This window comes from Rhizobium chutanense (assembly GCF_002531935.1).
In the GTDB taxonomy this organism is placed as follows: domain Bacteria; phylum Pseudomonadota; class Alphaproteobacteria; order Rhizobiales; family Rhizobiaceae; genus Rhizobium; species Rhizobium chutanense.
The window spans coordinates 1-57,309 of sequence record NZ_NWSV01000033.1 but is presented as its reverse complement, the minus strand read 5'-3'; the positions used below and the strand labels follow the sequence as shown (position 1 = coordinate 57,309).

General features: G+C 61.0%; 54 protein-coding genes and 2 pseudogenes (1 of these 56 only partly in view). 15 read left to right on the top strand and 41 right to left on the bottom strand.

All coding sequences use genetic code 11. From position 1 onward, the window contains the following. The 13 genes from hpaI to CO666_RS29620 form a co-directional block, all read right to left on the bottom strand. Positions 1-399: the beginning of a 4-hydroxy-2-oxoheptanedioate aldolase gene (gene hpaI, locus CO666_RS29680; protein ID WP_097615596.1), read on the bottom strand. Its footprint begins 408 nt before the window's first position; the window shows 399 of its 807 coding nt (coding positions 1-399); the start codon lies at positions 397-399; the stop codon falls past the left edge of the window. Positions 400-411: 12 nt separating this feature from the next. Beyond that, positions 412-1,215 carry a 2-oxo-hept-4-ene-1,7-dioate hydratase gene (hpaH, locus tag CO666_RS29675; protein WP_097615595.1) on the bottom strand — a complete coding sequence of 268 codons (804 nt, stop codon included), beginning with the start codon at positions 1,213-1,215 and terminating at the stop codon, positions 412-414. Between the two features lies 1 nt (position 1,216). After that, on the bottom strand, positions 1,217-2,086 hold the full coding sequence (locus tag CO666_RS29670) for a fumarylacetoacetate hydrolase family protein (RefSeq protein ID WP_097615594.1): 870 nt from the start codon (positions 2,084-2,086) through the stop codon (positions 1,217-1,219). A gap of 27 nt (positions 2,087-2,113) precedes the next feature. Further along, on the bottom strand, positions 2,114-3,568 hold the full coding sequence (gene gabD, locus CO666_RS29665; protein ID WP_097615593.1) for an NADP-dependent succinate-semialdehyde dehydrogenase: 1,455 nt from the start codon (positions 3,566-3,568) through the stop codon (positions 2,114-2,116). A gap of 223 nt (positions 3,569-3,791) precedes the next feature. Next, on the bottom strand, positions 3,792-4,772 hold the full coding sequence (gene hpaD / locus CO666_RS29660; protein WP_097615592.1) for a 3,4-dihydroxyphenylacetate 2,3-dioxygenase: 981 nt from the start codon (positions 4,770-4,772) through the stop codon (positions 3,792-3,794). Between the two features lie 63 nt (positions 4,773-4,835). Further along, entirely contained in the window at positions 4,836-6,353 is a 1,518-nt protein-coding gene (hpaE, locus tag CO666_RS29655) for a 5-carboxymethyl-2-hydroxymuconate semialdehyde dehydrogenase (protein WP_097615591.1), read from the bottom strand. A gap of 45 nt (positions 6,354-6,398) precedes the next feature. Next, on the bottom strand, positions 6,399-6,785 hold the full coding sequence (locus CO666_RS29650) for a 5-carboxymethyl-2-hydroxymuconate Delta-isomerase (protein ID WP_097615590.1): 387 nt from the start codon (positions 6,783-6,785) through the stop codon (positions 6,399-6,401). Between the two features lie 53 nt (positions 6,786-6,838). Beyond that, positions 6,839-7,858, bottom strand: a complete 1,020-nt coding sequence (locus CO666_RS29645) for a phosphotransferase (protein ID WP_097615589.1) — start codon at positions 7,856-7,858, stop codon at positions 6,839-6,841. A gap of 6 nt (positions 7,859-7,864) precedes the next feature. After that, the gene (locus CO666_RS29640) at positions 7,865-9,148 is read right to left on the bottom strand and encodes an aspartate aminotransferase family protein (RefSeq protein WP_097615588.1); all 1,284 of its coding nucleotides are present in this window, start codon (positions 9,146-9,148) and stop codon (positions 7,865-7,867) included. Between the two features lie 2 nt (positions 9,149-9,150). Then, complete coding sequence (locus CO666_RS29635; RefSeq protein ID WP_097615587.1) at positions 9,151-10,506, bottom strand: aspartate aminotransferase family protein; 1,356 nt, start codon at positions 10,504-10,506, stop codon at positions 9,151-9,153. A gap of 17 nt (positions 10,507-10,523) precedes the next feature. Further along, entirely contained in the window at positions 10,524-11,171 is a 648-nt protein-coding gene (locus CO666_RS29630; RefSeq protein WP_097615586.1) for an HAD family hydrolase, read from the bottom strand. Then, on the bottom strand, positions 11,168-12,424 hold the full coding sequence (locus CO666_RS29625; RefSeq protein ID WP_097615585.1) for a Tm-1-like ATP-binding domain-containing protein: 1,257 nt from the start codon (positions 12,422-12,424) through the stop codon (positions 11,168-11,170). Before CO666_RS29625 ends, CO666_RS29630 begins: the two co-directional genes overlap by 4 nt. Beyond that, on the bottom strand, positions 12,424-13,209 hold the full coding sequence (locus CO666_RS29620; protein WP_097615584.1) for an IclR family transcriptional regulator: 786 nt from the start codon (positions 13,207-13,209) through the stop codon (positions 12,424-12,426). The genes CO666_RS29625 and CO666_RS29620 overlap by 1 nt, the downstream gene beginning before the upstream one ends. Positions 13,210-13,528: 319 nt before the next feature. Between CO666_RS29620 and CO666_RS29615 the strand changes: the two genes are divergently transcribed. Both CO666_RS29615 and CO666_RS29610 read left to right on the top strand, forming a co-directional pair. Then, complete coding sequence (locus CO666_RS29615) at positions 13,529-14,980, top strand: APC family permease (RefSeq protein WP_097615583.1); 1,452 nt, start codon at positions 13,529-13,531, stop codon at positions 14,978-14,980. A gap of 56 nt (positions 14,981-15,036) precedes the next feature. Then, the gene (locus CO666_RS29610) at positions 15,037-16,515 is read left to right on the top strand and encodes an aldehyde dehydrogenase (RefSeq protein ID WP_097615582.1); all 1,479 of its coding nucleotides are present in this window, start codon (positions 15,037-15,039) and stop codon (positions 16,513-16,515) included. A gap of 61 nt (positions 16,516-16,576) precedes the next feature. Here the strand turns inward: CO666_RS29610 and CO666_RS29605 are convergent, their stop codons facing one another. Both CO666_RS29605 and CO666_RS29600 read right to left on the bottom strand, forming a co-directional pair. Next, entirely contained in the window at positions 16,577-17,089 is a 513-nt protein-coding gene (locus tag CO666_RS29605; RefSeq protein ID WP_097615581.1) for a flavin reductase, read from the bottom strand. Between the two features lie 9 nt (positions 17,090-17,098). Then, positions 17,099-18,661 carry a 4-hydroxyphenylacetate 3-hydroxylase N-terminal domain-containing protein gene (locus CO666_RS29600; protein ID WP_097615580.1) on the bottom strand — a complete coding sequence of 521 codons (1,563 nt, stop codon included), beginning with the start codon at positions 18,659-18,661 and terminating at the stop codon, positions 17,099-17,101. A 94-nt stretch (positions 18,662-18,755) separates the two neighbouring features. Here CO666_RS29600 and CO666_RS29595 point away from each other — a divergent pair, with 94 nt between their 5' ends. Continuing rightward, entirely contained in the window at positions 18,756-19,613 is an 858-nt protein-coding gene (locus tag CO666_RS29595; protein ID WP_097615579.1) for a helix-turn-helix domain-containing protein, read from the top strand. A gap of 13 nt (positions 19,614-19,626) precedes the next feature. On the opposite strand, the pseudogene CO666_RS35065 reads toward CO666_RS29595, so the two are convergent. From CO666_RS35065 to CO666_RS29565, 6 genes and pseudogenes are all read right to left on the bottom strand, one after another. Next, positions 19,627-19,713: pseudogene (locus tag CO666_RS35065) on the bottom strand (type II toxin-antitoxin system VapC family toxin); the annotation flags it as partial. Positions 19,714-19,727: 14 nt separating this feature from the next. Further along, on the bottom strand, positions 19,728-19,928 hold the full coding sequence (locus tag CO666_RS29585; RefSeq protein WP_097615578.1) for a type II toxin-antitoxin system VapB family antitoxin: 201 nt from the start codon (positions 19,926-19,928) through the stop codon (positions 19,728-19,730). 157 nt (positions 19,929-20,085) lie between these two features. Then, a complete protein-coding gene (locus CO666_RS29580) occupies positions 20,086-21,378 on the bottom strand; it encodes a mechanosensitive ion channel family protein (RefSeq protein ID WP_097615577.1) in 1,293 nt (430 codons plus the stop codon). Between the two features lie 233 nt (positions 21,379-21,611). After that, positions 21,612-22,637 carry an ABC transporter permease gene (locus tag CO666_RS29575; protein ID WP_097615576.1) on the bottom strand — a complete coding sequence of 342 codons (1,026 nt, stop codon included), beginning with the start codon at positions 22,635-22,637 and terminating at the stop codon, positions 21,612-21,614. 40 nt (positions 22,638-22,677) lie between these two features. Next, on the bottom strand, positions 22,678-24,219 hold the full coding sequence (locus CO666_RS29570) for a sugar ABC transporter ATP-binding protein (protein WP_097615575.1): 1,542 nt from the start codon (positions 24,217-24,219) through the stop codon (positions 22,678-22,680). Between the two features lie 78 nt (positions 24,220-24,297). Further along, positions 24,298-25,260, bottom strand: coding sequence for a sugar-binding protein (locus CO666_RS29565; RefSeq protein ID WP_097615574.1), 963 nt, complete (start codon positions 25,258-25,260; stop codon positions 24,298-24,300). A gap of 349 nt (positions 25,261-25,609) precedes the next feature. Between CO666_RS29565 and CO666_RS29560 the strand changes: the two genes are divergently transcribed. Then, positions 25,610-26,719, top strand: coding sequence for a LacI family DNA-binding transcriptional regulator (locus tag CO666_RS29560; RefSeq protein ID WP_097615573.1), 1,110 nt, complete (start codon positions 25,610-25,612; stop codon positions 26,717-26,719). 73 nt (positions 26,720-26,792) lie between these two features. Here the strand turns inward: CO666_RS29560 and CO666_RS29555 are convergent, their stop codons facing one another. The 6 genes from CO666_RS29555 to CO666_RS29530 form a co-directional block, all read right to left on the bottom strand. Continuing rightward, the gene (locus tag CO666_RS29555) at positions 26,793-27,674 is read right to left on the bottom strand and encodes an alpha/beta hydrolase (protein WP_097615572.1); all 882 of its coding nucleotides are present in this window, start codon (positions 27,672-27,674) and stop codon (positions 26,793-26,795) included. A 122-nt stretch (positions 27,675-27,796) separates the two neighbouring features. Continuing rightward, positions 27,797-28,954: a glutathionylspermidine synthase family protein gene (locus tag CO666_RS29550; RefSeq protein WP_097615571.1), complete on the bottom strand. Its 1,158-nt coding sequence runs from the start codon at positions 28,952-28,954 to the stop codon at positions 27,797-27,799. Position 28,955: 1 nt separating this feature from the next. Then, positions 28,956-29,561: a DUF1190 domain-containing protein gene (locus CO666_RS29545; protein WP_097615570.1), complete on the bottom strand. Its 606-nt coding sequence runs from the start codon at positions 29,559-29,561 to the stop codon at positions 28,956-28,958. 12 nt (positions 29,562-29,573) lie between these two features. Further along, the gene (locus CO666_RS29540) at positions 29,574-29,975 is read right to left on the bottom strand and encodes a DUF350 domain-containing protein (protein WP_097615569.1); all 402 of its coding nucleotides are present in this window, start codon (positions 29,973-29,975) and stop codon (positions 29,574-29,576) included. Between the two features lie 32 nt (positions 29,976-30,007). Continuing rightward, the gene (locus CO666_RS29535) at positions 30,008-30,667 is read right to left on the bottom strand and encodes a DUF2491 family protein (RefSeq protein ID WP_097615568.1); all 660 of its coding nucleotides are present in this window, start codon (positions 30,665-30,667) and stop codon (positions 30,008-30,010) included. Next, positions 30,664-31,719, bottom strand: coding sequence for an ion channel (locus CO666_RS29530; protein WP_097615567.1), 1,056 nt, complete (start codon positions 31,717-31,719; stop codon positions 30,664-30,666). The genes CO666_RS29535 and CO666_RS29530 overlap by 4 nt, the downstream gene beginning before the upstream one ends. Before the next feature lie 105 nt (positions 31,720-31,824). On the opposite strand from CO666_RS29530, the gene CO666_RS29525 reads away from it, so the two are divergent. Next, positions 31,825-32,271 carry a YjfI family protein gene (locus tag CO666_RS29525; RefSeq protein WP_097615566.1) on the top strand — a complete coding sequence of 149 codons (447 nt, stop codon included), beginning with the start codon at positions 31,825-31,827 and terminating at the stop codon, positions 32,269-32,271. Continuing rightward, positions 32,268-33,002, top strand: coding sequence for a PspA/IM30 family protein (locus CO666_RS29520; protein WP_097615565.1), 735 nt, complete (start codon positions 32,268-32,270; stop codon positions 33,000-33,002). The genes CO666_RS29525 and CO666_RS29520 overlap by 4 nt, the downstream gene beginning before the upstream one ends. 90 nt (positions 33,003-33,092) lie before the next feature. Here the strand turns inward: CO666_RS29520 and CO666_RS29515 are convergent, their stop codons facing one another. The 12 genes from CO666_RS29515 to CO666_RS29460 all read right to left on the bottom strand — a co-directional run bounded on the left by CO666_RS29515 (position 33,093) and on the right by CO666_RS29460 (position 45,589). Further along, entirely contained in the window at positions 33,093-33,818 is a 726-nt protein-coding gene (locus tag CO666_RS29515) for an amino acid ABC transporter ATP-binding protein (protein ID WP_097615564.1), read from the bottom strand. Next, positions 33,796-34,455 carry an amino acid ABC transporter permease gene (locus CO666_RS29510; protein WP_097615563.1) on the bottom strand — a complete coding sequence of 220 codons (660 nt, stop codon included), beginning with the start codon at positions 34,453-34,455 and terminating at the stop codon, positions 33,796-33,798. The genes CO666_RS29515 and CO666_RS29510 overlap by 23 nt, the downstream gene beginning before the upstream one ends. Beyond that, complete coding sequence (locus tag CO666_RS29505) at positions 34,452-35,123, bottom strand: amino acid ABC transporter permease (RefSeq protein WP_097615562.1); 672 nt, start codon at positions 35,121-35,123, stop codon at positions 34,452-34,454. Before CO666_RS29505 ends, CO666_RS29510 begins: the two co-directional genes overlap by 4 nt. An 81-nt stretch (positions 35,124-35,204) precedes the next feature. Next, entirely contained in the window at positions 35,205-35,990 is a 786-nt protein-coding gene (locus tag CO666_RS29500) for a transporter substrate-binding domain-containing protein (RefSeq protein WP_097615561.1), read from the bottom strand. Positions 35,991-36,011: 21 nt separating this feature from the next. Next, positions 36,012-36,737: a GntR family transcriptional regulator gene (locus CO666_RS29495; protein WP_097615560.1), complete on the bottom strand. Its 726-nt coding sequence runs from the start codon at positions 36,735-36,737 to the stop codon at positions 36,012-36,014. A 352-nt stretch (positions 36,738-37,089) separates the two neighbouring features. Next, positions 37,090-37,860, bottom strand: coding sequence for an amino acid ABC transporter ATP-binding protein (locus CO666_RS29490; protein WP_097615559.1), 771 nt, complete (start codon positions 37,858-37,860; stop codon positions 37,090-37,092). A 12-nt stretch (positions 37,861-37,872) separates the two neighbouring features. Next, a complete protein-coding gene (locus CO666_RS29485; RefSeq protein WP_097615558.1) occupies positions 37,873-38,532 on the bottom strand; it encodes an amino acid ABC transporter permease in 660 nt (219 codons plus the stop codon). 4 nt (positions 38,533-38,536) lie between these two features. Then, a complete protein-coding gene (locus tag CO666_RS29480; RefSeq protein WP_097615557.1) occupies positions 38,537-39,199 on the bottom strand; it encodes an amino acid ABC transporter permease in 663 nt (220 codons plus the stop codon). A gap of 130 nt (positions 39,200-39,329) precedes the next feature. Beyond that, positions 39,330-40,169 (bottom strand): transporter substrate-binding protein, encoded by an 840-nt coding sequence (locus tag CO666_RS29475; protein WP_097615556.1) that lies wholly within the window; start codon positions 40,167-40,169, stop codon positions 39,330-39,332. Between the two features lie 416 nt (positions 40,170-40,585). Continuing rightward, positions 40,586-42,364, bottom strand: coding sequence for a methyl-accepting chemotaxis protein (locus CO666_RS29470; protein WP_097615555.1), 1,779 nt, complete (start codon positions 42,362-42,364; stop codon positions 40,586-40,588). Positions 42,365-42,509: 145 nt separating this feature from the next. Next, positions 42,510-44,693 carry a DUF1217 domain-containing protein gene (locus tag CO666_RS29465; protein ID WP_097615554.1) on the bottom strand — a complete coding sequence of 728 codons (2,184 nt, stop codon included), beginning with the start codon at positions 44,691-44,693 and terminating at the stop codon, positions 42,510-42,512. A 248-nt stretch (positions 44,694-44,941) separates the two neighbouring features. After that, positions 44,942-45,589, bottom strand: a complete 648-nt coding sequence (locus CO666_RS29460; protein ID WP_097615553.1) for a TetR/AcrR family transcriptional regulator — start codon at positions 45,587-45,589, stop codon at positions 44,942-44,944. A 164-nt stretch (positions 45,590-45,753) separates the two neighbouring features. Here CO666_RS29460 and CO666_RS29455 point away from each other — a divergent pair, with 164 nt between their 5' ends. The 9 genes from CO666_RS29455 to CO666_RS29415 all read left to right on the top strand — a co-directional run bounded on the left by CO666_RS29455 (position 45,754) and on the right by CO666_RS29415 (position 55,816). Further along, a complete protein-coding gene (locus CO666_RS29455) occupies positions 45,754-46,617 on the top strand; it encodes an EF-hand domain-containing protein (protein ID WP_097615552.1) in 864 nt (287 codons plus the stop codon). Between the two features lie 324 nt (positions 46,618-46,941). After that, positions 46,942-48,234 carry a flagellar hook protein FlgE gene (locus tag CO666_RS29450; protein WP_097615551.1) on the top strand — a complete coding sequence of 431 codons (1,293 nt, stop codon included), beginning with the start codon at positions 46,942-46,944 and terminating at the stop codon, positions 48,232-48,234. Positions 48,235-48,247: 13 nt separating this feature from the next. Further along, positions 48,248-49,708: a flagellar hook-associated protein FlgK gene (gene flgK, locus CO666_RS29445; protein ID WP_097615550.1), complete on the top strand. Its 1,461-nt coding sequence runs from the start codon at positions 48,248-48,250 to the stop codon at positions 49,706-49,708. A 2-nt stretch (positions 49,709-49,710) separates the two neighbouring features. Continuing rightward, on the top strand, positions 49,711-50,757 hold the full coding sequence (locus tag CO666_RS29440; protein ID WP_097615549.1) for a flagellar hook-associated family protein: 1,047 nt from the start codon (positions 49,711-49,713) through the stop codon (positions 50,755-50,757). A gap of 9 nt (positions 50,758-50,766) precedes the next feature. Beyond that, a complete protein-coding gene (locus CO666_RS29435; RefSeq protein ID WP_097615548.1) occupies positions 50,767-51,141 on the top strand; it encodes a hypothetical protein in 375 nt (124 codons plus the stop codon). A 186-nt stretch (positions 51,142-51,327) separates the two neighbouring features. Next, positions 51,328-52,188, top strand: coding sequence for a DUF6502 family protein (locus CO666_RS29430; protein ID WP_097615547.1), 861 nt, complete (start codon positions 51,328-51,330; stop codon positions 52,186-52,188). Beyond that, entirely contained in the window at positions 52,185-53,258 is a 1,074-nt protein-coding gene (locus tag CO666_RS29425; protein ID WP_097615546.1) for a DUF5666 domain-containing protein, read from the top strand. Before CO666_RS29430 ends, CO666_RS29425 begins: the two co-directional genes overlap by 4 nt. Before the next feature lie 231 nt (positions 53,259-53,489). Beyond that, complete coding sequence (locus tag CO666_RS29420) at positions 53,490-53,738, top strand: hypothetical protein (protein ID WP_097615545.1); 249 nt, start codon at positions 53,490-53,492, stop codon at positions 53,736-53,738. A gap of 260 nt (positions 53,739-53,998) precedes the next feature. Beyond that, a complete protein-coding gene (locus CO666_RS29415; RefSeq protein ID WP_097615544.1) occupies positions 53,999-55,816 on the top strand; it encodes a methyl-accepting chemotaxis protein in 1,818 nt (605 codons plus the stop codon). A gap of 154 nt (positions 55,817-55,970) precedes the next feature. On the opposite strand, the gene CO666_RS29410 is transcribed toward CO666_RS29415, so the two are convergent. Beyond that, complete coding sequence (locus CO666_RS29410; RefSeq protein ID WP_097615543.1) at positions 55,971-57,008, bottom strand: Gfo/Idh/MocA family protein; 1,038 nt, start codon at positions 57,006-57,008, stop codon at positions 55,971-55,973. An 85-nt stretch (positions 57,009-57,093) separates the two neighbouring features. Further along, positions 57,094-57,309: pseudogene (locus tag CO666_RS29405) on the bottom strand (ThuA domain-containing protein); the annotation flags it as partial.

The following is a 57,309-nucleotide window of genomic DNA, read 5'->3' as shown; positions in this document are numbered from 1 at the left end:
GCGGTTGAAATCGGAGGCGCGGGCAAGGGCCGCGCCGACGCCACGCACGCCCTGCGGGGGATAGCGCACGGCACGGACCATGGCTTGCGCCATCTCCTGGCTGTCGACCATCGGAATGAGCAGCGTCTGCGCGCCGATATCGAGCATCTGCTTGATGATCCAGGTTTCGCCGACCGGTGGGCGGATCACCGCATGGCTTGCCGATCCCTTCATCGCCTGCAGTTGCGAGGCAAGAAGCGGCACGTCGTTCGGCGCATGTTCGGCATCGAGCAACAGCCAGTCATAACCGGCGCCGGCACAGATTTCGACCGTATAGGGACTGGCGAGTGCCTGCCAGAGGCCGATTTGTGCCCGCCCCTCCTTCAGGGCTTGCTTGAAGAGGTTCTTGGGCGCCGGCATGTTTTCACTCCTTCATGCAAAATACAGGCTGACCGAGCCGTAGGGGCCGAAATCGGCGTTGATGGTGTCGCCGTGCCGCGCCTCGATCGGACGGATGAATGAACCAGCCAGCACGATCTGTCCAGCCTCGATCCCATCGCCATATTGCGCCAGCCGGTTGGCGAGCCAGGCGACGCCGCGGGCCGGCTGGTTGAGAACGCCGGCGCCGAGGCCCGTCTCCTCGACCTCGGCATTGCGGCTAACGATCGCTCCCATCCAGCGCATGTCGATCTGATCCGGCCGCACCGCGCGCCCGCCGGTGACGATGCCGGCATTGGCGGCATTGTCGGAGATGGTATCGACGATGGTGCGCGCCTTCTTCGTCTCGGGATCGACGCGCAGGATGCGGGCGTCGAGGATTTCCAGCGCCGGGGTCACGTAATCGGTGGCATTCAGCACATCGAAGATCGAGATGCCGGGACCTTTCAGCGGCGCCTTCATCACGAAGGCGATTTCCGCCTCGATGCGCGGCTGGATGAAGCGGTCGGCCGGCACGGTCGCGCCGTCTTCGAACACCATGTCGTCGAAAAGCACGCCGGAATCGGGAATGTCGATGTTGAGCGCATATTGCATCGCCTTCGACGTCAGCCCGATCTTCCAGCCGATCGGCTTGCGGCCGCTTGCGATCTTCTTCTTCACCCAGGCGCTCTGGACGGCATAGGCGTCGTCCATCGTCATGCCGGGATGGCTTAACGATAGAAGCTTGGTCTGAACACGCGTCCGCTCCGCCTCGTCAAGGTTCACTGCGGCCTGTTCGATCGCGTTTGAAGTCAGCATCTCACACCTCGTCGGCGATGGTGTTCTTCAGGACACCGAGGCCTTCGGCCTCGACCTCGACGATATCGCCTGGCTTCAGCCAGATCGGCGGGTCGAAGCGGGCGCCGGCGCCCGTCGGCGTGCCGGTGACGATGACGTCGCCGGGAACCAGCGTCGTGAAGGTGGAGATGTAGTTGATGATCTTGCGGAAGGAAAAGATCATCCGGCTGGTGCGGTCGCTTTGGCGCACCTCGCCGTTGACGCGGGTTTCGAGCTTGATGTCCTCGAGCTGGGCCGCGTCGGTGAAGGGGATCAGCCAGGGGCCGATCGCGCCGGTGCGATCGAAATTCTTGCCCTGGGTGACGTTGAACTTGGCATGGCGCACCCAGTCGCGGATCGTGCCCTCGTTGCAGAGCGACAAGGCGGCGATGTGAGAGAAGGCATCGGCCTCGGCAATTCGCCGGCCGCCCTTGCCGATGACGATGACGATCTCGCCCTCATAATCGAGCTGCGGGCTTTCCGGCGGCCTGATGAGCGGCTCGCCGTGGCCGTTGAAGGAGCGGGGAAAACGGATGAACAGCGAGGGATTGGAAGGGGCTGTCTGGCCGTCCTTATATTCCTCGTTGCGGTCGGGGAAGTTGACCCCGACGCAGATGATCTTTTCCGGCGAGGGAATGGGAATTTCGAAGCGGATTTCGTCAAGCGCGAAATCCGGCTTCAATGCTTTGCTTTCCCTAGCGAGCTGGGCGAGGCGACCTGCCTCGACCACTTCGCGTAGGGTTGCCCAGGTCGCGCTGTGGCGAGCCGAGAGGTCTATGACACCGCCTTCGACGGCAAGCCCATAGCCATGATGGCCGTTTCTGGAAAAGGACAGGAATCGTGGATGGGTCATGCTGTGTCTCGGGCCTTTTTGCTGGCCTCAGGCGATACCGCCGAGGCAGACATATTTGATTTCGGTGAATTCCTCGATGCCGTATTTCGAGCCTTCGCGGCCGAGACCGGAGAGCTTGACGCCGCCGAAGGGCGCTTCTGCTGTCGAGATCAGCCCGGTGTTGACGCCGACCATGCCGTATTCAAGCGCTTCGGCCACCCGGAAGACACGGGCGAGATCCTTGGCGTAGAAATAGGAGGCAAGGCCGAACTCGGTGTCGTTGGCCTGGGCGATCACATCAGCCTCATCCTTGAAGCGGAAGAGGGGTGCGACCGGCCCGAAGGTCTCTTCCTTCGCCACGGCCATGGCGGGCGTGACGTCGGCCAGCACGGTCGCCTCGTAGAAGCGGCCGCCGAGTGGGTGCCGTCGGCCGCCTGATACAACCCGGCCGCCTTTGGAAAGCGCGTCGGCGACATGTTCCTCGACCTTGGCAAGTGCCGACTCGTCGATCAATGGGCCGAGATTGATGCCCTCGTCGAAGCCGTTGCCCGTTTTCAGCGCCCCGACAGCCTTCGAAAGTTTCTCGGCGAAGGCATCATAGACGCCCTCCTGCACATAGAGCCGGTTGGCGCAGACGCAGGTCTGGCCGTTGTTGCGGAATTTGGCGATCAGCGCGCCCTCAACGGCCGCATCGAGATCGGCGTCGTCGAAGACGATGAAGGGGGCGTTGCCGCCGAGTTCCAGCCCGAGCTTCTTGATGGTCGGCGCGCTCTGTTTGTAGAGCTCGGCTCCGACCTCGGTCGAGCCGGTGAAGGTCAGCTTGCGCACGACGGGACTTGCGGTCATCTCACCGCCAATGGCGCGCGCCGAGCCGGTCAATACGCTGAAGAGGCCTTTGGGGAAACCGGCGCGTTCGCCAAGGATGGCGATGGCGATTGCCGAAAACGGCGTCTGCGAGGCCGGCTTCAGCACCATGGCGCAGCCGGCGGCAAAGGCCGGTCCCGCCTTGCGGGTAATCATCGCATTGGGGAAATTCCAGGGGGTGATGGCGGCAACGACACCGATCGGCTGCTTCATCACAAGGATGCGCTTGTCCTTCTGATGGCCGGGGACGATATCGCCATAGACACGCCTTGCTTCCTCGGCAAACCATTCGATGAAGCTCGCGCCATAGGCGATCTCGCCCTTGGCCTCGGCGAGCGGCTTGCCCTGTTCTGCCGTCAGTATGCGGCCGAGATCGTCCTGATTGTCCATCATCAGCTGGAACCAGCGCCTAAGGATGACCGACCGTTCCTTGGCGGTGCGGGCCGCCCATTCCTTCTGGGCGACCTCGGCTGCGGCAATCGCTGCCTTTGTCTCGGCGGCACCCAGATTGGGAACGCGGCCGATGATCTCGCCGGTCGCCGGGTTGTCCACCGCGATCGAATTGGATGGATCGGCCTCAATCCACTCGCCGCCGACCAATGCGGCTTGGCGGAACAATGTTGCGTCCTTCAATTGCATGACTGTCTCCTTCGATAGACCATTTCCGTTTCTTCAGGTCGCGGCGATGCTCTATCTCTTTTCCCGTTTGCGCAATCCGCCATGCAGTTTTGCGAGAATTGCTGTCGTCATCTTTGGCTCGTGATCGCGGATAACTGCTCCTCATCCGGCTGCCGCCACCTTCGTCCCGCACGCGGGGAGAGGGTGAGGGGCAGCCAAGGGCGCAAATCGAGCAGCCGTAGCCTTAAGGCGCGATGATCGGCTGTGCCTTCAAATCAGGCTCGACCACTTCGGCCCCGGCAAACAGGCTGCCATGTTCGAACCAGGATTTGGGAGCCGGTGCGCCCCAGAGCGTCTGGCGCTGCGGATCCTTCAGATCCCATTTGATCGGCTCCAGATCGGGATCGACCGTCTGGTAGTCCGAGCAGTAGATCTCGATGCGGTGACCGTCGGGGTCGAGGATATAGAGGAAGAAGGCGTTGGAGATGCCGTGACGGCCCGGGCCGCGCTCGATGTTGGAAACCCAGCCGGTGGTCGCCATCAGGTCGAGCAGGTCGATGATATTGAGCGGCGTCGGCACCCAGAAGGCGGTGTGGTGCAGCCGCGGGCCGCGGCCGTTGGTGAAGGCGATGTCATGGACACCGCCCTTGCGGTGCGTCCAGGCGGCCCAGAGACGTCCGGTTTCTTCGTCCTCAGTGTATTCGGTAACGCGGAAACCCAACTCGTTGTAGAAGGCGACGCTCTCGTCGACGTTCTGCGAAAAGCAGTTGAAATGGTCGATGCGTAGCGGCTTGACGCCCTTGTAGAGCGCATATTTCTGATGGATCGGCGGCAGGCGGTCCATCTTCGAATAGAATTCGAGCGGAATGCCATGCGGATCGCGAGTGCGGAAGGTCCGCGCCTGGTAGGGACGGTCAACCCATTCCACAGGCAGGCCTTTGTTCTTGAAGAAATGGGCGGCCTTGTCGAGATCCTCGTCACCGAAGACCTTGAAGCCGAGATCGCGGGCTTCGGCCTTGTCGGATTTCTTGAGCACGATGCAGTGATGGCCGCGCTCTTCGAGTGCGCGGAGATAGATGGTATCGGCTGCCTCGTCCGTCACCTGCAAGCCGAGCGTATCAACATAGAAAGCGCGCGATTTGGCAAGATCGGTGACGCCGAATTCCACGTGGCTGAGACGCACGATGTTGAAGGGCGGATAGAGATTGGGTGTCGGTATCGGCATCGGTTCCTCCTCGGCCCGCGCTCCTAGGGAACTGCGGGGCATACGTGTAGTGGATATTGCGTATCAGCCGCCCAGCTTCTGGATGGCGTGTGGCTTGGTGGCGAAAGCGACGTTCTTGGTTTCCATATAGAAATCGAAGGACCAGTCGCCGCCGTCGCGGCCGATGCCGGAGTTCTTGACGCCGCCGAAGGGCGTCGGCAGATGGCGGACGTTTTCGGAGTTCACCCAGATCATCCCGGCATCGAGATGATCGGTGAAGCGGAAGGCGCGGGTGACGTCCGAAGTCCAGAGATAGCCGGTCAGCCCGTATTGAACGTCGTTGGCAAGAGCGAGCGCATCGGCTTCGTCCTTGAAGGGGATGGCGGTCAGCACCGGCCCGAAGATTTCCTCCTGGGCGATGCGCATCTTGTTGTCGGCGCCGGTAAAGAGGGTCGGCGAGACGTAGCAGCCGCCGCCCGGACCATCGAACTTCTCGCCGCCGGCAGCCAGTGTTGCGCCTTCCGAGCGGCCGATCGCAATATATTCCAGCACCTTCTTTTCATGCACGGGGTGAATGAGCGGGCCGATGACCGTCTCGGGATCGAGGGGATGGCCGACCTTGATGCGCTTCGCCTTCTCGGCGACGAGGGCGGTGAACCTGTCATAGACGGCGTCTTCGACCAGCAGGCGCGAGGATGAGGTGCAGCGCTCGCCGTTCAGCGAATAGATCATGAAGACGGCGGCATCGGCGGCGCGCTCGAGATCGGCATCGGCGAAGACGACGACCGGGTTCTTGCCGCCGAGTTCGAAATGCACCCGTTTCAGGGTATCGGCGCCCTGCTTCATGATCATCGAGCCGGTACGGCTTTCACCGACGAAGCCGATCGCCTTGATCAGCGGATGTTCGGTCAGCGCCTTGCCGGCATCTTCGCCGAAACCGTTGACGAGGTTCCAGACGCCCTTCGGCAGCCCCGCCTCTTCGGCGATTTCGACCAGCAGGCGGGCCGTCAGCGGCGAGAATTCTGCCGGCTTGTGGACGATGGTGCAGCCGGCGGCGAGCGCCGGCGCGATCTTCCAGGTCGACAGCATGAAGGGCGTATTCCACGGCGTGATGATGCCGACCGGGCCGATCGGCACCCGCGTGGTCACGTTCACCTGGCCATCGGCGCGCAGCGCCTTGCCGTCACGGGCTTCGGGTGCGCGGTCGGCGAAGAAGCGGAAATTCTCAGCGCCACGCAGCGCCGCCTTGGCCATGAACTTCAGCGACTGGCCGGTATCCATGCATTCGACGAAGGCGATCTCTTCGGCGCGCGCGACGATCCCGTCAGCGATTTTGTGGAGGATCTTCTTGCGGGCATCGCCGGGCAGGGCAGCCCATTCGCCAAAGGCCGATTTGGCGGCCTTGGCCGCCCGGTCGATATCGGCGGCATTGCCGCGGGCAACCGCGGCAAGCGGCTTCAGATCGACCGGCGAGAGGGTCTCGAAGGTCGCGCCGTCATCACCGGCCACATCCTCGCCGTTGATGCGGTTGAGGACACCGCGGTCTCTGAACTTCGCAAGGTAGGTTTCGGCCTTTGCGATGTTTTCCTGCAATTTGGACATCGTCTCTTTCCCTGATGTTGTCTCGTCCCGCGACACGGGATTTTGTTACTTGCCGCGAAGCCGCGGATGGATAGCGTTCTTCTTCCAGCTCAGCTCCGCATCGATCTCGCGGATCTCCAGCGACAGCGCGAAATGCGGCGTCTCGAAGAGCGGGCCGAGGGCCTGCGTCGCGGCCGCAAAGATCGCCTCGCCGGTGCGCTTCTTCTCCTCGGCCGTGCGGCCCTTGCCGATGCGAAAATTCAGGTCGACGAAGGCGTTCTCGGCAAGCTGGTCGGCAATCGCGTAATGATCGGCGCGAAGGGCACGCACACGCACGGCGCCGATCTCGAAAAGGCCGGTTTCCAGCACGGTCTTCAGCATTTTCTCGCAGAGCGCGCCGATATCGGCGCGGCCCTCCAGATTGGCCGAGTATTCGATGGTGAGATGCGGCATGTGTCCTCCCGCCCTTTTTATTAATTAACACGTTAATCAATTTGCGAAAGATGTCAAGCGCGGCCGTCGAGCTTTCTCGCCAGCTCCAGACTTTCTGTGACATAACGCGACAGGCGCTCGCCGGCGTTCGGGATCTCAGGCCGCTCGGCAAGCCAGCCGATATAGGTGAGACTCCGGAACACCATGAACAGCGGCAGGCTCCGCAAGGCCGCATCGGAAAGGACGCGCCGGCTGCGATAGCCTGCGATCAAGGCGCTCTCGATCTCGGGATAGGACGGCTCGGGACGGTTCTTCAGCAGCGTCGTGGCAAGATCGAAAAGGCGGAAGCCATATCCTGCGTCGTCGAAGTCGATGAAGGCGACGCCGCCTTCGTTTTCCGTCAGAAAGATGTTTTCGCGCACGAGATCGGCATGGATCAGGCCGTAGTCGAAGCCGCTTCGTTGCGCATTGGCGAGACGGTGGCGCAGCTCGTCGCGCAATGCCGACAGCGCTGCGGCCTCGTCGCGTGAAAGTCCGCGGCAATCCCAGAAGCGGCCCCAAAGAGGCCTTTCCCCGAGCAGGCCTTCGCAGTCCCATGCCGGGCGGTGGAAATCCTCCGGCGGCGCCCAGCCATCGGCAAGATCATGCATGGCAGCCATGGCGTGGCCGATGCGGAAGAAGATCGCTGCCTGCGTCTCGGCCGATTGCGACAGCGGCGTTCCGGTTTGCCCGAGGGCCATTCCGTCGATCCAGCTGACGACATCGGCATATTGTTCGGGAAACTGCCGATTGGCGGGAAGGCAAATGAGGCTGCCTCCCGCACTGGCCGGCACGGGGGAGGGCACGTCGAGGCCGCCGTGCCGGAGCGCTGCCATGAAATCGAGTTCCGAGCGCAGGCTCGTCTCGTCATGATAACCCGGCCGATGCAGCCGCAAGGCGGCAGGCCGCCCGTCGGCAAGCATGACCCGGAAAACGGCGTTCTCCCGGTATTTCATCAGCACCGGCTCGTGCCGCGGCACGGCCCAGTGGCCGAGCGCTTCCAACGCGCGCTCCTGCAGAGCATCCAGGACGGCCTGCGGCAATTGATCGGCCATCTCGCCTCACAGGCCCGACAGCACGTCGTCGAAGACCGACAGCATCAGATCGGCATTCTCCCGGGAAAAGGGCATCGGCGGGCGGATCTTGGTGGCGCATTGATGGACGCCGATCTTGCCCATCAGGACGCCGCGTTCGCGCATTTCGTTGACGATCCGGCTCGCCTGCGCAGCGGCCGGCTGCTTCGTCGTTCGGTCCAGCACGAATTCCATGCCCATAAAGAGGCCACTGCCGCGCACATCGCCGATGATCGCATGTTTTTGCGCAAGCCGCTTGAAGGCGTCACGCGTATATTCGCCGACATCGCGAGCGTTCTCGATCAGCTTCTCGTCCTCGATCACATCGAGGACCGCCATGGCGGCGGCACAGGAGACCGGATTGCCGCCGAAGGTGTTGAAGTAGCGGAAGGCCTTGCGGAAGGCGTTCAGCGTGTCGGCATTGGCGACGACCCCGCCGACCGGGTGGCCATTGGCCATCGGCTTGCCGAGCGTTACGATATCAGGAACGATGCCGGCGCGCTGATGGCCCCACATATCAGAGCCGGTGCGGCCGAAGCCCGGCTGCACTTCGTCGGTGATGACGAGGCCGCCGGCCTTGCGCACGGCCGCCACACTTTTGTCCAGGAAACCTTGCGGCAGATCCGGAAAGCCCTCATTGGCGAAGAACGGATCGATGATCAGCGCCGAAAAACCATGCGGGCCCTCCTGCAACGAGGCGATCGCCGCCTCGACTTCGGCTGCGAAAGCCGCGGCAAAAGCCGCACCGCCTTCGCCGCCGAGCGGACGGTAGCTGTCGGGCGCCGAGACATGCCTGACATGGACGCCGAAGCCGCCGACCGGCGGCATGCGGGTCGAGAGCTGCGACACGGCCGCGGTATTGCCGTGATAGGTGTGGTTGGTGGCGATCACGCCGGTCTTGCCGGTCACGGCTTGGGCCATGCGCAGTGCCACGTCGTTTGCCTCGCTGCCGGTGCAGGTCAGGATCGCCGCGTCGAGGCTGCTGTCGAAGGTCGCCGTCAGGCGCTCGACATAGTCGAGGATGCCCTCGTGCAGATAACGCGTGTGGGTGTTCAGCGTCGAAGCCTGTCGGGTGATCGCCTCGACCACGCGCGGATGACAATGGCCGACATGCGGCACATTGTTGTAGCAATCGAGGTAGCGCCGGCCTTCGGCGTCCCAGAGCCAGACGCCTTCGCCGCGCACCAGATGGACTGGATCGTCATAGAAGAGCGACATGTTCCGGCCAAGAAGCCGCTCCCGCCGCGCGACAAGGGCTGCATGATCGGCCATGATCACGCTCCCACGGCGGCGAGGCCGGCATCGAGTGCGGTCAGGATCGTCTGCACATCCCCTGCCGTAACGATGAGCGGCGGCGACATGATGACGTTGGCCCCGGAGGTGCGAATGAGCACGCCGGCGTCGTAGGTCGCATCCTGCACCTTCTGCAGGACATCCTTTGACGCAGCGCTCTTCTTCTTGCGATCGCTGACGAGTTCGAGCGCGCACATCAGGCCCTTGCCGCGCACGTCGCCGATAAGCTCGTGCTTGTCCTGCAGCTTCTTCAGGCCGGTCAGCAATTCCTCTCCGCGGGCCGCGGCATTGTCGGCGACGTCCAGCCGCTTGGTTTCCTTCAAGGTCGCAAGGGCGGCAGCCGCTCCCGCCGGATGGCCGGAATAGGTGTAGCCGTGGCCGATGCTGCCCAGGCCGTTCTTGCTGCCTTCGAAGACCTCGGCGACCTTCTCGGAGATCATGACGGCGCCGAAGGGGAAATAACCGTTGGTGATCGCCTTGGCGGTCGACATCAGGTCCGGCTTGACGCCCCACAGCCGTGATCCCGTCCAGGCGCCGGTCCGGCCGAAGGCGGTGATGACCTCGTCGGCGATCAGCAGGATGCCGTGCCGATCGCAGATCTCGCGCATCAGCGGCAAGAAAGTTTCGTGGGGAACGATGACGCCGCCGGCGCCGAGCACCGGTTCGACGATCAGGGCAGCAATGGTGTCCGCGCCCTGGAAGGCGATTTCATCCTCAAAGAGCCTGCCGATGGCGGCGGCGATCTCCGCCCCGTCGCTCGTGTTGAACGGGTTGCGATAGGAGAAAGGCGCCGGCAGATGAATGACGCCGGGAAGCAGCGGCTCGTAGTTGCGGCGGAAATTCTGGTTGCCGTTGACGGAAGCGCCGCCGAAATGCGTGCCGTGGTAGCCTTTCTTCAGCGCGACGAATTTGGTGCGCTCGGGCTGCCCGGTGATCTTGTGATATTGCCGGGCGAGCCGCAGGCAGGTCTCGACCGAATCCGAGCCGCCCGAGGTGAAGAAGGAGCGGCTCAATCCCTCCGGCCTGAACCATTCGGCAAGCTCGTAGGACAGCTCGATCAGCGGCGCGTTGGTCGTGCCGCGGAATGTCGAATAATAGGGCAACTCGTCGAGCTGGTCGCGGATCGCCTTCTTCACCGGTTCGCAGGAATAGCCGAGATTGACGTTCCAAAGGCCGCCCACCGCATCGAGCACCTTCTTGCCCTGGATGTCGACGATCTCGACGCCTTCGCCCGCATTGATGATGCGCGGCGGCTGGGCCTGCATTTCGGCCGGATGAGCCATCGGATGCCACAGGTGGCGGGCGTTGTTTTCGATAATGAAGTTGGTTTCACGCATCGGTATTCCTCTCGGGTTCAGAGCCCCAGCATCGCAAGCGCGCGGGCATAACTTTCGGCAGGCCGGGTGACGTCGAAATGCACATGCGGCAATCCGACGGCTTCGGCGCCCTCGATGTTCTTCTTCTGGTCGTCCACGAAAACGCAGGCTTCGCGCGGCAGGCCGAGCTCGGAAAGCACCTGTTCGTAGGCACGCGGATCGGGTTTCAGGATCCTGGTGTAGGTCGCATCGACGATGACGTCGAAGAGGTCGATCAGCGGAAAACGCCTGCGGAACTCGACCCCGTAAAAGAGATCGAGCTCGTTCGACAGGATCGCGAGCTTCAGTCCCGCCTCTTTCGCCCGCAGGATGGCGTCGCGCGCTTCCGGGCGCAGCACCAGTTCGGCTTCGGCGCCGCGGGCGCGGCGCACGAAGGTCTGCATGTCGGGCCAGTCCTCGCCGACCATCCGGCCGACTTCGCCGGCCCGTTTCAGCCAATAGTCGCGTTCGCTGATCTCGCGCTTCTGCATCGCCACCCAGAGCGGGTCGGTCGTCGTGTCGAACGGACCGAGCCAGGTGAGGGAGCCTTGCGGAAGGCCGAGCGTGCGCTCGGTGATGTCATGCGTCTCGAACAGGGTGCGGGTGACGACGCCGCCGAAATCGAGGATGAGGGCGCGCTCTGTCATGATGGCCGTCCTTCCGGAATGACGCCCTCGGCCACCCAGCTGTCGAAAATAGCGAGCGCCGCCGCTGAAAAGGACGGGGAATTGATATGGGCGTCGACTTCCCGGAACGTGACGGAAGGCGGCACAGCGCGGCGCATCTCGTCGAGGAAGGCGGCAAGGCCTTCCGGATCATGCAGCGGCTCCTCCGGCTTGTCCCATTCCTGCAGCCCCTCGGTCGGCAGCAGGAAGGCGACCTTCGCGTCCGCTTGTGCCAATTTCTGTCCGATGAGCCGGGCGACTTCCCGCCGGCCTTCCGGAGAGGTCGTCACCGATCCGATCAGCCGATTATGGGCATGATAGGGACGATCGGCGAAAATCTCAGGCAAGGCCTGCCAGGCCTGGAGATCGACCATGTCGACGGCGCCGGGGGCGACGATCTGTGGAATGCCGGCGCGGCCGGCATTTTCGAGCCTGTCCGCTCCCGACGTCACCACCGTGCCGTAATGATGATTGCTGACTTCCTGGATGCAGAAATCGAAGACGGCGGCAAAGCCGGCCTGCGCGGCAATGGCTTCGAAGGCGCGGCCGCCCATGCCGGTGGAATGGAAGACGGCAACGTCATAGCCGCGCCTTTCCAGCTCGGGCCGCAAATGCTTCATGTATTTGAGACAGGAGGAACCGAGCGAGGTCATGCCGATCAGCGGGCGGGCGTGATCGGGTTTGGTCCCGTGCCTGGCGGCGCCGACGACCGCGCCGCAGGCCTGCGACAGGACCGAACGGCAGATGCTGTTGAGGCCGTAAAGGCCGCCGGCCCAGAGGATCATCATCAGGTCGGGCGCGATACGCTCGGGCGGGATCAGATGGGAATAGGCAATGGTCGAGACGACGAATTTCGGCACGCCGAGCGGCAGGACGGCGGCGACGTCGAGCGCCAGATCCGTGCCCATCGAGCCGCCGAGCACGATGATTCCGTCGACGAGCCCTTCCTCGTAAAGCCGGTGGGTCAATGCCGCGGCACCCGTTGCCATGGCCGCCATGGCGCTGTTTTCATCGCCGCTTTCGGCGATCTCCGCAATCGAGGTCGCGGCCGCCCTGGCGATGTCGTGCTTGGAATGATCGGGAACATAGGGCGGGTCGCCGAGAATACTGACATCGACCATAACAGGCCGGCCGCCGGCTTCCGTGATGACGGACGCCATGAATTGCAGTTCGTCGCATTTGGTGTCACCGGTTCCGATGACGAGGATCCTTGGCAGGGGAGCCGCGGGGCTCATCAATCTCTCCTCCTGGTTTCTGGACTGGTTCCCATGAGCCTTTCCGACCCGTAGTATTTTTCTGAAATCCCGTTGGCGGCGGCGATGGCCTGCGCGCCGAAGTGGTCAATGGCCGTCTTGGTGGTGCGTGAGAGCGGGGCTGCGACCGCCACGCAGCCGACCGGCCGGCCATCCGGCGCGCGCACGGGTGCCGCTGCACTGATGACGCCGGCTTCGAGACCCTGATGGCTGATCGAAAAGCCGCGCGCGGCCGTCTCGTCGAGCAGCCCGCGGATCAGCTTGGGATCGACGACGGTATGGTCGGTGAATTTTTCGAGCGGCTTTCGAAGCGCCGCATCGATCTCCGCCGGCGGGCAGAAGGCGAGGAAGGCAAGGCCGGATGCGGTAGCGTGAAAGGGCAGGATGCTGCCGACATCGACGATGATGCGGTGCGCCCGCGGCGGATCCTCGACATGAATCGTCGACAGCCTGCCGCCCGAGAATTCGGAAAGATGCACCGTCTCCGCCGATGCTTCGGCGAGTGTCTTGATGAAGGGCACGGCGACCCGCAGGAACGGATAGCGGGCCTCGCGGATGCGGGCGAGCCGAACCGGCGCCGAGCCGATCCGGTAGCGGCGGCTATCGGGGTCCTGCTCGACGAAACCGTGTTTTTCCAATTCCACCAGAAAGCGCCGTGCCGTCGCCTTATCGAGCGAACACAGGCGGGCGATGTCGGTCAGACCCACCTCCTTGTCCAGCCGTGACAGGGTGTCCAGCAATGAAAGCGCCTTTCCGATCGTGCTCATCGTTCTTCCTCCTGGGTAGGGTTCATGTCCCGGCCTGTCGCATCCGGCTTTACGCCATCCGCCAAATCAGCCTGCAAACCCTTTGCCGCGGCACGATAGCAGCGACCCAAGATACTTAACACGCGAATTAACTTGACAGAGGCAGGGATTGTTTGCAAGTCTATATTTGAAGCTGAGGTTCAAATAATGAACCATAGGCGCTGGCGGCGGCAAAATCAATAAAAGCATAAGCCCCGCTCGTCAGTCCGGCTCTGGTGGAGATCGCCTGCGCGCAATCGCAGCGATGATCGGATAGTCTCAACAAGGGGAACGAACACAGATGAACACACAAAATTCGCAGGGGCCGGCTGAAAACCAGCTGCGCAAGAACAGTCTCGGCGTCGGCGCCGTGACCTTCCTGGTGGTTTCGGCCGCCGCACCGCTGACGGCGGTCGCCGGCGGCGTGCCGCTGTCGATGATGCTCGGCAACGGGCCGGGCATCCCGCTGACCTTCCTGCTGGTGACCGCCATTCTCCTGCTGTTTGCCGTCGGCTATGTCGCCATGGCGCGTCATATCCGCAATGCCGGCGCCTTCTATGCCTATACCGCCCAAGGCCTCGGCGGCCTAATGGGCGGCGCGGCGGCGCTGATCGCGATCCTCGCTTATAACGCGATGCAGATCGGCGTCTTCGGCATGTTCGGCGCCGCGACGTCAGGCTTCTTCGCCGGCTACGGGCTGGTTCTGCCCTGGTGGGTCTGGACCTGTGTCGGCATCGCCTTCGTCGCAGTCTTCGGTTACCGGCGCGTCGATCTCTCCGCCAAGGTTCTGACGGTGCTGGTGATCCTCGAATATCTCGTGGTGCTGATCATCGATGCCGCGATCCTCATCAAGGGCGGAGATGCCGGCCTTTCCGCGGCACCCTTCACGCCGACCGCCTTCCTGAGCGGTTCGCCGGCCATCGGCATCCTCTTCTGCTTTGCCGCTTTCATCGGCTTCGAAGCGACGACGATCTACAGCGAAGAAGCCCGTGAGCCGGAAAAGACGGTGCCGCGTGCCACCTATATATCCGTCCTGATCATCGGCCTGTTCTACATGCTGACCTCCTGGCTGATGGTCAACGGCGCCGGCGTCGACAAGCTCGTGCCGGAACTGCAGGGCCTGCAGGATCCGACCACGTTCCTCTTCGGTCTCGCGGAGCGTTATGTCGGCCATTGGATCACCATCGTGATGAGCCTTCTCTTCATCACCAGCCTCTTTGCCGGCGTCCTCGCATTCCACAATGGCGTGGCACGTTATATGTATGTCGCCGGTCGCGAGGGCCTGTTGCCGAAGTCGGTCGGCGTCACGCATCCCGTCTTCCAGAGCCCGCATGTCGGTTCGATCATCCAGACCGTCATCGCCGTGCTCGTCGTCGCGCTGTTTGCGGCGACGGGTCAGGATCCGGTGCTGGCGCTCTTCTCCTGGCTCACGAATGTCGCCACGCTGGCGATCATCCTGCTGATGGCGTTCACGGCCTTCTCGATCGTCGCCTTCTTCGGCCGCAATCCGGGGCTTGAACGCAATGTCCTCGTGATCAAGGTGCTGCCCGTTGTCACAGGGCTGATCCTCCTGGCGCTCGTCTATTATATCTCGGCAAACTTCGGCGCGATCGCCGGCGCAAACGGCGTGCTCGCCGTGTTTCTGCCAAGCCTCGTGCTGATCGCCGCGGTCATTGGATTGCTGGCGGCAGCGCGCCTGAAGTCGGCGGATGCCGTCGGCTTTGCCCGGCTCGGCGCCGGCCAGGAAGTCTGAGCGGTTCCAATCGCGGTGGCGGGAAAACCCGCCACCCTTTTTCGTGAGAGCATGAGATGCAGGACAAGATCGACCAGCTCCGGACATTATCCGTTTCCCCGCAGGCATTGTTCATCGACGGGGCCTGGCGCCCGCCTGTCGACGGAGCCGCGATGGACGTCATTTCGCCGATCGACGGATCCCGGCTGACAACGATCGCCGATGCCGGCGCCGAAGACGTCGATCGGGCGGTCGTGGCCGCGCGGCGCGCCTTCGAAAAAGGCAGCTGGTCGCGAACGGCACCGGCTGAACGCAAGAAGGTGCTGCTGAAGATCGCCGAACTGATCGAGAAGAACGCGCTTGAACTCGCCGTGCTCGGCGTACGCGACAACGGCACGGAAATCTCGATGGCATTGAAGGCCGAGCCGGGCAGTGCCGCCGGCACCTTTCGCTACTATGCCGAGGCGATCGACAAGGTCTATGGCGAGATCGCTCCGACGGCCGACAATATTCTCGGCCTGATCCATCGCGAACCGGTGGGCGTCGTCGCCGCCATCGTGCCCTGGAATTTCCCGATGATGATCGGCGCCTGGAAGATCGCGCCGGCACTTGCCGCCGGCAATTCCGTCGTGCTGAAGCCTGCCGAGGGCGCGTCGCTGACGCTGCTGCGGCTTGCGGCCCTGTGCGCGGAGGCAGGATTGCCGGATGGCGTACTCAATGTCGTCACCGGGCGCGGCGCCGTCAGCGGCGAGGCGCTGGGGCTGCACATGGATATCGATGTGCTCGCCTTTACCGGTTCCGGTCCGGTCGGGCGCAGGCTGCTGGAATATTCGGCGCGCTCCAACCTGAAGCGCGTCTATCTGGAGCTCGGCGGCAAATCTCCGAACATCGTCTTTGCCGATGCGCCGGATCTCGATCAGGCCGCCAAGGTCTCCGCCTACGGCATCTTCCGCAATTCCGGCCAGGTCTGCGTCGCGGGCTCCCGCCTGCTGGTCGAGAAATCGATCCATGCGGAGTTTTCGGAAAAGGTCGCCGGCATTGCCACCGCCATGAGGGTCGGCGACCCCTTGCAGCTTTCCACCGAAGCGGGCGCGATCTCGAGCGCGATCCAGCTGGAGAAGAATCTTGGCCATGTCGACCGGGCCTTGGCGGAAGGAGCTCTATTACGCACCGGCGGCACGCGCACTCTCGAGGAGACGGGCGGCTATTACATGCGCCCGGCCGTCTTCGACGTCACGCCGTCCATGATGCTTGCGCGGGAGGAAGTCTTCGGGCCGATCCTGTCGATCATTCCGTTCAAAACGGAGTCTGAAGCTCTGGAGATTGCCAACGCCACGGAATACGGCCTGGCTTCCGCCGTCTGGACGTCGAACCTGTCGCGCGCCCATCGGATGGTGCGCGGCATCCGCGCCGGCGTCGTGCATGTCAACACCTATGGCGGCTCCGACAACAGCGTGCCGCTCGGCGGCGTCAAGCAATCGGGCAATGGCCACGACAAATCGCTGCATGCGCTCGATAAATATGTCGATCTGAAGACGGCGTGGATCCAGCTCTGAGGCAATATCCCTGACGGCAAAGCAGGTCTCCCGCATCGGCAGCGATGGGGAGACCACCTTTTTACCCCCCGAAACTGCCGGCCTGTGTCGGCACATGCACATAGTTTCGGTCGAAGTAGAGCAGTGCGTGCCCATCCACGCGGCTGCGGATATCGATGACCTCGCCGATGAAGATATTGTGCGTGCCGACGAGGCGGACTTCGGCCAGGCGGCAATCGAAAGAGACAATGGCGTCGCTGAGCGCCTGGCTGCCGGAGCGGAACTCGATCCAGTCGGCGGCGGCATAACGCTCTTCCATATCGGCCCGCTGTCCGGCGAAATAGCCGGCGAGATCCTTATGCTCCTGCGTCAGCACGTTGACGCAGAAGCGGCGGTTTTCGAAGAACAGGTCCGCCTGGGCCGAACGGCTGTTCATGCAAACGAGAAGCGTCGGCGGTTCGTCCGTGACGCTGCACATGGCGGTGGCGGTGAACCCGCCGCGCCCGGCGGGTCCGTTGGTGGTAATGACGTTGACAGGGGCGCAGACCCTGGCCATCGCATTGCGGAATTCGGTTTTCGAGACTTGCTCCTCCATGGCGCCGCCTCATTCGGCCGCGCTGCGGAGGGAAGATGCCTCGTCGAGCGGCGGCAGCCAGGTATCGCCGGTCCAGCCGTTTTCGTCGTAGTCGCTCATGCAGCGGTCGACGAGCGCTTCCATCTCCTTGAGGCGCCCGCCGCGCTCCGCGCCCTTCAGCACCTGCAGCCGAACCTCTTCAGGCGCACCGGCATAATTGAGTTCGTAGAGCGCATGGCGTCCGCCGAATTCGGTGCCAGTCGCATCCCAAAGCAATTTCATGATCTTGATGCGCTCGACATGGTTCATATCGTTTGAGCCGCGGACATATTGTGCGAGATAGCGGTCGATCTCGGGATTGCCGAAGTCCTTTGCCGAGGAGGGCAGATAGATCAGCCCCGAGGCGACGACCTTGCGCACCGTCTCGATGACGCGCGGATAGGCCTCCGACATGAAGGTGCGGTAGGAAAGGGCGGCTTCCATGTTCGGCAGCACGGCGCCGTTCGCCCAGGGCTGCGGATTATAGGCCATCGCATTGGAGAAGGACCAGAACATGTGGCGCAGCGCGATGACTTCTCCAAGTGCTGCCTGATTGCCGCGGAAAGCATCGCCGCCGGTGGCGCGTAGCGCCTTGGCAAGCAGGCCGGCGAGGAAGTCGAGCTTGACGGCAAATCGCGTGCAGCCCTGGAAGCAATAACCGTGCATGAAGCCGGAGGCTGGGTGGAACGACAGGATCTTGGCGGCATCGCGCAGAACGAGCACGTCCTCCCAGGGCACGAACACATTGTCGAGCACCAGGATCGCATCGTTCTCGTCGAAGCGCGACGACAGCGGATAGTCGAAGGGATGGCCGACGGTATTGGCGGTCTGCTCGTAGGAGACGCGGCAGAACATTTTAATACCCGGCGCATTCATCGGCACGATGAACATGACCGACAGCGAAGGATCTTCCGTCACCGTCGCCGAGCTTTGGGCAAGGAAATTATAGTGGGTCAGCGCCGAGGAGGTGGCGACCACCTTGGCGCCGGAGACATAGATGCCGGCATCGGTTTCCTTGGTGATATGGACGAAGACGTCCTTCACGGCATCCGCCGGCTTATGCCGGTCGATCGGCGGATTGACGATCGCATGGTTCATGAAGAGCACGGATTCCTGCGACCGCTTGTGCCAGGCAAGCGCATTGTCCTTGAACGGCCCATACCAATCGGCATTGGCGCCGAGCGTGTTCATCAGCGCTGCCTTGTAATCGGCGGTGCGGCCCATCCATCCATAGGACATGCGCGCCCAGTCGGCGATGGCGCCCTGCTGGGCCGCCAGTTCGGCTGAAGATTTGGCGACCCGAAAATATTTATGGGTATAGCCGCCATTGCCGGTGTCGGTCGGCGAGGTCAGACGATCCCTGGTCTTCTCGTCGTGCAGCGCATCATACATCCGTGCGATCGAGCGCGCGGAATTGCGCATGGCTGGGTGCGCGGTCACATCGGCGATGCGTTGACCATTGATATAGACTTCGCGCCCGTCGCGCAGGCTTGCAAGATATTCGGCGCCGGTAAACGGCCTTGTCTTGTCGGTGCGGTGGTCTTCTGAACGCATCTCATGTTCCTCCTTCTGATATTGACAAAGGCTAATTCCAGACAAGATGCGAGACCATGGACAAAGCCCGCAATTCGCTGGTACTTTTTCCGGTATGGTGATGCGAAGCGAGGTTCCGAATTTCTTCGTCTATGGCGAGCCGAGCCGCTCGCTCGAGGTCGGCTTCCTGCATGTCGAAACGGTGATGGAGCGGAAAACCGCGCATTTCGGCCATGTGTCGCCGCACAAACATCCGCTGATGGGACAGATCACCTATTGGTTTCAAGGCGGCGGAACCTATCGGATCGAAGATGAGACTTGGAATTTTTCCGCTCCCGCCGTGAGTTTCGTCCCAAGCAGCGTGGTGCACGGTTTCGATGTCGCCGAGCAGTCGGATGCGATCGTGGTGTCGGTCTCCGACGATATGCTGAAGACGATCGCGCCGCAGGTCGCCCTCGATCTTGACGTGCCGACCTTTCTGACGGGCGTGCCGGCCGATCCGGTATGGGCAAAGCTCGGGACACTGCTCGATATGATCGCCGAGGATTATCGTGAGCAGGGTGCAGAAGGCGAGAGGGTGCTGTGCGGCCTGATCTGCGTCGTGTTGTCCTTGATGGGCCGCATCGGCGGCCGTGTCGCGTTGCCGTCGACGTCGGCGACGGTCTCACTTGGCCTTGCGCTGCGCCGCCTCATCGATCTCCACTACCGGAAGGATTGGCCCGTCGGGGCCTATGTCGATCTTCTCGCGACCACGCCCCATCTCCTCGACAAGGCCGCCCGGGAAGTGTTCGGGTTGTCCGTCAAGGAATTGACGCTGGAGCGGCGGCTGCTGGAAGCCAAGCGCCTTTTGATGTTCACCGTCCGGTCGGTGGAAGACATCGGCCGAGAGATTGGCTTCGAGGATCCGGCCTATTTTTCCCGCTTCTTCCGCAAACGCACCGGCCAGGCGCCCGCCACATGGCGCCGGCGGTAGGACTATTTGGTGTTTAGTTGCGAGTCTTGGCCGGCTTATGCAATGAAGCGCCGGCCTTTTCGGCCGCCGCCTGCAGACGCTTGTCCCTTATCCATATAGAAGTATCTGCCAGTATCACTTGGCCGCCGCGCTCCGGCGGCGTGGAGTTGCCTCTGCATCGGGCATAGTTCCGCCGAGCGCGATAAGGCGTTTTCCGGATTCTACTCGCACAAGCGTCTCCAACGCCTGGCGGACGAGAGCCGCGGTTTCTTTTGTGCCGGTCAGGGACCTGGCCTTTTCCAGGAGAGTGTCGTCGAGATTGATAGTCGATCGCATCGTTTCTTATCCTCGTCCTGCATATCGGTAAGCATGTAGCCCGGACCGATGGCGTTGGCCTGGATGCCGAGTTCGCCCCATTCGGCCGCGCTTGCCGGCTTTCCTTCGGGATGCGCTTTTGCCTCATTCCCGGTCGTCAGCGGTATTGCAACACAAATCAGTCCGGTTGTTTGATCTCGATAGGGCTTTTCATGATGATTTCGTGATGCGGAAACGGGATAGAGACGCCGGCTTTCTTGAAGGCATCCCACAGCGCCATCAGGACTTGGCCACGAACATTTGTAAGCCCGTTCGCTGGATCCGAGATCCAGAACCGAAGCCGAAAGTCGAGCGACGAAGCGCCAAAGCCGGTCAGCCAGCAGACGGGCGGCTTATACTGATTTGCGACCCGGGGCACGGTCGATGCTGTCGCAATGGCGATCTTGACGACTTGATGCGGATCGCTGTCATAGGACGTCCCGAAGTCAACGTCGATTCGTACATAATCACTGGAGAACGACCAGTTGACGACTTGCTGCGATATGAAGTCTTCATTTGGAATGAGGTACTCCTTGCCATCGCGGGTGATGACGGACACAAAGCGCGAGCGCAGGTCACGGATCGACCCGAACGTGTCGCCAAGCGTGATCGTGTCACCCGGCTTGATCGACTTGTCGATCAAGATGATTATGCCGGATATGAAGTTCGATACCACTTTTTGAAGGCCGAAGCCTATTCCGACGCCGACTGCGCCTGAGAAAATGGTCAGCGCCGTAAGGTCGACCCCGGTCGCAGACAAAGCGATGGCTCCAGCGATTACGATCAGGCCGATCTTGATGAATTTGCTGATCAATACCTTGATCGAAGGCGACAAGTCGGCCGACCGCTGAACCCAGTGGGACAGCATATTGCCAATGAGGACGGCGATCCAGATCAAGGCGATCGCCAGCACGAGGGCTTTGAGCACAAGCAGAAGTGAGAGCCTCACCGCGCCTAGGTTAACGGCGAGCCCGTCAAGAGCAGATAAAACCGGGCCATCAAGACCGACTGCATAAAGAGCGATGTAGCTCCAGCTGCCGATCGCGACGGCGCGTGAAAGGGTTGGGTTGCGAATGATTTTGGTCAGGACCGAGATGACGAACCATGCAGCCGCCAGCGTCAGAGCCGTGGAGACAAGCCAGCGTTGCGAGGGCCACGCGCTCTTGCTCAGCACGACGTTGGCGATCCACAGCCAACCCACAAGGAATAGCCACATCATCCGGCGCATAAGGGCAATGATGACCCGAAGCAGGTCTGGATTACCCTTGATCAGGCGCGCCTTTGCCTCCATCGCGGGCTCTGTGCGTGACGCAAGTACGGACGCAAAACCGTAGCCGGCCACGATGATCGCAAGCTGAAAGAACGTCCATTCGTTCAGAATGAATGTCGTCAGCCACTGCTCGGCGATCTCGGTCATCTGCCTGATATTCATGATGATGACCCGATGAATGTCAGCTAGATAAAGCCATCAGATGAGTTTAATTCATTTGGAAGAAACAAGCACCAGCATTCCTCAGAAGACTCAATGGTCTCAAGCGTCCAGCGACTACGCGACGCAGACAATTGCCACTTGTTCCATAAATCGTATTACGCCACATTTTGTGTAGCCGGCTATTTATTAATGCGACAGTCTCGCCCCCTGACGCGAAAGTCTCATCCACTGACCTAATCCCGGCTGGCGACCACGGGCAGACTGCCTTCGTTCGAATGACGGGTTTCTGTCTGCCGGGCGGCGGAGACGAGGCGGCGCTGTGCGCGGATCGCGTGCCATTGCTGGTCGATCAGGACCCCGATGAGGATCACGCCGCCCATGACGGCGAAATTCAACGATGATGGGATACCAAGCAGATTCACCAGATTCTGCAGTTCCTGCAGCAGGACCGTGCCCAACACGACGCCGATGATCGATCCCTCGCCGCCGCGGAGCGAAAAACCGCCGAGGACGGCGGCGGCAATCGCGTAGAGTTCGTAGAACTGGCCATGGCTCGCCGGCGAGATCGAGCGCGTATACATGGCGAAATAAATCGCCGAAAGCGCCGTCAGCAGCCCGCAGATGACATAGGCCGACATGATCATGCGGCCGGTTCGGATACCGGAATAGCGGGCCGCCTCCTCATTCTTGCCGATCGCGTAGAGATAACGCCCGAAGACCGAGCGATGCAGCATGATCCACATGACCACGGCAATGATGACGAGCGCGATGAAGGTATTGGGAACGCCGTAGAACCGTCCGGCTGTCAGGAATTCAAGGTCCGGGAAATTCTGGCCGAATGCAAAGCCCGCCGTCCCGTCGGCTGTATAGAAGCGTGCTGCGCCACGATAGATCAGGAGGCCGCAAAGGGTGACGACGAAGGGCTGCAGGTTGAGCCGGGTGATCAGCCAGCCGTGGACGGCACCGATGACCGCGCCAAGTGCCAGAATGAGCGGCAGCGCCAGCATCCAGGGCATATCCTGGACCGCGACGAAATCGACGAACAGCACGCCGAGAAGTGCGACGAGCGAGCCGACGGAAAGCTCGATGCCGCCTGTAATGATGACAAAGGCCTGGCCGATCGACAGAATGCCGAACAGGCCGATCAGGTTGGCGGTATTGGCCAGGTTGATCGGCAGCAGGAAGCGCGGATTGATGATGGCGACGACGATGCCGACGACGACGATCAAAAGCAGCAGTCCGAGATCTTTCTTGACCATCCGAGATCCATTCCCCGATATTTGATTGTCGATGCAGCCGCTATTTTACCCTTTTGCCGACAGCAAGCAAAAGGACGCTTTCCTGGCTGAATTCGTCCTCTTCCAATATGCCGGCGATCTGGCCCTCGTGCATGACGGCGATGCGGTCGGAAACGCCGATCACCTCTTCCATGTCGCTCGATATCATCAGGATCGCGACTCCGGCATCGGCAAGCGCCCGCATCAGGCCGTAGATCTCGTTCTTCGCGCCGATATCGATGCCGCGCGTCGGCTCGTCGAAGATCATCACCTTCGGGCTCATCGACAACCATTTGGCAAGCACCACCTTCTGCTGGTTGCCGCCGGACAGGGTGCCGGTTCGCGTCGAAACGGAGGGCGCTTTGATACCGAGGCGAAGGCGCTGCTTTTCGGCCGCCGCCGTCTCCCGCTCGGCAGAAAGCATGAAGCGGCGGGAAAGCTTGCGCAGATCGGCAAGACTTATGTTCTGGGCGATCGGCAAATCAAGGAGAATGCCGTTGCGCTTGCGATCCTCCGGCACCAGGAAAATGCCGCGGGCGACAGCGTCCCGGGCAGAACGGACCGCGATTTGCTGCCCGTCCTGTAGGATTATGCCGCCGTAACTGCGATCGATGCCAAAGAGCACCCTGGCAAGCTCGGTACGGCCGGACCCGACGAGGCCCGCCAGTCCCAGGATTTCTCCATACCTGATTTCCAGATCGACGGGACGGCCGGGATAGGCCTCGGTGCGCACGCCGCTGACCTCAAGCGCAACCGAGCCCGGCGAGCGCTGCGGCTTTGCAGTCCGGGCCGCAAGCATCCGGCCGATCATCAGCTTGACCATCTGATCGTGGCCGATGTCCCTCTTGGCGAGCGTGCCCACAAGCGCGCCGTCACGCAGGACGACGACCCGGTCGGCTACGCGCTCAACCTCGTGCAGCCGATGCGAGATGAAAATCACACTGATGCCATCCGCCTTCAGCAATTTGATGATGCTGAGCAGCCGCTCGGTTTCGGCCAGCGGCAGGCTGGACGTGGGTTCGTCGAAGATGACGAGCCTGGCGTTGATGGACAGCGCCTTGGCGATTTCCACCATCTGCTGCTCGGCAAGCGAAAGCGACGCCACGGGTGTGTCGGCGGAAAAATGCGCCCCTACCCGCTTCAACAGCGGCTTCACCATGTCCCGCAGTCGATCGCGATCGACGAGCTTAAGGGGTCCCGCCTTCAGCGGTTCGCGCCCCAGGAAGATATTGGCGGCGACGTCGAGATTCTCGAAGAGATTGAGTTCCTGATGCACGAAGGCGATGCCGGACGAGATGCTCGATTCCACCGTGAGGAAACGAAGTTCCGCGCCGTCGAGCAGGATCGTACCCCGGTCCGGGGCGATCACGCCGCCAAGGATTTTCATCAGCGTCGATTTTCCGGCCCCGTTTTCGCCGACGAGGCCGATGACCTCTCCCGGCATGATATCGATCGACAGGTCATCAAGCGCAACGACGCCTGGATAGGTCTTGCCGACGCCGGAAAGCGAAAGGAACGGCGTTGCGGGCGTGCCCGGTGACGGGATGTCGGAACTATGGTTCATCGCCTGTCCATGGCTGCTGATGCTGTCGGCATGAAACGCATTTCGCGGCGGCGGTGAGTGCCACCGCCGCGAAGGAGGTTATTTCCCAGCCATGGCCTTCAGATTGGCGGCATATTTGTCGACGTCATCCTTGCCGATGATCACCGTCGGGATGATGATCAAGCCATCGGCGGGAACGCCTGATTTGTCGCCCTTGAGGTAGGCGGCCATCAATTTCATGCCTTGATAGGCCCATTCGAACGGCTGCTGTACGACGGTTGCCGCGATCGTGCCTTCCTTGACACCGCCGAGCGTGATCGGATCGTCATCAAAGCCGACGACAGTGATCTGGCCGAGTTTGCCTGCGTCGCGCAGCGCCTCATAGATGCGTGGCGTGTTGTAGGAATAGAAGCCGACCATGCAGGTCAGGTCGGGGCTGGCCACCAACGCATCCTCCACGTTTTTCTTGGCGCGCGTCTGGTCGATGTCGTCACCGCGAACGTCGACAAGCTCGATCTTGGTACCCTTGAGACCTTCCTTCATCCCTTCGATGCGTTCGCGGGCGTTATCGGCGCCCAGCAGACCGACGAAGCCAATGCACTTACCGCCGTCCGGCATCGCCTTCTTGGCGATTTCGGCGGCCTGCTTGCCGGCGTCTACGTTCGAAGAACCAATATAGGCGACGCGGTTGGTCTTCGGTGCGTCGCTGTCGGTGGTGAAGAGAGCCGTCTGCGAGCCGATCTTGTTGAGACCGTCCGTCTGGGTCTTGGGGTCGACCGCGGAGACCATGATCCCCTTGACGCCGGCGCTGACGAGATCTTCCATGAGACGCTGCTGAATGGCGACAGCCGCCTGCTCAGGGTATTTCAACTCCATCTGGTAGTCCGGCATCTCGGCCTGCGCCTTCTTGACGCCCGCCTCTGCGGCCTTCCAGAAGTCGGACGCTCCGTTGACGACGAATGCAAGCGTCGGCTTGTCGGCGGCATGCGAGACCGCAGCCGGCGCCGCGCTCAGCATCAAGCCGGCGAGGAACAAGGCTGCATTGCGTTTCAGCTGTTTCATAATACACCTCCCGAGGGGCCGCAGTTGCAGGGCCCGTTTCCGATTGACGGCCGGTCGGATGCACGCCCCCTCCCAGGCCCGTCGCACAGCGACGAGTGGCATTGGCTCCGATCGCTCCGTGACGGTATAGAAGAATTTTAATTAGTAAATAGTATTATCAATCCAGGTCAAAACATTTCATCGCGCACGGATCAGGATGCAATTTTATACTGGCGATGGCCAATAGTTGTGGGCACTGCAGCAAACAGATGCAATTGCCAGTGCTTTCAGATAGATGCTAATATTAATTACCAAATACGATAATCGAGCGCGCTCGCCCATTATCCCCAGCAGAGACAATTTTTCACGAATGCAAAAAACCAAGACCCAAAAGAGGAATAAGCCTGTGGTGGACAGACCAGCACGTGTGACGATGATGGATATCGCCGCGGCGGCCGGCTGCTCGCAGGCGGCCGTCTCCTTCGTTCTCAACGACACACCCGGCACCCGTATCTCGCAGCAGACCCGCGACCGCGTATGGGAGGCAGCGCGCGCGCTCGGCTATACCGGGGCGACTTATACGACCAAAGCCGCTTATTCGGGACTGGACAATGTGATCGGTTTCGCCGTGGATCAGCTCGCCACCAGCCCGGAAGCGATCGTCGCGATCGAAGGTGCGCGGCAAGCCTCCTGGAACGCCGGCAATGTCCTCTTGGTCGCCCAGACGCTCAGCGATCCCGTCATGGAGCCGAAAGCGATCAAGGCGTTGACGAGCGGGGGCATATCGGCGCTGATCTACATGACGATCTACACCCGCCAGATAGAGCTTCCGTCTTATGTCTCCCAGCTCAACATCCCGACGGTGCTGCTGAATTGTTATACGGCGGATCATGCTTTCCCCGCCGTGGTGCCGAGCGAAATCGCCGGAGGGCAGAGCTCCACCCGGCATCTGATCACGCACGGGCACCATCGCATCGCAACGATCACCGGCGAAATCTGGATGCAGGCTGCACAGGACCGGCTGACGGGATATCGCCGGGCGTTGGCGACCGCCGATATCCCCTTCGATCCGGAATTGGTCATTGAAGGCGATTGGTCGGCGGGTGCCGGCTATGCCGCGACGATGAAACTGCTTGCCCTGAAAGAACCGCCGACGGCGATCTTCTGCCAGAACGACCGCACCGCCATCGGGTGCTACGAAGCGCTCAAGGATGCAGGGCTTCACATCCCCCAGGACATGTCGGTGGTGGGCTATGACGACGAAGAAATTTCACGACATCTCGTCCCCCCGCTGACGACGTCCGTCCTTCCGCATCTTGCCATGGGGCAATGGGCGATCGAGCACCTCAACCCGGACAGTACGCCCGGCAAACGCTATCCGATTGCCAAGCTCGAATGCTCGCTGGTCAAGCGTCATTCCGTGGCCGCGCCCAGGGCCGACACGCGGGAGATTTTCGATGGCGGCCACACCTCGCCATAGGCCTCAGGTTCGCGGGGGAACCACCCTCGTCGAATAAATTCGCCTGTTCACCGATGAAGCCTTGCGGGGAGCGTCACCTGTCGACCAGATCCTGGACGGCGAAGGCAATGCCGACCGCACGATTGACGGCCGCGGCAAGAACCGACATGTGGGTCTCGCCGGCATAAAGCTCGAATTCGGCCCGTAATCCGTCGGCAGTGCCGTTCAATCGCTCCGCCATCTCCCGCGCCAGGAGGACAGTCCGCTCCGTCTTCCTCTTCTCCAGACGTATAGCGGCATCCTCGTTCCGGTACTGAAAAGGTGCCAGCTCGTCGCCTTCGTGTTCTCCGGCGGACAAATGCAGGAAGGATGCCTTTCCCGATATGGCCTGGCGGTTCGCCTCATTCTTGAGGATTTCACTGTTTTCCCAATAGATGGTTGGGCTGGCCGCAATCCAATTGACAAACAGGCCCGGGCGCTCGAACAGGCCATAGAGGGTAAAGAGGCCGCCGAAGGAATGTCCGAAGAGCGATCGGCGCTTGGGATCGAGGATCACCGTCTCCGCAATCCGCGGTATAAGCTCGTTCTCGATGAAATCCAGCAGCTTGCCGGTCCCTCCGATGACCACAGGGGGACCGCCCTCCACGAAGGGCGGATAGGTTTTAACCGGCGGAGGGCCCAGGTCCCACGACCGGCGGAGCGGATCATAGGGCTCGTCGGTGGGGTAGCCGATCGCCGCGATCACCCCCCAGCCGACATTCGTCCCCGTGGGATAAGGCGCCTGCGTGACCAAGCCGGCGACCGCGAAGGGAAACGTGGCGTTGCCGTCGGTCATCACGAGAAGCGGCCATCCCTCTGCCGGCGGCTTCTCCGCCGGAATGGAGAGGAATATGCGATAGGGCTCGCCGCCCGCAGCAGGCGCCAGATCGAAAACACACGTTCCGGGCATTGAATAGGCGTTGGCAGAATTGGTCATGAGAAACGTTTTCCGATGTCTGCTTTAGAGGCTAGGGGAAGGAAAATGGATGCCGGTGCGGTTCGTTCGCCTCGCTCCGTGAGGAAACGAAGCTAGCTGCACATGGCGCGAGGAATTTCTCCTTATCCAATGATGGCGTGCGGTACGAAACGCGACAGGTTGGCGGTGATGCGCGAGCGGTCTTCGCGCACGGCAAGGCCGCAGGCGCGATCACCGACGACCCAGCTGCCGAGCACGGCAAAACCGCCATCGCTTTCGAAAAGCGGGGCATAGGCCTGGACGATAAAGCCTTCCTCACCGTAATCGCCGGGAGCGGAAACGAATTCCCTGCCATCTCGGAATATTGTGACGTTCTCGCCCTCTCGTGACAACAGCGGTTTGCGGACGTAGTCGGTCAGGGCCGAGGCCGCCGGGTCGTCGGCGAAATAGCTAGGCAGCAGGTTGGGGTGATTGGGATGACGCTGCCAGAGCAGCGGCAGAAGCCCCTTGTTGGAGAGCACGGCCTTCCAGGCGGGCTCGATGAAAACATCGCCCGAGCGCAGGAGTTGACGGGCGAACGGCTCGCGCAGCATGAATTCCCATGGATATAGCTTGAAGCAGCGGTCGATCACCCGATCCTGGAGGTCGGTGTAGCGGCCCTGCGCATCGATGCCGATCTCGCGGATGTCCAGAAGCTCGACGCGATGGCCGGCCTGCACCGCACAATCCATCAGATAAACGGTAGTGCCGCGATCCTCCTCATTGTCGGTCATCACAGCGAAGTGGAAGATCGGCTCTTTGGAGAATTGCTCGAACGCCTCGACGAGGCTTTCCTGCAAGGAATTATACTGGTCCGCATCATTGGGCAGGACACCCAAAGCCATCTGGTCGGTCAGCCAGTTGTACTGGAAATAGGCCGTCTCGAACACCGAAGTCGGCGTATCGGCATTGTATTCGAGCAGCTTGACCGGGCCATTGCCGTCATAGGCAAGATCAAACCGGCCGTAGAGGTGCCGGTCGCGGCGCTGCCAGGAGCGCTGCACCACATCGCGCAGATCCTCCGGAATGGCCAGCCTGTCGAGCGCCTCTTCGTTTTTGACGATATCACCGACCAGATCCATGCACATGTCGTGCAGTTCCTGACTCGGCTCTTCGATCCGCGTCTCGATCTCATCGAGCGTGAATGTATAGGCGGCATCGTCGAGCCAGTAAGGCTCGCCGTACATGACGTGAAACCCGAAGCCGACGGCGCGCGCCTTGTCACGCCAATCGGGACGCGCCGGAAGGGTGATGCGCTTCATGTCAGCCGCCGAAACTGAAGGATGAACGGCCCCCGAAGCCTTGACGGGCGACGGTGCGGGTATTGACGTTGACCGGCTTGACGCTCTGGCGCGAAGGCGCCGTCACGCTGTCGTTGAGTGAGCCGCCGGAACGAACCGTCGTTGTCACCGTCTGTCCCGAGCGATTGCGATAGATCGGCGTCGAACCATAATAATAGCCGAGCTCCTCCTGGCGCCGGCGATAATCGTAATAGTCGCCGATGTTGTTCAATGCCGAAGACAGCATGTAGCCGGTCAGGAACGGCACGAAGAAGCTGCCGCTTCCGCCGGTATTGCTGTTGGGGACGGCATTGACCCGCTGTTCGGTGCATTGGCCCGCGCCGTACTCTGCCTCGCAGGCGGCCATGCCGTTGAAACGCGGCGCGGTGACGAGATAAGCCCGCATGGCATCCTGATAGCCGGCCTGGCAGACCTGCCGGTCCATGCCGGATGCGACGCATTGGTCGACGGAAGTGAACATTGTTTCCGACGGCGTCTGATCGCCACAGCCGGACAGCGCCAGGGTCGAGGCGGCGATCGTGCCGAGGGCCAGGAAAGGTCGTTTGTGCCCGCTCTTACGTCTGCGCATCGCTCCCTCCCCTCAATAGGTCATGCAGGCGGCATTGAGAATACCGATGACCAGTGCGATGCCGCCGCCCCATATGCCCGCGGCGATATTGTCGGCCGTGATCTTCTCATGCAGGTCGGTCATGGTGAAATTGGCGATGTAGAAAGCGAGAATCTGCGCCAGGATGCCGATCACCGCCCAGATGACGTAGTCGACGATGCTCACCGAATTGGCGGCAGCCGACGCCAGAGGCAGGCTGAAACCGACAAGCGCGCCCAAAAATGCCGTGACGGCGGCAAGATTGCCGGCGCGAATGAGCTCGACTTCCTTTTGCGGCGTCAGGAATGTGTAGATCACCGCGAAAACGACATAGGCGGCAAGGCCGACGGCGAAATAACCGAGGAAGGCAGGCAGACCCGCCACGTAATCGAGCATTGAAAAAGTCCTCCATTGAAAATTGATAGCTGTCAGACGCGGCGAACATCGGCCGGAGCAAGTCCATAGCCGATCAGAAATTCCACCGAGCTTCCCGCCTGGCTTTGTCCGAGATCGAGGTCGCGCTCGACATTGATCAGAAGCATTTCGCGCGTCGAGCCAAGCGGGCGATAATAGAGCATGCAGGTCTGGTGAATGGAGCGCTGCTCTTCACCATCGTCGACCTTTTCGACAAATTCGACCAGTTGAGCGCGCTCCGGGCCGTCGCCCCAGAAGCGGCTATAGAGGATACCGTCGGCATCGTAGGATGGCTGGCCGATCAGGCCGTCCCGGCCGGTCCAGCGGTTCCATTCGCTCTGGCCGGCAGGTACGACGCTGTCCCATGGCTGATAAAAGCTGATGTCGTCGACAGCATCACCGGGCCGGCCCGATGTCGACATGACCTGAACGATCCGGTGGTCTTCGTCGTAGTAGCGCGACAGAACCGTCGCGGCATCGAGCGCAACCTCACCGTAGCCGGCAATGATGAAGGGGCCGCTCCGTGGCAGCGGCATGGCCGGCTCGCCGCCCAGGGCCTCGGCCTCGAGGGAGAGGAAATCGATCTCCAAGGCCCCGCCGATCGCGGCGCTCAAGGGGCCAAGTTCTTTGGGCAAGGGCTTTTCGTCCTTATCTCTGCCGAACCATCCGATCATGATACGTCTCCCATTCGAGCCCAGGCGATGGCAGCGGGATCTAGCCGCATTCCGCTGATGTAGTAAAGGGTTTCGCCGCCCCGCATCAGCACCTCGTCCCGGCAATTGAGGTCGGTCACGCCCTGGCTCAGCAGGCCCACCAGCGTCACATTGTGCTCGCGTTTGAGGCTTAAAAACACGTCGCCATAGAGCAGCGGCCTTTGCAAAGGCGGTACCGGCAGGGAAAAGGCCGTGTCGGTGGAGGCGACCGACAGCAGCCGTGCGGCGATTTCCGAAGAGCCCGGATCACGGGCGGCACGCGACAGCAGCTCCTCGGCGAGCGAGCCGACCGCCTCGACGCGCGGCCGGAGTTGTTTGACCATCTGCGCTGTGCGGTCGTCGGCGAAATAAGCCACGATATGGGCATTGGGCGCATGGTCTTCGGCAATCAGCACTGCGGCCAGCGTCTCGTCGTCATTGGCTCCGCGCGCGATGATCGCGCGTGCCCGTGCCACGCCGGCCCGCACCAGAGCGTCGGCATCGGCGAGCCGCTCGGTTCTGATATAGTCGGCATAGTCGCTGACGGGATTTTCCGCCAGCTCCTTGGCAACCAGAACGCTCATCGGTTCGTTGGCCTGCCGTTCGGCATGCAGCAGCCGCAGCGTCTGGTATGTCTGCCCCTCCTGCCAGCCGAGGACGATGATATGGCCGGCACGTTCGCTATAGTCACCCAATCCGCGCATACGGTTCCTCCAGATCGTGCCGATCGTTGTCAATAATTTGCCAAGAACAGCGGTGAAGATGGCAATGCCACCGGGAAGAACGAACAGGACGGCAATGATCCGGCCAAGCCCCGATTTTGGGGAAAGATCTCCATAGCCGACAGTCGTTGCCGTCACCATATAGTAATAGAGAAAATCGATCGGCTTGCCGACAAGATCGCCTTCGCCGGCCAGCATGAAGAGCAGGTAAGAGGCGACCAGGTGGATCGCGAGGATAAGAAAAAGGGCCGACCAAGCCAATTCGCTGAGCGAAAGATATACACGCCGCAGCAATGAAGCGATAAATGGCACGCGATTCGCCCCCGTTCCCGATGCGCAGCCTAGCGAAATTTATTTAGTGCGCCACCCCTTTAAGTGGCATACGGATTACCCAGATATTTTTCGGAATTCCAACCGATGGAGGACTTTTTGGAGACCTGGAACCTCACGACTTTAACGCGCCTGTTCGCCGCCGATCCGGAGGCGCTCGGCGATGTGGATGTCGCCGTACCCGAACAGGGCGACGTCCTATGCGTCACTCTGAAGGAAAAAGGCGATCTCGACGTCTTCGTCGCGGTGAGCGGGGAGCGCGATATCCTTGTCAGCGCCGTTCTGGTGCCGTGCAAGGACGTACCCAATCGCGAAGCCTTCGAACGCATGGTGCTCAAGACGCACAAATTCGTGCCGCTCTCCAGCTTCGGCATTACCGCGATCGACGGTGAGGAATGGTATGAATTGTTCGGCTCGCTGTCGGCACGTTCGTCCGCCGACACGGTGGTCGAAGAGGTCGCAATTCTGGCGGCCAACGCCGTCGATGCGGCGCACATGATCGAAGAATGGAAAAGCGGGGAGATTGCAGCGTGAGCACCTGGGGAAAGATTTTCACCGCCATTCGCGGCGGCATCAACGAGGCAGCCGAAGCCGCAGCCGACAGCCAGTCCATGCGCATTCTCGACCAGGAAATCCGCGACGCCGAACAGTCGCTACGCCGGGCGCGCTCCGATCTGGCCGGCATCATGGCGTCCAACAAGAGCGTCATGCGCCGGCTTGAAGAGAACCGCGCCAAGGAGGCCAAGGATACCGACAGCGCCCGCGCTGCGATCTCCGCCGGGCGCACCGATCTCGCTCAGGGTCTCGCTCAGCGCATCGCCACCAGCCGCGGCGAAGTGCAGCGCGACCAAGAGGAGCTCGACCGGCTGCTGCCCCGCCAGCAGCAGATGCTGCGGACGATCCAGGACACCGAAGCGCGCATCGCTCAGATGAAGCGCGAGGTGGAGAACGTTAAAGCCAACGAGTCGCTGCTGCGCGCGCAATCGGCGATTGCCCATAACCAGTCGGGCATCAACACCCGTCTCGGCAGCGCCGTCGAAAGTCTCGAACGCATCAAGAAACGCCAGGAAATTACGGCCGGCCGTATCGAAGCCGGTGCGGAACTGGCCGCGCTGGAAAACGGCGGCGATCTCGATCGTCAACTGCGCGAGGCCGGCATCGGCAGTCCGAGCCATTCGGCCGACGACATTCTTGCCCAGTTGATGCTGCCGAAACATTCGGCCGAGCCCGTCCTGCTGCCCGCCCCGACCGGCAGCAAAGACTGACAATCCCCGGGAGCGGCAACTTGGCTGCCGTTCCCGGAACGCCTGCGCGCTTGTCGGCGCCAGCTGCAAGCGAGAGAATATCGTCGTTTCTTAACTGACGCCGAGGAACTGCTTCAGCTCTGGGGTCTGCGGATTGGCGAAGACGTCTTCCGGCCGGCCTGCTTCGTGGACCCGGCCCTGATGCATGAAGACGACGCGGTTGCAGACGTCGCGGGCGAACTTCATCTCGTGTGTCACCATCAGCAGCGTCATGCCCTCCGCGGCAAGCTCGCGCACGACGGCCAGAACTTCAGCGACCAGTTCCGGATCGAGCGCGGAGGTGATCTCGTCGCAAAGGAGCGCTGCCGGCTGCATGGCGAGCGCGCGGGCGATGGCGACGCGCTGCTGCTGGCCGCCCGAGAGTTCGTCCGGATAGGCGTCGAACCGGTGGCCGAGCCCTACCCGCTCCAGCATCTTGCGGGCGGTTGCCTCGGCTTCGGCCTTGGGGGTCTTTTTGACCACGGTCTGCGACAGCATGACGTTGCCGCCGACGGTCAAATGCGGGAAGAGGTTGAACTGCTGAAAGATCATGCCGACCTTCAGCCGCAATGCCTTCAGATGCACTTCGTCATCGAGAAGCTGCGCGCCTGCGACAGCGATCGAACCGTCGGTGATCGTCTCCAGTCCGTTGATGCAGCGAAGCAGGGTCGATTTGCCCGAACCGCTCTTGCCGATGATGGCGATGACCTCACCGGGCTCGACATTGAGATTGATGCCCTTCAGCACCTCGGTGGTACCAAAGCTCTTGCGGACTTCAGTGATTTCGATGAGCGACATTGAGCTTCCTTTCCAGGATCTGGCTGCTTTTCGACAAAGGCCAGCAGAGGGCGAAGTAGATGAGGGCGACGAGCCCATAGACGGTGAAGGGCTGGAAAGTGGCATTGGTGACCACGGTGCCGGCTTTCGACAATTCGACAAAGCCGATGATCGAGGTCAGCGCCGTCCCCTTGACGATTTGAACGGAGAACCCGACCGTGGGCGGGATGGCGACCCTCAGCGCCTGCGGCAGGATGACGTAGCGCATCTGCTGCAGCCGGCCCATGCCGAGGCTGGCGGAGGCTTCCCATTGCCCCTTGGCGACCGCTTCGACGCAGCCGCGCCAGATTTCGGCGAGAAAGGCCGCACTCCACAGGGTGAGCGCCAGTCCCGCGGCAAGCCAGGCCGGCACGTCGATCCCGAACAGGCCGAGGCCGAAAAAGGCGATGAAGAGCTGCATCAGCAGCGGCGTACCCTGGAAGAGCTCGATATAATATTTCGCGATGACCCTGAATGCCTTGCGCTTGCTGATGCGCAAGAACAGCAGCGCCAGCCCGACCGCGCCGCCGCCGATGAACGAGACGAGCGAAAGCAGGATCGTCCAGCGGGTGGCGAGCAGCAGGTTGCGCAGGATGTCCCAGAGTGTGAAGGTGATCATCGTGCTGCCCTCCTCGGGAAAATCAACCCGCCGACCATTGCCAGCACCTGCCGCAGCAGGATCGCCAGCACGAGATAGATCGATGTCGAGACGATGTAGGCCTCGAAGGCGCGGAAGGTTCGCGATTGGATGAAGTTGGCGGCAAAAGTCAGATCCTCGGCGGCGATCTGCGACACCACCGATGAACCGAGCATGACGATGACTACCTGCGACGACAGCGCCGGCCAGATGCGCTGCAGCGACGGGACGAGAACGACATGGCGGAAGGTTTCGAAGCGCGTCATGGCGAGGCTCTCGCCGGCCTCGAACTGGCCCTTCGGGGTCGCCTGGATGCCGGCGCGGATGATCTCGCAGCTATAGGCGCCGAGGTTGATGACCATCGCCAGATTGGCCGCCGTCAGTTCGGGAAGCTGAAGACCGAGCGACGGCAGGCCGAAGAAGATGAAAAAGAGCTGGATCAGGAACGGCGTGTTGCGGATCAGTTCGACATAGGTCGCAACGACAGGCTTCAGCCAGGCCGGACCGAGCGCGCGCACCCAGGCACAAAAGATGCCGAGCGCAATGCCGAGCACACCGCCGATGGCGATAAGCTCCAGCGTGACCAGTATGCCCTTGATGATCTCAGGATAATATTCAAGCAGCCAGCCGAATTCGAAATGGTAGCTCAAGGAATTCTCCCCTCTTGCGGTGACGAGCCTCGGTCATCCCGCGCGTGGGGCGCGCGGGATGACGTCCGTAAGACCGGGTCTTTAGAGATCGGACGGGAGATCGGCGCCGAGCCACTTCTGCGATATGGCATTCAAGCTGCCATCCGTCTTGGCGGCAGCGATAATGGCGTTCACCTTCTCCAGAAGAGCCGCCTGCTCCTTGTTGAGACCGATGTAGCAGGGCGAATTCTTGATGAGGAATTTCATCTCAGGGCGCTTGGGCGGATTCTTGGCGAGGATCGCAGCGGCCACGACGTTGCCGGTGGCAATGGTGTCGACCTGGCCGGACAGGAAGGCCGAGATCGTGCCGTTATTGTCCTCGTAGCGCTTGATCGTCGCGTCGGCCGGCGCGATCTTCGTCAGTTCCAGATCCTCCACGGCGCCGCGCGTGACGCCGATGCTCTTGCCTGCGAGATCTTCCGCCTTGGCGATCGAAAGGTCGGCCGGCGCGAACACGCCGTTGAAGAAGGGGGCGTAGGCAGCAGAGAAATCGATCACCTTCTCGCGCTCCGCATTCTTGCCGAGGCTTGAAATAACCAGATCGACCTTGTTGGTCTGCAGATAGGGGACGCGGTTGGCGCTGGTGACCGGCACGAGTTCGGCCTTGACGCCCAGCTTTTCGGCAATGAGGTTGGCCACATCGATATCGTAGCCCATCGGCGCCATATCGGTGCCGACGCTGCCGAAGGGCGGGAAATCCTGCGGGACGGCGACACGCAGCGTGCCACGCGCGGTGATGTCGGCGAGAGCATCGGCGTAGGAGGCCGAGCCGAAGCCGAAGGTTGCAGCCAGGGTCGCGATTGCGAAGAAGACTCGTCTTGTCAGCATGTTTCAATTGCTCCTTTGAAGTTATGGTTTTTTGGGTCCGATTGTTGAGGATACGCTCCTGGGAGGGAGCGACAGGGAACTGCGCAGTTCCGAGAGCGGATCCGGGCGGGCGGTGAGGTCGAGGCCCATTTCCACCTCGTCGAGATGTTCGACAGCGAGTTCCGCCGCTCTGCCGAAATCGCTCGCTTGCATCGCCTGGAAGATGCGGCAATGCCCGTCATGGGACTGTGCGGCATGAAATTCAGATTGATAGAGCATGGAAATGAGGATCGTCCTCGCGGTGAGATCGCGAAGGATATCGACGATGATGGCGTTCCCGCTCAATTCCGCGATACGGATGTGAAAATCACCCATCAAATAGGTCAGGCGCTGGCGGTCGCCCGCAGTCATGGCGCTTTTTTCCTCGTTCAAATGCGCGTCGAGAGCTTCCCGCCCCGCGCCTGTCAGGACGCGCATGCTGCGCAGCAATCCGGCCTCGATGACGCGTCGCGCCTCATAGACCGCGATCGCCTCTTCGGCGGACGGTTCGACGACAAACCAGCCGCGCCGCGGACTGACATGCACGATGCCGCGTGTTTCCAGGCGCATCATGGCTTCGCGAACGCGGGTGCGGGACACGCCGAAGAGCGTTGCCAGCTGGTTTTCGCTGAGCCGCGTACCGGGCCGGATCCTGGCTGAAAGAATCCCGGAAACGATCGTTTCCTCGATGGCCTTCTGCGTGGTCTCGGATGTCTGGCTATCTTGCATACAAGACAGAAAGCAAAGCGCGTGCCAAAATTCTGCAGTCGGATTTTCCACGATGTCCGGGATTCATCGCCAGAAATTTGCACGCTGAGAATGCAGACTGAACGCAAATTAAGCGAGTGCGGGCAACGCCATACCTTCCCGCCAAGAACCCCTTCCCTCTCAAAAAGCTGGTTGCGGCAGATGGCACTCGCAAAGAGCAGCGGGCGCGGCTTGTTGCCGCCACCGCCATTGCTCATGACCTCCCCCTCGGCACGCGAGATTAACAGATTTCAAGGGTTTGGGATCGGTCTTGTCGATCCTTGGACCGAGCACTTATGACGATCCGCGGGCGGATCGTCATACAATCTTTTCGTTAGTTGAAACTCGAGGTCTTGAGGAATTCGGCGAGCCGTTCGGTCTTGGGATGCACGAACATGTCCTTCGGATCCCCCTCCTCGCAGATAACCCCCTGGTTCATGAAGATGACGCGCGAGGAAACCTCGTAGGCAAAGCGCATCTCGTGGGTGACGAGCAGCATGGTCATGCCGTCGGCGGCAAGCCCCTTGATGACCTGCAGCACTTCGCCCACCAATTCCGGATCGAGCGCCGAGGTCACTTCGTCGAACAGCATCAGCCGCGGCGACATGGCGATGGCGCGGGCAATCGCGACGCGCTGCTGCTGGCCGCCGGAAAGCTGACCGGGATAATGGTTGGTGCGGGCGGCAAGACCGACACGGTCGAGCCATTTCTCCGCGATCACACGGGCCTCCGACTTCGTCATTTTCTTGACCTTGACGAGGCCGAGCATGACGTTTTCGGCGGCACTCATATGCGGGAAGAGATTGAACTGCTGAAATGCCATGCCGGTCAGAGCGCGCTGGCGTGCGATCTCTTTCTCGCTTTTACGGCGGCGCGTCGTGCCTTCGACATGGTAGCCGATCTCCTCGCCGTCGAGGCTGATCGTGCCGCCCTGGAATTCTTCCAGCATGTTGACGCAGCGCAGCAAGGTGGTCTTTCCGGAGCCGGACGAGCCGATGATGGAAATGACCTCGCCTTCCCTCACGGCACAATCGACGCCCTTGAGGACTTCGTGGATGCCGTAAGTCTTGCGCAGACCCTTGATGTCGAGAATGGTCTTGGCCATCGGGGGAACTCCTCAGGACGGCAGGGCGGTCTTGCGCTCGACATATTTGCCGAGGTGCTCGATGCCATAGTTGACGATGAAATAGAGACCGCCGGCCAGGAAATAGAACTGGAGGCTCATGAAATTGCGGGAGATGATCTCCTGGGTGCGCAGCAGAAGCTCGGCGACCCCGATGACGGAGAGCAGCGTCGAGGCCTTGACCATCTCGGCCGCCGTATTGACCCAGGCCGGCAGGCATTGGCGCATGGCCTGCGGCCACAGCACCGAGGTGAAGGTCTGGGTGAAGGTCAGCCCGATCGCCTTGGCCGCTTCGGTCTGACCTTTCGGGATCGCCTGAAGCGCGCCGCGAACGATTTCGCCGACATGCGAGGAGCAGAAGACCGCAAGGGCGAGCACACCGGCGGAGAACGGCCCGAGATCGAGCCCGACGGCGGCGGAGACGTAGTAGCTTGCCAGCACCAGCACCAGCACCGGCGTGCCGCGGATAATATCGGTATAGGCGCGCACGAGAAGCCGCAAAACAACGCCGCCATAGACGAGCGCCAGGCCGACGAAAACGCCGAGTACGGACCCTGCGAGGATGGCCAGCAGAGAGATCGACACGGTCACGCCGATACCGTTGATGATGACGTAGCGGGCGATCCAGAGTTGTTCGAGAAAGGTGTGGGACATCAGATCATCTCGGCAGGGCCAGACGGCGCTCGACGAAGCGCATCACGGCAGCGATGAGGAAACAGGTCACGACATAGAGGGCCGAGGTGACCATCCAGGTTTCGATGACGCGGAAACTCTCGACATTGATCTTGCGGGCGGCAAATGTCAGTTCCGGCACGGCGATGGCGGCGGCGAGCGAGGTGTCCTTGAAGAGCGAGATGATCGTCGAAGACAGCGACGGCAGCACGTTGCGCAGCATCAGCGGCGCGATAATCGAGCTGCGGATCTGCATTCCCGTCAGGCCGATGGCAAGGCCGGCTTCCGTCAATCCTCTCGGGATCGACAGCAGCCCGGCGCGGAACACCTCGGCCAGATAGGCGCCGGAATAGAGAGAGAGCACCAGAACGAAGCTTTTCATCTTGTCGAGGCGCAAGCCCATTTGCGGCAGCGCGAAAAAGGCGAAAAGCACCAGGACAAGGATCGGCAGGTTGCGGATGACGGTGACATAGACCCGCGCCGGCACGACCGCGAAGCGGTTTTTGGACGTCAGTGCGAAGGCGACGACGAGGCCGATCGCCGCCCCGATCAGGATCGAGATCACCGCAAGGCCGAGGCTGAGCGCAAGCCCGCTCAAAAGAAAATCGAAATTGCGCCAGACGGCAGCAAAATTCAGCGTATAACCCATGCGGGCCGCCCTTTCAGACGAACGCATCGTGCACGATGCGCAGATTCAAAATACTGCAGCCTCCTTGCGCATCTGAAAAGACGCGCGGCGCTGCAGCGGAGCGGGAGAACAATCCCGCTCCGCATGGCGGTTACTTGAACTCGACTGGAAAGCCGATCTGGGGCGGGGCCAGATCCTTGCCGAACCACGTCTTGAAGGACTTGGCGTAAAAGTCGAACTCGACGCCGGTCATGGCTTCATGCAGGGCGGTGTTGACGAAGTTCAGCCAGTCTTGATCGCCGCGTTTGACCGCGCAGGCGTAGGTCTGCGGGTTCCAACCGTAGCCGGCGTCTTTGTAGCGGCCGGGGTTCTGCGTCATGTACCAGGCAAGCGACGACTGGTCGGTGGCGACGGCATCGGCACGTCCAGATTCCAGCGCCTGATAGATCAGGTCGACGGATTCATACTGATCGACGGTCGCCTCCGGCAACGCCGCATGCACCATGGCTTCGGCATAGACGTTCTGAAGAACCGAGATGGTGACGGAGGAACCGGCCGCCTTGAGGGCGGCGTAGTCGGCGTATTTTCCGTCCGCCTTGAGCATCAGGCCGACACCCTCGCGATAATAAGGAATGGTGAAGGCGACCTGCTGGGCGCGTTCGCCGGTCACGGTCATGAACTGGCAGGTGATGTCGACTTTGTCGGTGGTGATGTTCGGGATGCGGGCGTCGGAGGACTGGTTAACATACTCGATCTTCTCGGGATCGCCGAACAGCGCCTTGGCGATGATGTGGCCCATGTCGACGTCGAAGCCCTGAAGCTTGTCGTCGGCACTCTTGAAGTGCCAAGGCGCGTTGGTGCTGCCCGTGCCGAGAACGAGATGGCCGCGGGCCAGCACTTCATCGAGCTTGCTGCCGTCGGCCAGTGCAGGCGTGGAGAGTAGCGCGGCTGTTATCAGCGACATCACGCCGGTGCGAAAGGAAATGGTCATGGCGTTCCCCTTATGGATGGTTCCCATTATTCCAGTATAATGGATGCGTGTCTGCTTTACTGGAATAACGTATCAAGTGCCATCGGGGATGAATTGTCAATGGGGAATGCCGGAAAAACGCGCAGGATCGCACGTGGCGTTTTTTTTTCGCACAGCATCTCCAGCCGCCTGGCTACCGCCTGGCTGCGTTCTGATCGTTTTGGGGAATGGAGGCAGCGTTCAATGAGGGATTGGCCGGGATGCGGAAAACCCAGCGCATTTCCGTGAGAAATCAGGAAATGCGCTGGGGAAACCGGGGGAGGCCTTTTACGGATTCATGCCGCGAGACGGTGGAACCGCGATGTCGAGACCGGATATCGAGGGCTGACACCCGCCAGCCTCTTTCTGAGACTCTCCGACCGGTTCGTTGCTGCAGATCAGAAATCTTCCCAATCCGTTCTCAGCGCGGCAGCCGCCGACCCGCGTTGGCCGGGGGCGGTACGAACAACTTTCAAAGGTGTCGGCCGGGCGGCGTGATGCGCGACCTGCGCGGCCGAAGACCGGGATATCGGTGCATCGTCGAAACGGAACTGTTCAAGAAGCTCGAAGAGCGCGGCGGCTTCTCGTGCGAGGCCATGGCTCGCAGCCGTCTGCTCCTCGACCATCGCGGCATTCTGCTGCGTTCCCTGGTCGACGGTGTTGATGGCCTGGCTGATCTCGCCGAGCGCGGTCGATTGCTCGCGCGCCGCCTCCACGATCGCGGTGACGTTGGTGTTGATGTCGTGAACCTGACTGGCGATTTCCTGCAGCGCGGATCCGGCATTGGTGACGAGTGCGACACCGTTTGCCACATGGGAACCGGAGGCGGTGATCAGGCTCTTGATCTCCTTGGCTGCCTTCGCCGACCGCTGCGCCAGCTCCCGGACCTCCTGAGCAACGACCGCAAACCCCTTGCCCGCCTCCCCTGCCCGTGCCGCCTCTACGCCGGCATTGAGCGCCAGAAGATTCGTCTGAAAAGCAATCTCGTCTATCACTCCAATGATATTGGAAATTTCGCGTGACGAGGTTTCGATCTGGTCCATCGCTCCGATCGCATCGCGCACCACCTGGCCGGAATGCTCCGCATTGTCTCGCGTGTGCGCCACGAGTTGACCGGCCTCCTCGGCCCGGCGGCTCGAATCCTTGACCGTGGTCGTGATTTCCTCGAGGGCGGCGGCCGTCTGTTCGACGGATGCCGCTTGCTGTTCGGTGCGTTTTGCCAGGTCGTCGGCTGCCGTGCGGATCTCGTTGGAACCAGCCGAAATCGCCTTGGCATTTTCGGCAACCGTTGCCATCGCGTCCTTCAACTTCCCCGAGGCGCTGTTGAAGTCGGTGCGCAGCCGCTCCAGCGAAGGAATGAAGGGCTTTGGGATCGTCTGCGACAGGTCGCCGTCGGCGAAATTCGTCAGGCAACGGGCAAGCTGTTCGACGTTCTCGACGCGCGCAGTGACATCGGTCGCGAACTTCACGACTTTCGACACTTTGCCGTTCAGATCGAAGATCGGATTGTAGGAGGCCTGGATGTAGACTTTCCGTCCGCCCTTACCCACCCGCATGAATTCGTCGGCAATGAACTGGCCGCTCGCGAGCTTGTGCCAGAATTCCTTATACGCCTCCGACCTCGCATAGTCGGCTTCACAGAAGATCGAATGATGCTTGCCTTGGATCTCGGCAAGCGAATAGCCGAGTGCGGCAAGAAAATTGTCGTTCGCGTTCAGCACTTCGCCAGCCGGTGTGAATTCGATGATCGCCTGAGCGCGCGACAATGCGTTAATCTTGCCCGCATCCTCGGCGGCTTTCAGCTTCTGCGCAGTGATATCGGTTGCGATCTTGATGACCTTGACCGGCTTCCCGCGTCGGAACACCGGATTGTAGGACGCTTCGATCCAAACCTCGCGGCCACCTTTTCCGAGCCGCTTATATTGCTGCTGATCGTATTTTCCGGCTGCCAGCTTCGTCCAGAAAGCCTTGTATTCTGCCGAAGACGCATAGCCAGGCTCGACGAACATGCTGTGATGTTTTCCGACGATCTCCCTCAACTCGTAGCCGAGCGCCCTGCAGAAGTTTTCGTTGGCGGTGAGGATCATGCCCGATATGTCGAACTCGATCATGGCTTGCGAGTTCGATAGAGCGGCAAGAGCCGCAACGGCATTGGCACCACGATCAAGAATGCTCATTCGCAAATCCCCCACAGACTCGTCGCTGTCCAATTCGGACAGGCTACGAATATTTGCCCATGCTTATTCATGGGGATTTAATGCTTAATATAAGGTTTAGCCGTCCATATCAGGCCTGCAATGACCGCCGCGCTCGGATGATCGTTCAGCCGCTTTTCAGCTGCGCCATCGTAAGCAGCGTATCGGCGCTGATCGTCGCCGAGCCGGTCAGGATGGAAAGCGCTGTCGACGTGGTACCCGTCCCGTTGGCCATGTCGTACATGGCGGTGAAGCGCTTGATCAGATTGTCGACTTTGTCAGGATCCGACAGATCCTTGATATCGATGAAATTGCTGACCATTTCGGCTTGCTTGTCGACGTCCATGTTCGAGACATAACTCGACAGGTTGAAGGTCGTGGTAAAAAACTCGAAAAGCGCGCTGTCGCCCAGAATGTCGTAGGCGTTCGAGATCTCCGGCGCCTTGCGCTGGAAGTAGAGGGCGAGGCGCACGCCGGTATTGCTGTCGCCCTGGTCGTCTTCGAGCGTCATGCGGACATAGGAGTCGATCGTCTCCAGCACGTCGCCGCGCTGCTGCACCGTTCCGGTCGGCTCGGCCGAGATATTGCCATCCTGATCGAAATTGAACGCACCGACGAGTTCGGCGAAACGATTGTCGTCCAGCTTGTTGACATAGCTATCTTCGTCATCGAGATCGGACGAAAACATTTTCTTCAGTTGATCCGAGGTGACATCGTCGGGATCGAGCCCCTTCGCCTCGAGCACAAGACTAACCAGGCGATCATCGGCCAGAAATTCGCTCGCCGTCGTGATCGTCGCCATCTGCTCGCGAAAATAGGTGATCTCGTCATCCGCCGCGTCGGTCGCCTCGGTCAGTTCGTCACCGTCGAGATAACGGATCTTGTTCTGCTTGTAATAGGCGGCATAGTCGTCGACGACGGATTCCGACATGGCCTGCAGAGGAACGGTAACGTCGCCATCGCTGTCGAAGTTGAATGCCTTCCGAAAGGCGACGAACCGGTCGTCGTTCAGGCTGTTGACATAGCTTTTCGAGTCCGTGGGATCGCTTTCGAGAATTTTCCGAACCTGGCTTTTGGAAACCTCGGTGGAGTCTATGCCATAGGCGCGCAGCGCCATTTCCCACATTTCCGGGAGATCGTCGTTGTCATCATCGTCGTCATCGGCATTCGACACGAGGAAATCATCGATCGAGGTGACGCTGGCGATGCGCGTCGTATAGTTGTCGACGGCATCCTCCGTGTCGGTATTGGCGATCAGCACCTGATAGTTTTCATCGAAGGCCGCCGTGGTCGTGGCGGTCTGTTCCGACGTCTGGGCGGTATCGCCATCGGCAAGCGCGCCATCCTCATCGAAATTGAAGGCGTCGTGCAGATCGGACAGGCCGATTGCGTCGGCGATGTCGGCGCTTTTCAGCGCCGCGGAAATATAGTTGTCGGTTTCGTCGTCGGTCAGCCCGTAAGCGGTCCTGAGATAATCGACCAGCTTGTCGTCGTTCATCAACTGATCGACGGAGGTGATGTTTCCGATCTGCGCCGCGAAATAGGTGTCGTAGGCCTCTCCGGTGTCCGAAGACGCAATGGTCGACGAGGCCACCGCATAACCGCTCGTCACCAGCGAGATCTGATCTTCCGACATCACGTCGCCGTCGATAGAGCCGTCCTCGTTGAAGTTGAAGGCCTTTGCCAGGCTGACATAGACATCGTCGCCGAGCTGGTTGACGAAACTGTCGGAATCGTCGAGATCGCTCGTCAAAACCTGCTTCAGGAAGCTGCTGGAGGTGTATTCGGTGCTGAGGCCGAAGGCCGTCAGCGCATAGTTCTTCAATCTCGAACTCGAGAGGAAATCATCGACTGACGTGATCGACGAGATGTTCTCTTCGAAATAATCCGTCTCGTCGGCGATATCCTCCGCCTCAGTGTCGAAGGATGTCTCATAGGCATCGGTTAGATTGTCCCGCTGCACGTCCGATTGCGCCGTCTTCGTCTCGCCGGAAAATTTGAAGGCGGCGGCGAATTCGGCATAACGGCTGTCACTCAGGCTGTTGGCGAAGCTCGACGAATCGCTGAGGTCGCTTTCCAGCACCTTCTTCATGAAGGCCTTGGCATATGTCATGTCGTCGAGCCCGTAGGCCTTCATGGCATAGGAGTAGAGCTTATAATCGCCCATGAATTCATCGACCGTCGTGACCTTGTCGATGTTTTCCTTGTAATAGGCGCTGTCGCGGGAAACCGTGGCCTGAGACGCGACGTTCGAGAGACTGGTATTGAGATTTCGCGCGACTGCGAGATAGCTTACATAGGTGGAAACCAACGTCTGTTCCTCTAAGCTTTTGTTTTACGCGAAACCGCTACGCACTTTTGCTGAAATTGCTCCAGGCACGGCGGTGCCGCGCGAAAGCCTGCCGGCGGTCACGGGGAAACTTTTCATCTCTGCAGGGATGTCGTCGCCGGTCATGGCGAAGCACAGCCACGTACATGTGGCCGAATCAATTTAAAAGAACTATACGGTTCTATAATTCATCCAATGTGGAATTGGAAGCTGAAAATTTGCGACAAACGTTAAGCCGCACCGACGCCGGCGGCAAAGATTGCGATGCAGCGCCTGAGATGGGCCAGCAGTGCCGCCCGATCGGGCCAGGCCTTGGCGCGCCCTTCCGGCGGCCCCATGCCGCCGAAGACCATATCCATCAGCATCCGGGCCCCGCTCTGAGGGTCATCAAGCGACAACTTGCCTTCCGCCCGGCGATCGCTCAGCCAGGCGGCAAGATGCTGCCGGCTGGCATTTATGCCTTCATGCTGCAGAATGTCGACGAGCTCGGGAAATTGCCCCGCTTCGCGAAAGACGAGCTGCAGGAAACCGGCGCGATCCGCATCCTTCTCCTCGTCCATGTCGATCATGAAGATGCGTTCGAGGCTCTCGACGATCGAGAGATCCTCCACAGGCCTGGGCAGATCGAGCATCATGCGCCGATGCGCGCCAACCACGGCTGCAAACAACTCTTCCTTGCTCTGGAACAGCTTGTATAGCGTCTGCTTCGAGACGCCCGCCTCGGCGGCGACGACGGCGGTCGTGCTTCCGGCATAACCGCATTGTACGAAAACGCGGCGGGCAACTTCGACGATATGCGCCCGCTTGTCCTCATCGCTGGAGACTTTCGGCCTGCCCCGCTTGCGCGGCTCATCCATGGGCTCGTCGACACCATCCATGATGATCTAGACCGCTTTACCAAGGTGCATGCCGATGATCCCCGAAAGCGGATTACGATTTCTGAGGGATGATTTTTTCGGTTGTCGCATTAGTAATTTCGATTTAGAGAACTCATAAGTTCTGTAATGCGTTGCATCCCCACCCTCATAGCGATGGAGCGCTTATGACGACCATTTCGGCCGCAACATCAATTTCTTCCTATTCCTATAGCAAGAATTCGACGTCCGCATCACAGGACATCCTATCCTGTAATACGGTTTCGGCAAAAAAATCAACCACAACCCAGCAGTCCGACGAAGACTCGACCAATAGTGCCGAGAAACTCATGGCTCAGTTGATGTCGATGGCGATGAACGGCCTCACCGGTCAGTCCGGCTCCGCCCAACAGCAGGACGGCGGCAAGGGTATGGACGCTGCGGAGCTGGACAGCGATGGCGATGGCTATGTGAGCAAGGCCGAATTCGTCGAAGCCCGGCCATCCGACGTAACGGAAGATCAGGCCGGGACGCTGTTCGACAGCTTCGACAGCGAAGGTTCCGGTTCACTGTCGGTCGATGCGCTGAGCGAGGCCATGTCCGCCCAGCAATCGCAACGTGCCGGCGGACCGCCGCCGCCCGCCGGGGATGATGAGCTTGCGTCCCTGCTCTCCGATCTCGATACGGACGGGGACGGGCTTGTGAGCAAAACCGAATTCGTCGCAGGCCGGCCGTCAGACGTCAGCGAAGACCAGGCCGGCACACTGTTCGACAGCTTCGACAGCGAAGGCGCCGGTTCACTGTCGGTCGATGCGCTGACCGAGGCCATGTCCGCCCAGCAGTCGCAACGTCCGGACGGGCCACCACCTGCCGACGATGAGCAGTCTGCATCCCTGCTCTCCGACCTCGATGCGGACGGAGACGGGCTCGTGACATTGGAAGAATTCATGGCCGGCAAGCCGGAGGACGTCACCGAAAGCCAGGCGAGCCAGCTTTTCGATCTGCTCGACACATCGGGCACCGGCTCATTGTCCACCCGCGCCACGGGCTGACGGCCGATAAGGGGCGTCGTATTGCGGTTGCTGGAGAAGCTGCAATGTGACGGCCTGAAAGCGGCCCGGCAATCGAGCCGGCAGAGCCCCGAGCCGGGCCGCTCCTGAACTGTAGAAGAATTTGAATGGTGCGCGGCAGCAGGCGCACGATATTTGCGCGCGGATGAGCCGCAGCGCCTACCGCCATCACGGGGTCAGTCCAGACAATCAGATCATCCACCGGTGCCGGCCTTTGCCCGGCGCGGCCGATGTCGTGCGCCCATCATCCGGGACCTGGCAGCCTCTCGTCACATGGCATGTTCCCAAACCTTAAAGGATCGAGCCATGAGCATTTTTGGAAGCATGAAAACCGCGGTCTCCGGCATGAGCGCCCAGGCAAACCGTCTGAGCACGGTTTCCGACAATATCGCCAACGCAAACACGGTCGGCTACAAAGCCGTTTCCACCTCGTTCTCGTCGCTGGTCCTGCCATCCTCTTCAGGCAACTATAATTCCGGCGGCGTCCAGACATCCGTGCGCCAGGCGATTTCCGAACAGGGCGACATCTCTTATACGACTTCGGATTACGACCTGGCGATATCGGGAGACGGCTTCTTCATCGTGCAAAGCGCCGACGGCACGCCGGTTCTCACCCGCGCCGGCGACTTCTCCGTCGACAGCGACGGCAATCTGGTCAACAGCGCCGGTTTCACCCTCATGGGATATTCCTATGATTCCGGCGTGCCGGCGGTTGTTGTAAACGGCTTCGACGGCTTGGTGCCGGTCAACGTAACCCAATCGGGATTGAGCGCCGTTGCTTCGACCAGCGCCTATTTCAGCGGCAACCTGAATTCCGAGGCAACCGTCGTCACCGATACGACGACGCTGCCGAGCGCCAACACGTCTGATGTCACCGACGACACGCAGAAAATGTCGCTGGTTGCCTATGACAGCCTCGGCGCTACCGTCCAATACGACTACTACTTCACCAAAACAGGCGTGACGACGGATTCCAGCGGCGCGGTCACCGGAAGCACCTGGGAGGTCGCAGTTTACCGCAATGCTGACGCAACGACCGGCGGCACGACGTCCTTCCCCTACTCCTCCGACGCCGTCAGCGTCGCCACGCTCTCCTTCGACGCCGACGGGCAGCTCACCTCCGCGACCGACACCGATATCGTCGATCCGACGACGGCACAGACGATCACCATGGACTATTCGGATTTCACCCAGCTTGCCTCCGACTTCTCGGCGACGGGCTCGGCCGACGGCCAGGCCGCAAGCGCGGTGAGCGCGGTCTCGATCGGTACGGATGGCGTGGTGTCCGTCTCCTATGCCAACGGCACGACGAAATCGCTCTATCAGATCCCGCTCGCGACCGTCGCCAGCCCCGACAACCTGACGCTGCTCAGCGGCAACGTCTACAGCGCCAACGGTCAGTCTGGCGTCACGGTTACCGGCTTTCCGCAGACGAACGGGCTCGGCTCCATTCAGTCCGGCGCTCTCGAAAGTTCGAACGTCGATCTCGCCGGCGAATTGACGGAGATGATCGAAGCGCAGCGCAGCTATACCGCCAATTCGAAGGTGTTTCAGACCGGCTCCGATATCATGGATGTCCTCGTCAATCTGAAGCGATAGAGGGGGCAGCTGAATGTCGCTCACCTCCGCCTTGAACAGCGCCCAAAGTATTTTCAACAATACGGGCCAGCAAAGCAGCGTCATCTCGACCAACATCGCCAATGTCGGAAATTCCGATTATGTGAGACGGGAGGCGTCGATCACGACGTCTCTGTCAGGCGCGCAGGTCGTCAGCATCAGCCGGGCGCAGGAAACTGCGCTGCTGGCCCAATATCTGCAGTCGAACGCCAAGGACAGTGCCCAGCAGACGCTGGTGACCGGCCTCGAAAGCCTGAAATCGCTGATGGGAGGCAACGACTACGAGACCTCGCCGAGCACCTATCTCTCGGCATTCCAGCAGGCACTGCAGACATATGCCACATCGCCGAGCAGCACGACCGCTGCGCAATCGGCCGTGACCGCCGCGCAGGATCTTGCCAATTCTCTGAATACCGCAAGCGACGGCGTCCAGTCGATCCGGGCCGATGCCGATGCGGACATCGCCACACAGGTCTCCTCGCTGAATACGCTGCTGTCACAGTTCGAGACGGCCAACAACGCAGTCAAGCTGGCGACGGCGACCGGCGCCGATACGTCCTCGGCACTCGACGAGCGTGAAAAACTCCTGAAGCAGATCTCCTCGATCGTCGGCGTCACCACCACCGTGCGCGACAACAACGACATGGCGCTCTACACCTCGGACGGCACAGTGCTGTTCGAGACCGTACCGCGCACCGTCACATACGTCCCCACAGCAACCTACGTCGCCGGAACCGAGGGCAATTCCGTCTATATCGACGGCGTGGCGCTTGACGCCGGCGAGGGATCGACGACGAGTGCCTCGGGCAGCCTGCAGGCACTGCTGCAGCTCCGCGACGAAATCGCGCCGACATTCCAGGCCCAGCTCGATGAAATTGCCAAATCCCTCGTCCAGGCCTTCTCGGAAAGCGACGGCAGCACCAGCGCGCCCGGACTTTTCGTCTGGACGACGGCGGCCGGCGCAACCGGGGGAACGCCCGATGCTTCCGACGACACGACAGGGATCGCCTCGACGATCTCCGTCAATCTTGCCGTCGTCACCAGCGAGGGCGGCGATGCGACGAAGCTGCGCGATGGAACGATCAGCGGCATCACCGATCTCAACACCGCCGGAGACAGCGGCTTCTCGGACAATCTCGACGCCCTTTATACGGCGTTGACGGAACAGCGCTCATTCTCCTCCGACGCCGGTCTCTCCACGACACAGAGCCTGACGGACTATGCCAGCTCCTCCATCGGCTGGCTGGAACAATATCGTAGCGATGCGACATCGGCCTCCGAAAACACCGCTGCGGCACTATCGCGCTCCGACGAGGCCTATTCCAACGAAGCCGGCGTCAACCTCGACGAGGAGCTGACGCTCCTTCTCGATATCGAACAATCCTACAAGGCGGCGACGAAGATCCTGAACGTCATCGACGAGATGTTCAAGTCGCTCCTCGACATAGCGAGCTAGTCATGAAAGCCTCTTTTGTCTCATCATCGGCGATGCAGAACGTCCTGCGTCTCACCATCAGCCAGTCCCAGACCAAGCTGCAGCAGGCCTCGACGGAGGCGACGACCGGAACCTACGCCGATACCGGCGTATCGCTTGGCGCCGGCACCGCAAAAACGATCAATCTCACCAGCGCCATCGACCAGGCCGCCTCGTTCCAGACGAGCAACGCCGTCGTCGAACTGCGCATGGACGCATCGCAGACCGCCCTTTCCAGCCTCAAGGATGCCGGCGACAGCCTGGTCTCCAACCTGACCGCCCTCCAGGCAAGCCAGGATACGACGAGCGTCGCCGTTGCCCTGCAGACCGCAGGCGCCACGATTTCACAACTGATCTCGACGGCGAATACGTCTGTTAACGGCGAGTTCCTGTTCGGCGGAACGAACCTCGACAGCCAGCCGCTGACCGATCAATCCTCTACGGTTACCGATACGATCGTTTCGGCACTCAGCGATTACGCAACCGGCCTTGGAAAGGACGCCAGCGATCTCACAGGTGATGAAATCGGCAGTTTCATTACCGACACGGTCGAGCCCATGTTCTCCGAAAGCAGCTGGACCGACGCTTCGAGCGGCTGGTCGACCGCATCGAGCACCGACATGACAAGCCGGATCAGTGCATCGGAAACGATCACCTCGTCGACCAACGCCAATTTCGAAGGCATGCGTTACCTGGCGCTCGCCTCCGTCGTCGTCTCATCCCTCTTCGGCCAGGATCTCAGCGCCGATGCGCAGAGCACCGTCGCATCGAAGGCGATCGGTTATGCCGCGCAGGCGACTTCGGGCATCGTGACGCAGCAGAGCGAGCTCGGTCTGTCGCAGGAGCGGGTCGAAAAAGCCAATGACGCCCTCGATGCGCAGTCGACCCTGCTTCAGGGAAAGCTCGTCGACCTCCAGGGCGTCGATACCTACGAGGCGTCGACCCTCGTCAACGAACTGCAGACGCAATTGGAAACGGCCTACACGCTCGTCTCCAAACTCCAGAGCATGAGCCTGGTCAACTATCTTTGACGGACAAAAATGAAGGAGTTCAAGCGGTTGCAAATACCTGAATTAACACGGGAGCCCAACATGAGCTGTTCCGAAATCGTCGCCGAAGCCGCCTTCGCGCTCGCCTCCGGCATCATCGATACGATCCCGTTCATCGGCAGCAAGCTGGACGAGGGGCAGGCACGCGCCTGGCCACGATCGGGTGTCTTCACCGATGACGGCGTCGAGATGACAGGCACGCCCCCTGAGATATTCGAGCTTTGTGAGCTGCTGGCAGGCCATATCGAGAAGGGCGCGGCTTTCGATGTCTTCGAGGTTTTCCACAAGATTGCTCGGATCGACCGGCTGATCGACTGGAGCCGGGGAGCGGTGCTTTCACCCGAGCCGCATCCGGTAACGCATTGACAAGAAAACAAAAAACTCGTCAGGAAGGTGGCGCGATCGCATCCTCGCCGCGACGTCGCGGCGGATATGCCGGCCTTGCACTCGGCTTGTCCATTGCAGCATTCTGGACTTTGCCATAGGGAGATAGACGGCGATTGTCGAAGGTCTGCCGACAGATGGGTCTATGAAAGACCGAGTGTGTTGTTGATGTCGAAGCCGCGCGCGAAGCTGCCCTTCTCCGAAGAGACCTTGCAGGCCATGCTCGTCCGCGTGCTGCGGCCGCTGGTCAAGCTCGCTCTCGCTTCAGGCTTCAACTTCACCGCTTTTTCCACCGTCCTTCGCCGGCTTTATATCGAGGTGGCGGAAAAGGAATTCGCGCTGCCGAACAAGCAGCAGACGGATAGCCGCATCTCGCTGCTGACGGGCATCCATCGCAAGGACGTCAACCGGCTGCGCGGACAGGCGCCTGATGCATCCTTCTTGACCGTCGGCGTTTCCCAGACGAGCCGGATCCTGGCCAGGTGGCTGGCCGATCCGCTCTATTGCGACGCGGAGGATCGGCCGACCGCCCTGCCCCGAACCTCCAGCGATGGCGGTCCGTCCTTCGAAAGCCTGGTGAGCGACATCACCAAGGACGTCCATCCCCGCTCCATCCTCGATGACTGGCTGGACAGAGGCGTCGTCATTGTCGATGAAAACGGCTGGGTCCAGCTCAACCTCTCCTCGATCGTCCCCAATGCCGGCGACGAAGCCCGCCGGCATTACTTTACCCGCAATCTTCGTGACCATGTGCAGGCGTCGGTCATGAACCTGATGAACGACCCGCCTCCTTATTTCGAACGCGCGGTTCATTACGACGGCATGTCGCCGGCGCTGGCGGCCCGGCTCGACGAGATCGCGCGCGAGGAAGGCATGGCGCTGCTCCTCAAGCTCAACAAGATCGCCCATCAGGCGATCAAAGACGATCCCGGCGGCAACAGCCGCTGGATCTCGGGCGTCTACGTCATGACCGAGGAGCGTGAGGCGGATCTTCAGGCAGAAGCCATGGGGACGGAGGCTGACGAATGAGCCCGTCGACGATCTCCAGAAGACAGTTTCTACTGGGCGGAATAGCGCTTCAGGTCCTGATGCCTGGGATGACAGCCGCGCAGCCGACAGGCACCGGCGATCACGGCATCGGCGGCTCCGGGCTTTTCATCGGCGGCGGGGAGAACGATGATCACGGGATCGGTGGAACCGGGATTGTCGGAACGATCCAGGGCTTTGGCAGCATCATCGTCAACAATATCCACATACCGTTCAACGCGACGACACCGGTCGAGATCGACGGCCGGCGCGTTCCGGCGAGCGCGATGAAGATCGGTCATGTCGCCCGGGTGCTTTTGACGGGAAAACGCGCCGCCCGCATCACGATCGTCAGCGAAGTCCAGGGCCGTATCGACCGTATGGACAAGACCGGGATAAGAATACTTTCGCAAACCGTCGACACATCAGGTTTGGCAACGAAGGGCCTGCGGAAAGGCAAGCGGGTTGCGGTATTCGGCATCCGTAAACCTGACGGCACGATCATTGCCCGGCGTATCGAGCCCCGCTCCGTTTCCGATGGCGCCCATATCCGCGGCGTCCCCGTCAAGAGCGGCAATCGGGTGCTGATCGGCGGCCTTTCACTTGGAAGCACGCATGGCTACCTCGCCGGCAAGCAAACGCTGGTGCGTCTCAAGGCGGTCGCCGATCGATTGATCATTACGCGCATTCAGACCGAACCCGTGGTACCGGGCTTGAAACGCGGCATCGTCAATGTCGAGACGTTCCGGCCCACCGACAGAGGCCAAGCCGGCTCGGGACCGGCGGGTTCGGTGCCTTCCGGCTCGATGCCGCCGTCGCCCGATGGTCATGGCTTCGTCGATATGGGCGTGCGGGATTCGAGCAGGATGACGGGCTTCCCGGGAGGACCCGGTCCGGATGGGTTCGGTTCTCACCCGCCCCACGGCCCCGGGGATGGACCGCGGCCCGATCATTCGCCTTTCGGCAGAGGCCGGCCAGATGGAGATTTTCCGGACCCGAACAGACAAGGCCCGCCATCCGGCCCTGGCGGCCGTCCCCCGGGGCCACCGCCCGGGGGGCCGGGCCCGCACTGAAAGCACAATCAGCCATGTTGACAAATGGGAAATTTTCCCATTTTATGGTCTTTGCGAATCTCGTTTGGGTTACCTCAAGAGGGGTTTGCCGATTGGCTAACGGGTTCGCCCCACGCCCGCTAGCCAATCGTTTTGATTTTCAGCCGTTTTCAGTCGAACCGTGTGCACGAGTCAAAAGACCCCGACAGGCGCCGTCCGAATAGCTCGTCACCGTTCAAAAGGATTCAGAAATTGCTTTTGCTGGAACGCGAACCGGATATTTCGATCGAGATGGACGAACCGACCGTCGTTGCAACCTGGGAAAACCGCGCGCAAATCATCGACATCATGAACAGCGCGCTGCACATGAGCCACGAATTCCAACTTCTTTGGAATAGCAGCGGCGAAACGGGCCGGCTCAGCCAGGACGATACGGATAGATTGGTCGAGCTGCTGCAAGAGATCAGCGACCTCAATGAAATGTTGATGCGGTTGGCCTGAGCAGCTCCGGCTGAGGGACAATTTACACCCGATCGCAACCGTCCCTCGGCAAATTACCAAACCCGTCCGCCCGGATTTCGGTTCTAATTTTGACAATTCATCAACCACCCCAATTTTGGACGGTACCTTTAGGCTCCAAAGACCGGCTAAGCCTCCATTCTCAAAAGAATTAACCATATTTCAGCGTTCTTCCGAAATAATGCGGTACGTAGATCAGGCCTTCCGATGTGGAAAGGCCCCAAGTTATTTGGAGAAAAGCCGTGGCATTTACTATTGCCCGCAGCCTGGTGGCATTTGGTGTCGCCGTTTCAGCAGGCCTTTTCATGTCGATCGGATTGCAGCAATCCGCGCTCGAACGGCTGAAAGTCAACGGTCCGGTTTACGAGCAGGTCGTTTACGGCAAGGATCTGATCGCCGATATTCTGCCGCCGCCGCTGTTCGTGGTCGAATCCTACATGCTCTCCTTCGAGGCGAGCAAATTTCCCGAGCTCACCGACGCCAACCTCGCCAAGATCGCCAATCTGAAGGCTGCCTACGACGACCGTCGCGCCTATTGGAAAACCACCCGGCTGCCGCAGACTTTGAAGGACGAGCTGGAAAACGATGTGCTGGCCAAGGGCGATGTCTTCTGGGACGTGATGAACCGTCAGATCATCCCGGCCTTGAATGCGAGGGATGAAGACAAGGCCCATGGTGCGATCGAGCAACTGCGGGTCGCCTTTCATTCGCACCAGGACGCGGTCGAGAAACTCGTCGCCAATTCCGACGCCTTCCTGAAGGGCGAGGAGCACAATGCCGCCTCGGAAATCGTCACCTGGACGATCTATGCGGGCGCTGCGGGCTTCGGATCGTTCGGCCTGCTGCTGGTCGGACTCTACCTTCTGCGCCGCCGGGCAATCTTGCCGCTCGACGGCATGAAGGCCTATATGGGCAACCTCGCCGAAGGCGATTTCTCCACCGATGTTCCCTATGCCAACCGTTCCGACGAGATCGGCGCCATGTCCAAGGCCGTGGCGGTCTTCCGCCGCAACGCGCTGGAACGGCAGGAGGCGCAGACGCGCGAGACGGCGCGTCGTGATGCGGAATTCGAGCGCGAACGCAGCCAGCTGGCCGAAAAGGCCACCGAGGAGCAGATCCGCGAAACGGTGATCGATCAGCTGACCTATGGCCTGGACCAACTTTCGACCGGCAAGCTCGATTGCCGGATTACGACGCCCTTCGCCGCCACCTACGAAACTTTGCGGGCGAAGTTCAATGACAGCATGGACGCGCTTTCCGCTTCGATGGCCGAAATCGCCCAAACCTCCAAACAGGTGGGCAGCTCCTCGGCCGACATTACCGGCGCAACCGAGAGCCTCGCGGCGCGTACCGAACAGCAAGCCGCGATGCTCGAAGAGGCCACAACCGCGCTCAGCGAGATGAATGCCAAGGCGAAAGACGCCTCCAACCACGCCGGCAAGGCGACCGGCATGATGGCCGAGACGCGCAACAGCGCCGAACATTCGGCGGCCGTGGTTCGCGAAGCGATCGCAGCGATGGAAAGGATCGAAGGCTCGTCCTCGCAGATCGGCGACATCGTCAACGTCATCGACGAAATCGCCTTCCAGACCAATCTTCTGGCGCTCAATGCCGGGGTTGAAGCCGCCCGCGCCGGCGAAGCGGGCAAGGGTTTTGCCGTGGTGGCACAGGAAGTGCGCGAACTCGCCATGCGTTCGGCCAACGCCGCCAAGGAAATCCGGGCGCTGATTTCCACCTCCTCGGCCCAGGTTTCCACCGGCGTGGAACTCGTCAACCGCACCGGGAAGGCGCTTCTGGAAATCGAAGGACAGGTCGAGCAGGTCGCCGGTCTGATCGCCCGGATCGTTTCGGTGTCGTCCGAGCAGGCGGTCGCGATCAGCGAGATCAATGCCTCCGTCAACGCCCTGGATCAGGTGACGCAACACAACGCGACGATGGCCGTGGAAACCGCCTCGGCCTGCCGCGCGCTCGGCGCTCAAACACAGACATTGGAAGGCGTCGTCAGGCGCTTTCAGGTCGATGCAGCGGGCAGCATGTCCAGGCCGCGTCAAGCCGCTTGACCTGTGGTCGGCGGGCGCGGCCGAACTCCTTGCCTGTCACGCGCCGGCCGGCCTTGATCCCGGAACCTGGGGAGCCTTTCGGCGCTCATCCGGAAAGAGGCTGCGCAGTTGGTAAGGAGCTGCGGAGGCGACACTCAGCCGGACCCGCCTCCGCCTAAAGCTCGGTCAGAGCCCCGGCAGTCTTGACTGCATGATCAAGAACGAATTGCAGCTTCGCGGCGTGAGCGAAACCCGGCTCATCCGGCTTCCCTCCCCGCACGGCGTTCGCAAATCGCCGGAAATTGGTGATGACAGGTTCGACCTCGATCTTGCGCCAGATCGCCTTGTCGGCGTCGGCGCCTTCGCAGGCCCTGAGTGTCGAACCTTCAGGCGTATGCACCACCTCCAACGCCCCCTTGTCTCCATGCAGGCGCAGGCGCAATTCGTTCAGATGACCGGTCGCCCAGCGCGTGGCGTGGATGACGCCAGCCGCGCCGTTTTCAAGCTCGGCCATCATCAGGAAACTGTCATTGGCATCGAGATCATAATCCCCGATCCGGTTGCCGGGGCTTTTGTCGAAAACCTTGAGATGCGAGGCGGCGGCCTTGACGTCGCTTCCGGCGGCAAAGACCGCGAAGTCGAGAATGTGGATACCGACATCGCCCAGCACGCCGTTGGAGCCGTGTTTCGTCGACAGCCGCCAGAGCCATTGCGACTCCTTTGTCCAGTCACCCCAGGCCTTGGAGACCAGCCAGCTCTGCAGATACGAGGCTTCGAAATGGCGGATGGCGCCGAGACGGCCGTCCAGCACCATCTTTCTCGCCGCCTGAAGCGGCGCCACATTGCGATAGGTAAGGTTGACCATCGTAACCTTGCCGGATGCCGCCGCGGCATCGGCCATCTCCTTGGCTTCGCGGTAGTTGACCGCAAGCGGCTTCTCGCAGAGGACATGCTTGCCGGCGGCGAGTATCTTCATCGTCGTGGAATAGTGCGCTCGATCCGGCGTGACATTGGTCACGGCGTCAAACTCTCCCCAGGCAAGGGCGTCATCGAGCGACGTGAAAGTCAGCGGGATATCATGCCTGAGCGCGAACGCCCGCAGCCGGACTTCGTCCGGATCGACAGCGGCAACAATTTTCACGTCGGCCATTTCCGAAAAATTCATGGCGTGGGTGTTTGCCCATCCCCCGGTTCCGAGAATGATCAAGCGCATTTTCGTCCTCATGGTTGTTTATCGAAACGTTAGCAGCCCAAACTGCAAGATCGGCGATAGCGCGCCCGAGAATTGTTTCAGTTCCTCAGCGATAACCGGCCTCGCCGGCCTGGTGCAGTTTCGGGCCGCGCTCGACGATCGGCTCCAGTGCTTTTTCTACCGGCACATTTGGAGCGTCGGTGATGCCAGTCAACGCTCCATGAGGGTTATAGGCCCACTTGACACCGTTGATCAGCACCTTTTGCACGGTGGCGTCATGATAGGTCGGATAGGTCTCGTGGCCGGGGCGGAAATAGAAGAT

Coding starts and splice junctions, on each gene's coding strand:
- hpaH (WP_097615595.1), bottom strand. CDS start 1,215: ATGCTGACTTCAAACGCGATCGAACAGGCCGCAGTGAACCTTGACGAG.
- CO666_RS29670 (WP_097615594.1), bottom strand. CDS start 2,086: ATGACCCATCCACGATTCCTGTCCTTTTCCAGAAACGGCCATCATGGC.
- gabD (WP_097615593.1), bottom strand. CDS start 3,568: ATGCAATTGAAGGACGCAACATTGTTCCGCCAAGCCGCATTGGTCGGC.
- hpaD (WP_097615592.1), bottom strand. CDS start 4,772: ATGCCGATACCGACACCCAATCTCTATCCGCCCTTCAACATCGTGCGT.
- hpaE (WP_097615591.1), bottom strand. CDS start 6,353: ATGTCCAAATTGCAGGAAAACATCGCAAAGGCCGAAACCTACCTTGCG.
- CO666_RS29650 (WP_097615590.1), bottom strand. CDS start 6,785: ATGCCGCATCTCACCATCGAATACTCGGCCAATCTGGAGGGCCGCGCC.
- CO666_RS29645 (WP_097615589.1), bottom strand. CDS start 7,858: ATGGCCGATCAATTGCCGCAGGCCGTCCTGGATGCTCTGCAGGAGCGC.
- CO666_RS29640 (WP_097615588.1), bottom strand. CDS start 9,148: ATGGCCGATCATGCAGCCCTTGTCGCGCGGCGGGAGCGGCTTCTTGGC.
- CO666_RS29635 (WP_097615587.1), bottom strand. CDS start 10,506: ATGCGTGAAACCAACTTCATTATCGAAAACAACGCCCGCCACCTGTGG.
- CO666_RS29630 (WP_097615586.1), bottom strand. CDS start 11,171: ATGACAGAGCGCGCCCTCATCCTCGATTTCGGCGGCGTCGTCACCCGC.
- CO666_RS29625 (WP_097615585.1), bottom strand. CDS start 12,424: ATGAGCCCCGCGGCTCCCCTGCCAAGGATCCTCGTCATCGGAACCGGT.
- CO666_RS29620 (WP_097615584.1), bottom strand. CDS start 13,209: ATGAGCACGATCGGAAAGGCGCTTTCATTGCTGGACACCCTGTCACGG.
- CO666_RS29615 (WP_097615583.1), top strand. CDS start 13,529: ATGAACACACAAAATTCGCAGGGGCCGGCTGAAAACCAGCTGCGCAAG.
- CO666_RS29610 (WP_097615582.1), top strand. CDS start 15,037: ATGCAGGACAAGATCGACCAGCTCCGGACATTATCCGTTTCCCCGCAG.
- CO666_RS29605 (WP_097615581.1), bottom strand. CDS start 17,089: ATGGAGGAGCAAGTCTCGAAAACCGAATTCCGCAATGCGATGGCCAGG.
- CO666_RS29600 (WP_097615580.1), bottom strand. CDS start 18,661: ATGCGTTCAGAAGACCACCGCACCGACAAGACAAGGCCGTTTACCGGC.
- CO666_RS29595 (WP_097615579.1), top strand. CDS start 18,756: ATGGTGATGCGAAGCGAGGTTCCGAATTTCTTCGTCTATGGCGAGCCG.
- CO666_RS29585 (WP_097615578.1), bottom strand. CDS start 19,928: ATGCGATCGACTATCAATCTCGACGACACTCTCCTGGAAAAGGCCAGG.
- CO666_RS29580 (WP_097615577.1), bottom strand. CDS start 21,378: ATGAATATCAGGCAGATGACCGAGATCGCCGAGCAGTGGCTGACGACA.
- CO666_RS29575 (WP_097615576.1), bottom strand. CDS start 22,637: ATGGTCAAGAAAGATCTCGGACTGCTGCTTTTGATCGTCGTCGTCGGC.
- CO666_RS29570 (WP_097615575.1), bottom strand. CDS start 24,219: ATGAACCATAGTTCCGACATCCCGTCACCGGGCACGCCCGCAACGCCG.
- CO666_RS29565 (WP_097615574.1), bottom strand. CDS start 25,260: ATGAAACAGCTGAAACGCAATGCAGCCTTGTTCCTCGCCGGCTTGATG.
- CO666_RS29560 (WP_097615573.1), top strand. CDS start 25,610: ATGCAAAAAACCAAGACCCAAAAGAGGAATAAGCCTGTGGTGGACAGA.
- CO666_RS29555 (WP_097615572.1), bottom strand. CDS start 27,674: ATGACCAATTCTGCCAACGCCTATTCAATGCCCGGAACGTGTGTTTTC.
- CO666_RS29550 (WP_097615571.1), bottom strand. CDS start 28,954: ATGAAGCGCATCACCCTTCCGGCGCGTCCCGATTGGCGTGACAAGGCG.
- CO666_RS29545 (WP_097615570.1), bottom strand. CDS start 29,561: ATGCGCAGACGTAAGAGCGGGCACAAACGACCTTTCCTGGCCCTCGGC.
- CO666_RS29540 (WP_097615569.1), bottom strand. CDS start 29,975: ATGCTCGATTACGTGGCGGGTCTGCCTGCCTTCCTCGGTTATTTCGCC.
- CO666_RS29535 (WP_097615568.1), bottom strand. CDS start 30,667: ATGATCGGATGGTTCGGCAGAGATAAGGACGAAAAGCCCTTGCCCAAA.
- CO666_RS29525 (WP_097615566.1), top strand. CDS start 31,825: ATGGAGGACTTTTTGGAGACCTGGAACCTCACGACTTTAACGCGCCTG.
- CO666_RS29515 (WP_097615564.1), bottom strand. CDS start 33,818: ATGTCGCTCATCGAAATCACTGAAGTCCGCAAGAGCTTTGGTACCACC.
- CO666_RS29510 (WP_097615563.1), bottom strand. CDS start 34,455: ATGATCACCTTCACACTCTGGGACATCCTGCGCAACCTGCTGCTCGCC.
- CO666_RS29500 (WP_097615561.1), bottom strand. CDS start 35,990: ATGCTGACAAGACGAGTCTTCTTCGCAATCGCGACCCTGGCTGCAACC.
- CO666_RS29495 (WP_097615560.1), bottom strand. CDS start 36,737: ATGCAAGATAGCCAGACATCCGAGACCACGCAGAAGGCCATCGAGGAA.
- CO666_RS29490 (WP_097615559.1), bottom strand. CDS start 37,860: ATGGCCAAGACCATTCTCGACATCAAGGGTCTGCGCAAGACTTACGGC.
- CO666_RS29485 (WP_097615558.1), bottom strand. CDS start 38,532: ATGTCCCACACCTTTCTCGAACAACTCTGGATCGCCCGCTACGTCATC.
- CO666_RS29480 (WP_097615557.1), bottom strand. CDS start 39,199: ATGGGTTATACGCTGAATTTTGCTGCCGTCTGGCGCAATTTCGATTTT.
- CO666_RS29475 (WP_097615556.1), bottom strand. CDS start 40,169: ATGACCATTTCCTTTCGCACCGGCGTGATGTCGCTGATAACAGCCGCG.
- CO666_RS29470 (WP_097615555.1), bottom strand. CDS start 42,364: ATGAGCATTCTTGATCGTGGTGCCAATGCCGTTGCGGCTCTTGCCGCT.
- CO666_RS29460 (WP_097615553.1), bottom strand. CDS start 45,589: ATGGATGGTGTCGACGAGCCCATGGATGAGCCGCGCAAGCGGGGCAGG.
- CO666_RS29455 (WP_097615552.1), top strand. CDS start 45,754: ATGACGACCATTTCGGCCGCAACATCAATTTCTTCCTATTCCTATAGC.
- CO666_RS29450 (WP_097615551.1), top strand. CDS start 46,942: ATGAGCATTTTTGGAAGCATGAAAACCGCGGTCTCCGGCATGAGCGCC.
- flgK (WP_097615550.1), top strand. CDS start 48,248: ATGTCGCTCACCTCCGCCTTGAACAGCGCCCAAAGTATTTTCAACAAT.
- CO666_RS29440 (WP_097615549.1), top strand. CDS start 49,711: ATGAAAGCCTCTTTTGTCTCATCATCGGCGATGCAGAACGTCCTGCGT.
- CO666_RS29435 (WP_097615548.1), top strand. CDS start 50,767: ATGAAGGAGTTCAAGCGGTTGCAAATACCTGAATTAACACGGGAGCCC.
- CO666_RS29430 (WP_097615547.1), top strand. CDS start 51,328: ATGTCGAAGCCGCGCGCGAAGCTGCCCTTCTCCGAAGAGACCTTGCAG.
- CO666_RS29425 (WP_097615546.1), top strand. CDS start 52,185: ATGAGCCCGTCGACGATCTCCAGAAGACAGTTTCTACTGGGCGGAATA.
- CO666_RS29410 (WP_097615543.1), bottom strand. CDS start 57,008: ATGCGCTTGATCATTCTCGGAACCGGGGGATGGGCAAACACCCACGCC.